Source organism: Micromonospora sp. NPDC049047 (genome assembly GCF_040649135.1).
In the GTDB taxonomy this organism is placed as follows: domain Bacteria; phylum Actinomycetota; class Actinomycetes; order Mycobacteriales; family Micromonosporaceae; genus Micromonospora.
This window is the reverse complement of the sequence record NZ_JBEZEY010000020.1, coordinates 1-55,204: the sequence shown is the minus strand read 5'-3', so window position 1 is coordinate 55,204 and position 55,204 is coordinate 1. Positions and strand designations below refer to the sequence as shown.

General features: G+C 72.8%; 57 protein-coding genes (1 of these 57 cut by a window edge). 29 read left to right on the top strand and 28 right to left on the bottom strand.

All coding sequences use genetic code 11. The features are described from left to right. From AB0B86_RS25835 to AB0B86_RS25825, 3 genes are all read right to left on the bottom strand, one after another. Positions 1–562, bottom strand: the beginning of a protein-coding gene (locus AB0B86_RS25835; RefSeq protein ID WP_357419963.1) for a mechanosensitive ion channel family protein. Its footprint begins 626 nt before the window's first position; only the first 562 of its 1,188 coding nucleotides appear in the window; the start codon lies at positions 560–562; its stop codon lies off the left edge, out of view. Positions 563–645: 83 nt separating this feature from the next. Then, positions 646–1,467, bottom strand: coding sequence for a DUF1206 domain-containing protein (locus tag AB0B86_RS25830; RefSeq protein WP_357411793.1), 822 nt, complete (start codon positions 1,465–1,467; stop codon positions 646–648). A 58-nt stretch (positions 1,468–1,525) separates the two neighbouring features. Further along, positions 1,526–1,870, bottom strand: a complete 345-nt coding sequence (locus AB0B86_RS25825; RefSeq protein ID WP_357411810.1) for a hypothetical protein — start codon at positions 1,868–1,870, stop codon at positions 1,526–1,528. A 117-nt stretch (positions 1,871–1,987) separates the two neighbouring features. Between AB0B86_RS25825 and AB0B86_RS25820 the strand changes: the two genes are divergently transcribed. Beyond that, entirely contained in the window at positions 1,988–3,214 is a 1,227-nt protein-coding gene (locus tag AB0B86_RS25820) for a cysteine desulfurase-like protein (protein WP_357419960.1), read from the top strand. Next, positions 3,211–3,498 (top strand): GNAT family N-acetyltransferase, encoded by a 288-nt coding sequence (locus AB0B86_RS25815; RefSeq protein ID WP_357411791.1) that lies wholly within the window; start codon positions 3,211–3,213, stop codon positions 3,496–3,498. The genes AB0B86_RS25820 and AB0B86_RS25815 overlap by 4 nt, the downstream gene beginning before the upstream one ends. A gap of 45 nt (positions 3,499–3,543) precedes the next feature. Here AB0B86_RS25815 and AB0B86_RS25810 read toward each other — a convergent pair whose 3' ends face one another. After that, a complete protein-coding gene (locus AB0B86_RS25810) occupies positions 3,544–5,034 on the bottom strand; it encodes a glycoside hydrolase family 3 N-terminal domain-containing protein (RefSeq protein ID WP_357411790.1) in 1,491 nt (496 codons plus the stop codon). A 216-nt stretch (positions 5,035–5,250) separates the two neighbouring features. On the opposite strand from AB0B86_RS25810, the gene AB0B86_RS25805 reads away from it, so the two are divergent. The 4 genes from AB0B86_RS25805 (at position 5,251) to AB0B86_RS25790 (ending at position 8,712) form a co-directional block, all read left to right on the top strand. Then, on the top strand, positions 5,251–5,376 hold the full coding sequence (locus AB0B86_RS25805; RefSeq protein ID WP_255421242.1) for a hypothetical protein: 126 nt from the start codon (positions 5,251–5,253) through the stop codon (positions 5,374–5,376). 89 nt (positions 5,377–5,465) lie between these two features. Continuing rightward, positions 5,466–6,416 carry a TIGR03557 family F420-dependent LLM class oxidoreductase gene (locus AB0B86_RS25800; RefSeq protein WP_357411789.1) on the top strand — a complete coding sequence of 317 codons (951 nt, stop codon included), beginning with the start codon at positions 5,466–5,468 and terminating at the stop codon, positions 6,414–6,416. Between the two features lie 73 nt (positions 6,417–6,489). Continuing rightward, the gene (locus AB0B86_RS25795; protein ID WP_357411788.1) at positions 6,490–8,121 is read left to right on the top strand and encodes a RecQ family ATP-dependent DNA helicase; all 1,632 of its coding nucleotides are present in this window, start codon (positions 6,490–6,492) and stop codon (positions 8,119–8,121) included. Positions 8,122–8,208: 87 nt separating this feature from the next. Beyond that, the gene (locus tag AB0B86_RS25790; RefSeq protein WP_357411787.1) at positions 8,209–8,712 is read left to right on the top strand and encodes a hypothetical protein; all 504 of its coding nucleotides are present in this window, start codon (positions 8,209–8,211) and stop codon (positions 8,710–8,712) included. On the opposite strand, the gene AB0B86_RS25785 is transcribed toward AB0B86_RS25790, so the two are convergent. After that, positions 8,702–10,291 carry an MFS transporter gene (locus AB0B86_RS25785; protein ID WP_357419958.1) on the bottom strand — a complete coding sequence of 530 codons (1,590 nt, stop codon included), beginning with the start codon at positions 10,289–10,291 and terminating at the stop codon, positions 8,702–8,704. The two genes, AB0B86_RS25790 and AB0B86_RS25785, sit on opposite strands and share 11 nt — an antisense overlap. A gap of 82 nt (positions 10,292–10,373) precedes the next feature. On the opposite strand from AB0B86_RS25785, the gene AB0B86_RS25780 reads away from it, so the two are divergent. Continuing rightward, the gene (locus tag AB0B86_RS25780; protein WP_357419956.1) at positions 10,374–11,135 is read left to right on the top strand and encodes a TetR/AcrR family transcriptional regulator; all 762 of its coding nucleotides are present in this window, start codon (positions 10,374–10,376) and stop codon (positions 11,133–11,135) included. 13 nt (positions 11,136–11,148) lie between these two features. Here the strand turns inward: AB0B86_RS25780 and AB0B86_RS25775 are convergent, their stop codons facing one another. Genes AB0B86_RS25775 through AB0B86_RS25740 form a run of 8 tightly spaced genes read right to left on the bottom strand, consistent with a single transcriptional unit; the run spans position 11,149 to position 19,657 of the window. After that, positions 11,149–12,132: a DNA topoisomerase IB gene (locus AB0B86_RS25775; protein WP_357411784.1), complete on the bottom strand. Its 984-nt coding sequence runs from the start codon at positions 12,130–12,132 to the stop codon at positions 11,149–11,151. Continuing rightward, positions 12,116–13,069: a glycosyltransferase family 9 protein gene (locus tag AB0B86_RS25770; RefSeq protein WP_357411783.1), complete on the bottom strand. Its 954-nt coding sequence runs from the start codon at positions 13,067–13,069 to the stop codon at positions 12,116–12,118. The genes AB0B86_RS25775 and AB0B86_RS25770 overlap by 17 nt, the downstream gene beginning before the upstream one ends. Further along, positions 13,066–13,767 carry an SDR family oxidoreductase gene (locus AB0B86_RS25765; RefSeq protein ID WP_357419955.1) on the bottom strand — a complete coding sequence of 234 codons (702 nt, stop codon included), beginning with the start codon at positions 13,765–13,767 and terminating at the stop codon, positions 13,066–13,068. Before AB0B86_RS25765 ends, AB0B86_RS25770 begins: the two co-directional genes overlap by 4 nt. Then, the gene (locus AB0B86_RS25760) at positions 13,764–15,188 is read right to left on the bottom strand and encodes a PfkB family carbohydrate kinase (RefSeq protein WP_357411781.1); all 1,425 of its coding nucleotides are present in this window, start codon (positions 15,186–15,188) and stop codon (positions 13,764–13,766) included. Before AB0B86_RS25760 ends, AB0B86_RS25765 begins: the two co-directional genes overlap by 4 nt. Before the next feature lie 17 nt (positions 15,189–15,205). Further along, positions 15,206–15,910: an SIS domain-containing protein gene (locus AB0B86_RS25755; RefSeq protein ID WP_357411809.1), complete on the bottom strand. Its 705-nt coding sequence runs from the start codon at positions 15,908–15,910 to the stop codon at positions 15,206–15,208. Beyond that, on the bottom strand, positions 15,907–17,124 hold the full coding sequence (locus tag AB0B86_RS25750; RefSeq protein ID WP_357411780.1) for a glycosyltransferase: 1,218 nt from the start codon (positions 17,122–17,124) through the stop codon (positions 15,907–15,909). Before AB0B86_RS25750 ends, AB0B86_RS25755 begins: the two co-directional genes overlap by 4 nt. Further along, positions 17,109–18,083, bottom strand: a complete 975-nt coding sequence (locus AB0B86_RS25745; RefSeq protein WP_357419953.1) for a glycosyltransferase — start codon at positions 18,081–18,083, stop codon at positions 17,109–17,111. Before AB0B86_RS25745 ends, AB0B86_RS25750 begins: the two co-directional genes overlap by 16 nt. Next, entirely contained in the window at positions 18,080–19,657 is a 1,578-nt protein-coding gene (locus AB0B86_RS25740) for an HAD-IIIA family hydrolase (RefSeq protein ID WP_357420019.1), read from the bottom strand. Before AB0B86_RS25740 ends, AB0B86_RS25745 begins: the two co-directional genes overlap by 4 nt. Positions 19,658–19,919: 262 nt before the next feature. On the opposite strand from AB0B86_RS25740, the gene AB0B86_RS25735 reads away from it, so the two are divergent. Further along, positions 19,920–20,366, top strand: coding sequence for an SRPBCC family protein (locus AB0B86_RS25735; RefSeq protein WP_357411778.1), 447 nt, complete (start codon positions 19,920–19,922; stop codon positions 20,364–20,366). A 226-nt stretch (positions 20,367–20,592) separates the two neighbouring features. Further along, positions 20,593–21,360, top strand: coding sequence for a polyprenol monophosphomannose synthase (locus AB0B86_RS25730; RefSeq protein WP_357419952.1), 768 nt, complete (start codon positions 20,593–20,595; stop codon positions 21,358–21,360). Positions 21,361–21,514: 154 nt separating this feature from the next. On the opposite strand, the gene AB0B86_RS25725 is transcribed toward AB0B86_RS25730, so the two are convergent. Continuing rightward, positions 21,515–23,122: an NAD(P)/FAD-dependent oxidoreductase gene (locus AB0B86_RS25725; protein ID WP_357419951.1), complete on the bottom strand. Its 1,608-nt coding sequence runs from the start codon at positions 23,120–23,122 to the stop codon at positions 21,515–21,517. Positions 23,123–23,194: 72 nt separating this feature from the next. On the opposite strand from AB0B86_RS25725, the gene AB0B86_RS25720 reads away from it, so the two are divergent. Continuing rightward, complete coding sequence (locus tag AB0B86_RS25720) at positions 23,195–24,628, top strand: aldehyde dehydrogenase family protein (protein WP_357411775.1); 1,434 nt, start codon at positions 23,195–23,197, stop codon at positions 24,626–24,628. Between the two features lie 69 nt (positions 24,629–24,697). Here AB0B86_RS25720 and AB0B86_RS25715 read toward each other — a convergent pair whose 3' ends face one another. Next, positions 24,698–25,099, bottom strand: coding sequence for a ChaB family protein (locus AB0B86_RS25715; protein WP_357411774.1), 402 nt, complete (start codon positions 25,097–25,099; stop codon positions 24,698–24,700). A 166-nt stretch (positions 25,100–25,265) separates the two neighbouring features. On the opposite strand from AB0B86_RS25715, the gene AB0B86_RS25710 reads away from it, so the two are divergent. The 4 genes from AB0B86_RS25710 (at position 25,266) to AB0B86_RS25695 (ending at position 27,634) form a co-directional block, all read left to right on the top strand. Further along, the gene (locus AB0B86_RS25710) at positions 25,266–26,249 is read left to right on the top strand and encodes a YihY/virulence factor BrkB family protein (protein ID WP_357411773.1); all 984 of its coding nucleotides are present in this window, start codon (positions 25,266–25,268) and stop codon (positions 26,247–26,249) included. A 102-nt stretch (positions 26,250–26,351) separates the two neighbouring features. Beyond that, positions 26,352–26,768 (top strand): DUF2795 domain-containing protein, encoded by a 417-nt coding sequence (locus tag AB0B86_RS25705; RefSeq protein WP_110564927.1) that lies wholly within the window; start codon positions 26,352–26,354, stop codon positions 26,766–26,768. Between the two features lie 51 nt (positions 26,769–26,819). Then, on the top strand, positions 26,820–27,281 hold the full coding sequence (locus AB0B86_RS25700; RefSeq protein WP_357411772.1) for an SRPBCC family protein: 462 nt from the start codon (positions 26,820–26,822) through the stop codon (positions 27,279–27,281). Between the two features lie 92 nt (positions 27,282–27,373). After that, a complete protein-coding gene (locus tag AB0B86_RS25695) occupies positions 27,374–27,634 on the top strand; it encodes a hypothetical protein (RefSeq protein WP_357411771.1) in 261 nt (86 codons plus the stop codon). Here the strand turns inward: AB0B86_RS25695 and AB0B86_RS25690 are convergent. Beyond that, positions 27,592–28,866: an MFS transporter gene (locus AB0B86_RS25690; protein ID WP_357411770.1), complete on the bottom strand. Its 1,275-nt coding sequence runs from the start codon at positions 28,864–28,866 to the stop codon at positions 27,592–27,594. The two genes, AB0B86_RS25695 and AB0B86_RS25690, sit on opposite strands and share 43 nt — an antisense overlap. 157 nt (positions 28,867–29,023) lie before the next feature. Here AB0B86_RS25690 and AB0B86_RS25685 point away from each other — a divergent pair, with 157 nt between their 5' ends. Both AB0B86_RS25685 and AB0B86_RS25680 read left to right on the top strand, forming a co-directional pair. Further along, positions 29,024–29,233: a hypothetical protein gene (locus AB0B86_RS25685; RefSeq protein WP_357411769.1), complete on the top strand. Its 210-nt coding sequence runs from the start codon at positions 29,024–29,026 to the stop codon at positions 29,231–29,233. 228 nt (positions 29,234–29,461) lie between these two features. Continuing rightward, positions 29,462–29,812 carry a DUF6401 family natural product biosynthesis protein gene (locus tag AB0B86_RS25680; RefSeq protein ID WP_357411768.1) on the top strand — a complete coding sequence of 117 codons (351 nt, stop codon included), beginning with the start codon at positions 29,462–29,464 and terminating at the stop codon, positions 29,810–29,812. A 65-nt stretch (positions 29,813–29,877) separates the two neighbouring features. Here the strand turns inward: AB0B86_RS25680 and AB0B86_RS25675 are convergent, their stop codons facing one another. Next, on the bottom strand, positions 29,878–30,690 hold the full coding sequence (locus AB0B86_RS25675) for a hypothetical protein (protein ID WP_357411767.1): 813 nt from the start codon (positions 30,688–30,690) through the stop codon (positions 29,878–29,880). Positions 30,691–30,887: 197 nt separating this feature from the next. Between AB0B86_RS25675 and AB0B86_RS25670 the strand changes: the two genes are divergently transcribed. The 3 genes from AB0B86_RS25670 to AB0B86_RS25660 all read left to right on the top strand — a co-directional run bounded on the left by AB0B86_RS25670 (position 30,888) and on the right by AB0B86_RS25660 (position 35,133). Further along, the gene (locus tag AB0B86_RS25670; RefSeq protein ID WP_357419949.1) at positions 30,888–33,026 is read left to right on the top strand and encodes a SpoIIE family protein phosphatase; all 2,139 of its coding nucleotides are present in this window, start codon (positions 30,888–30,890) and stop codon (positions 33,024–33,026) included. Between the two features lie 26 nt (positions 33,027–33,052). Then, entirely contained in the window at positions 33,053–33,730 is a 678-nt protein-coding gene (locus AB0B86_RS25665) for an HAD family hydrolase (protein ID WP_357419947.1), read from the top strand. A 107-nt stretch (positions 33,731–33,837) separates the two neighbouring features. After that, entirely contained in the window at positions 33,838–35,133 is a 1,296-nt protein-coding gene (locus tag AB0B86_RS25660) for a cation:proton antiporter (protein WP_357411764.1), read from the top strand. A gap of 66 nt (positions 35,134–35,199) precedes the next feature. On the opposite strand, the gene AB0B86_RS25655 is transcribed toward AB0B86_RS25660, so the two are convergent. Then, the gene (locus AB0B86_RS25655) at positions 35,200–36,159 is read right to left on the bottom strand and encodes an FAD-dependent oxidoreductase (RefSeq protein WP_357419945.1); all 960 of its coding nucleotides are present in this window, start codon (positions 36,157–36,159) and stop codon (positions 35,200–35,202) included. 77 nt (positions 36,160–36,236) lie between these two features. On the opposite strand from AB0B86_RS25655, the gene AB0B86_RS25650 reads away from it, so the two are divergent. Then, positions 36,237–36,461: a DUF3072 domain-containing protein gene (locus AB0B86_RS25650; protein WP_357411762.1), complete on the top strand. Its 225-nt coding sequence runs from the start codon at positions 36,237–36,239 to the stop codon at positions 36,459–36,461. A 98-nt stretch (positions 36,462–36,559) separates the two neighbouring features. Here AB0B86_RS25650 and AB0B86_RS25645 read toward each other — a convergent pair whose 3' ends face one another. Further along, entirely contained in the window at positions 36,560–37,063 is a 504-nt protein-coding gene (locus AB0B86_RS25645; protein WP_357419944.1) for a metallophosphoesterase, read from the bottom strand. 50 nt (positions 37,064–37,113) lie between these two features. Next, on the bottom strand, positions 37,114–38,949 hold the full coding sequence (locus tag AB0B86_RS25640; RefSeq protein WP_357419941.1) for a glycoside hydrolase family 15 protein: 1,836 nt from the start codon (positions 38,947–38,949) through the stop codon (positions 37,114–37,116). Positions 38,950–39,069: 120 nt separating this feature from the next. Here AB0B86_RS25640 and AB0B86_RS25635 point away from each other — a divergent pair, with 120 nt between their 5' ends. Continuing rightward, positions 39,070–39,651: a general stress protein gene (locus AB0B86_RS25635; RefSeq protein WP_357419940.1), complete on the top strand. Its 582-nt coding sequence runs from the start codon at positions 39,070–39,072 to the stop codon at positions 39,649–39,651. A 48-nt stretch (positions 39,652–39,699) separates the two neighbouring features. On the opposite strand, the gene AB0B86_RS25630 is transcribed toward AB0B86_RS25635, so the two are convergent. From AB0B86_RS25630 to AB0B86_RS25620, 3 genes are read right to left on the bottom strand one after another with little or no spacing between them, the layout of a single operon-like run. Continuing rightward, positions 39,700–40,284, bottom strand: coding sequence for a DUF1684 domain-containing protein (locus AB0B86_RS25630; protein ID WP_357411807.1), 585 nt, complete (start codon positions 40,282–40,284; stop codon positions 39,700–39,702). Positions 40,285–40,307: 23 nt separating this feature from the next. Then, on the bottom strand, positions 40,308–40,442 hold the full coding sequence (locus tag AB0B86_RS25625; RefSeq protein ID WP_357411758.1) for a hypothetical protein: 135 nt from the start codon (positions 40,440–40,442) through the stop codon (positions 40,308–40,310). A 14-nt stretch (positions 40,443–40,456) separates the two neighbouring features. Next, positions 40,457–41,011, bottom strand: coding sequence for a WHG domain-containing protein (locus AB0B86_RS25620; protein WP_357411757.1), 555 nt, complete (start codon positions 41,009–41,011; stop codon positions 40,457–40,459). A gap of 75 nt (positions 41,012–41,086) precedes the next feature. Here AB0B86_RS25620 and AB0B86_RS25615 point away from each other — a divergent pair, with 75 nt between their 5' ends. Next, positions 41,087–41,575: an FBP domain-containing protein gene (locus AB0B86_RS25615; protein WP_357411756.1), complete on the top strand. Its 489-nt coding sequence runs from the start codon at positions 41,087–41,089 to the stop codon at positions 41,573–41,575. A 52-nt stretch (positions 41,576–41,627) separates the two neighbouring features. Here the strand turns inward: AB0B86_RS25615 and AB0B86_RS25610 are convergent, their stop codons facing one another. Beyond that, on the bottom strand, positions 41,628–42,161 hold the full coding sequence (locus AB0B86_RS25610) for a GNAT family protein (RefSeq protein ID WP_357419939.1): 534 nt from the start codon (positions 42,159–42,161) through the stop codon (positions 41,628–41,630). Positions 42,162–42,319: 158 nt separating this feature from the next. On the opposite strand from AB0B86_RS25610, the gene AB0B86_RS25605 reads away from it, so the two are divergent. Next, positions 42,320–42,832: a MarR family transcriptional regulator gene (locus AB0B86_RS25605; RefSeq protein WP_357419937.1), complete on the top strand. Its 513-nt coding sequence runs from the start codon at positions 42,320–42,322 to the stop codon at positions 42,830–42,832. After that, a complete protein-coding gene (locus AB0B86_RS25600) occupies positions 42,813–43,799 on the top strand; it encodes a pirin family protein (protein WP_357419935.1) in 987 nt (328 codons plus the stop codon). Before AB0B86_RS25605 ends, AB0B86_RS25600 begins: the two co-directional genes overlap by 20 nt. A gap of 58 nt (positions 43,800–43,857) precedes the next feature. Here the strand turns inward: AB0B86_RS25600 and AB0B86_RS25595 are convergent, their stop codons facing one another. Further along, positions 43,858–43,986: a hypothetical protein gene (locus AB0B86_RS25595; protein WP_255787601.1), complete on the bottom strand. Its 129-nt coding sequence runs from the start codon at positions 43,984–43,986 to the stop codon at positions 43,858–43,860. Between the two features lie 129 nt (positions 43,987–44,115). Here AB0B86_RS25595 and AB0B86_RS25590 point away from each other — a divergent pair, with 129 nt between their 5' ends. Further along, positions 44,116–45,705 (top strand): phospholipase D-like domain-containing protein, encoded by a 1,590-nt coding sequence (locus tag AB0B86_RS25590; protein WP_357411752.1) that lies wholly within the window; start codon positions 44,116–44,118, stop codon positions 45,703–45,705. On the opposite strand, the gene AB0B86_RS25585 is transcribed toward AB0B86_RS25590, so the two are convergent. Next, positions 45,654–46,409 (bottom strand): hypothetical protein, encoded by a 756-nt coding sequence (locus AB0B86_RS25585; protein ID WP_357411751.1) that lies wholly within the window; start codon positions 46,407–46,409, stop codon positions 45,654–45,656. The two genes, AB0B86_RS25590 and AB0B86_RS25585, sit on opposite strands and share 52 nt — an antisense overlap. 371 nt (positions 46,410–46,780) lie before the next feature. On the opposite strand from AB0B86_RS25585, the gene AB0B86_RS25580 reads away from it, so the two are divergent. Together AB0B86_RS25580 and AB0B86_RS25575 are read left to right on the top strand one after the other, a co-directional pair. Then, positions 46,781–47,605: a SigB/SigF/SigG family RNA polymerase sigma factor gene (locus AB0B86_RS25580; RefSeq protein WP_357411750.1), complete on the top strand. Its 825-nt coding sequence runs from the start codon at positions 46,781–46,783 to the stop codon at positions 47,603–47,605. A gap of 142 nt (positions 47,606–47,747) precedes the next feature. Beyond that, the gene (locus tag AB0B86_RS25575; RefSeq protein ID WP_357411806.1) at positions 47,748–50,411 is read left to right on the top strand and encodes an ATP-dependent helicase C-terminal domain-containing protein; all 2,664 of its coding nucleotides are present in this window, start codon (positions 47,748–47,750) and stop codon (positions 50,409–50,411) included. A gap of 9 nt (positions 50,412–50,420) precedes the next feature. Here the strand turns inward: AB0B86_RS25575 and AB0B86_RS25570 are convergent, their stop codons facing one another. Beyond that, positions 50,421–51,146 carry a protein phosphatase 2C domain-containing protein gene (locus AB0B86_RS25570; protein WP_357411749.1) on the bottom strand — a complete coding sequence of 242 codons (726 nt, stop codon included), beginning with the start codon at positions 51,144–51,146 and terminating at the stop codon, positions 50,421–50,423. A gap of 259 nt (positions 51,147–51,405) precedes the next feature. Between AB0B86_RS25570 and AB0B86_RS25565 the strand changes: the two genes are divergently transcribed. Further along, entirely contained in the window at positions 51,406–54,015 is a 2,610-nt protein-coding gene (locus tag AB0B86_RS25565; protein WP_357419934.1) for a glycoside hydrolase family 9 protein, read from the top strand. Positions 54,016–54,126: 111 nt separating this feature from the next. Here AB0B86_RS25565 and AB0B86_RS25560 read toward each other — a convergent pair whose 3' ends face one another. Further along, on the bottom strand, positions 54,127–54,615 hold the full coding sequence (locus AB0B86_RS25560; protein ID WP_357411747.1) for a hypothetical protein: 489 nt from the start codon (positions 54,613–54,615) through the stop codon (positions 54,127–54,129). Between the two features lie 151 nt (positions 54,616–54,766). Between AB0B86_RS25560 and AB0B86_RS25555 the strand changes: the two genes are divergently transcribed. Further along, positions 54,767–55,204 (top strand): DUF222 domain-containing protein (locus tag AB0B86_RS25555; protein ID WP_357411746.1); only part of this gene is annotated, 438 nt, incomplete at its 3' end.

Sequence of the window (55,204 nt, the reverse complement as noted above, 5' to 3'; positions counted from 1 at the left end):
GCTGGAGGCCGGCGAAGACGTTGCCGAGCAGGCTCTGCGCGGCGAGCGCGGCCACCACACCGACCACCCCGGCCGAGGTCAGCACGCCGGCACCGATGCCCCGCACGCTCGGGAAGGTCATCAGCATCACACCGACGGTCAGGATGACGATCACCGCGATGGTCAGTCGGCGCAGCATCACCACCTGGGTCCGGACCCGGCGGGCGTGCCGGTTGTCCGGTACGTCGACCCGGAACCGGGCCAGCGCGGTGTCCTCCACGACGACCAGCAGGGCGGCGACCAGCCAGGCGGTGCTGGCGATGACGGCGAGGACGAGCAGGTGCAGCAGCAGCCGCCGCCAGCTCTCGCCGACCGCGTACCCGGTGCTGAAGCGGACGGCGAACTGCCCGGCGACGACCACACCGGCCACCTGGAACGGGCGGTGGGCGTGGTCGGTCAACTCGGTGAACAGCAGTGACCGGCGGCCGAAGCGTCGGGTCAGCCGGTGGACGACCTCGACCAGGAACAGGGCGACCGCGGCCGCGATGAGCGCGGCGGCGGCCGTTTCGAGATAGTTCTGCACGGTTGCGATGCTTCCCTTCGACAAAACGTCGGGCACTCCGGGCAAAAGCCCAAGAGTGCCCGACGGTCCGGCTGTCGACCAGTTCAGACCTTGCGGTACCGGGACTGGAGGAAGCAGTAGATGCCGAAGGCGGCGATGCCCAGTGCGACAAGGGTCAGCAGGAAGGTGCCGTAGGACTGCTCCTGCAGGGTGCGCAGCGCGGCGTCCAGACCACGGGCCTTCTCCGGGTCGTAGTTCACCGCCGCGACGATGACCAGCAGACCGGCGATGCCGTACGCGACGCCCTTGGCGATGTATCCGGCCATGCCGAGCCGGCGGGCCAACTGGCGGGTCTTCGGGCTCATCTCGCCGGTCTTGAGGTGCTTCTCGAACTTCTTGAGGGCGCCGTAGATGACCAGGCCGACACCGATCGCGGCGAGCACCAGCCCGGCCAGGCCGACCAGCCAGCGGCCTCCGCTGGAGGTCATCAGCTTGCCGGTCAACGCCTCCTGCTGGTCGGCGCTGTTCGACCCGGCGTCCTTGAAGACCTTGAAGGCGGTCCAGGCGAAGTAGAGGTAGACGATGGTCCGGCCGGCCGAGGCGAGCCGCTCGGTGACGCGTTCCTTGCCGCGCTCGGCGCGGTGCCCGACCGCCGCCTCCAGCCCCTGCCAGATCGCCATCGCGAGCAGGCCGACCGCGACGGCGATGACCAGGAACTTACCCAGGGGCTGTTCGGAGAGGGTACGCAGCGCGCCGGACTGGTCGCCGTCGTCGGACGACGTGCCGAACGCGATCTGCAACGCCAACCAGGCGAAGAGGAGGTGGACGATGCCGTAGCCGATGAAGCCGGCCCGGGCGAGGAGTTCCAGCCACCGGCTGTCCGCCGTTCGGGAGGCGGTGGCTTCGGCGCTACGGGTGAGTGACATGGCGTCACAATCTCCGTTTCGGCAGGTTCCCAAACGTCGGCCACCGCCGCCCGGCGGATCAGTTACCCGGATTGCGCGAGACGCGGATCTTGACCTGCTGGTCGGTGACGCTGTCCACGGTGACCGCGAAGCCGCCGGCCTCGGCGGCCTGCTGCCCCATGGTGAGGCTGAGCTGCTCCCCGGCGACCTCGACTGTCACCTGGTCACCCTCGGCGCCGACCAGCTTGGCCTCGACGCCGAAGATGGTGGCGCTCGCCTCGACACCCCGCTCGAAGGTGACGGTGCAGGCGTCGAGCCCGCAGTCGGTGGAAGCGCCCTGCGAGCTGCACCCGGCGAGCACGGCGAGGCCGAGCGCCAGACCGGCGAACAGACCGGCGGTGCGGCGGGCGAGGGGAATGGGCATGGTGGCGGGTCGGTTCGTCACCTCGCCAAGAGTACGAGACGGTGGCGACAACCCCGCCGCTTGGTGATCCACCCGGCGGCCGACCAGGGCACCTGGCGCACCGGCTAGGGTCCGGGCATGCCCTTCGACATCGCCCGCACCCGGGCCGCCTACCCCGCCCTGACCGAGGGATTCGTGCACTTCGACGGCGCCGGGGGCACCCAGACCGCCACCGGTGTGATCGACGCGGTCACCGACGCCATGCGCGCGGCGGTCGGCAACCGCAGCGCCGCCTCCGTACCGGGTCGCCGGTCGCTGGACCTGGTGGCCGAGGCACGCGCGGCGGTGGCCGACCTGCTCGGCGCCGACCCCGCCGGGGTGGTGCTGGGTCCGAGCGCCACCGCGCTGACGTACACGCTGGCCCGCACGCTCGGCGCGGACTGGCGTCCGGGTGACGAGGTGGTGGTCTCCCGGCTCGACCACGACGCGAACATCCGACCGTGGGTGCAGGCCGCCGAGGCGGCCGGCGCGACGGTGCGCTGGGCCGAGGTCGACCGGCACACCGGCGAGCTACCCGCCGCCCAGTACGCCGACCTGGTGGGCGAGCGGACCCGGCTGGTCGCGGTGACCGCCGGCAGCAACGCCATCGGCACCGTGCCGGACGTGCCGGCGATCGCCAAGATCGCGCACGCGGTCGGCGCGCTGGTCTGCGTCGACGGGGTGCACTCCGTCCCGCACGGGCCGACCGACCTGACCGCGCTCGGCGCCGACGTGCTGCTGACCAGCGCGTACAAGTGGTCCGGTCCGCACCTGGCGGCGATGGTGGCCGACCCGGCCCGGTGGGCGGCGCTGCGCCCGACGAAGCTGGTGCCATCCTCCGACGCCGTGCCGGACCGGTTCGAGTACGGCACCCCCAGCTTCGCGCTGCTGTCCGGCGTGACCGCCGCGGTGGACCACCTGGCGGGGCTGGACCCGGACGCGGTCGGGGACCGGCGGGCACGGCTGCACGCCGGGCTGACCGCCGCCCAGGCGCACGAGGAGGCGCTGCTGGACCGGCTGCTCGCCGGGTTCGCCCAGCGGCCCGCGATCACCGTGTACGGCTCGCCGGCCCGGCGCTGCCCGACTGTGTCGTTCCGGGTCGCCGGGATGTCCCCGGCGGCCACCCAGGAGGCGTTGGGTGCCGCCGGGTTCTGCCTCTCCGTCGGCGACTACTACGCCTACGAGTACTTCCAGCTGATGGGTCTGCGCGACAGCGGCGGCGCGGTGCGGGCCAGCATCTACCACTACAACACCGCCGACGAGGTGGACCGGTTGCTCGCCGAACTGGACGCGCTCGCCGACGGGGCGGGGAGAATGGCCGGATGAGCACCCTGGTCGAGGACAACCCGGCGAAGCACCGCTTCGAGATCCTGGTGGACGACGCGCTTGCCGGCTTCACCGCGTACCTGATGCGTGGGGAGGTTTTGGTCTTCACGCACACCGAGGTGGACAAGAGCTTCCAGGGCAAGGGCGTGGGCGGGGCGTTGATGCGGGGCACCCTGGACCAGGTCCGCGCCCGGGGCGGCCGGGTGGTGCCGCAGTGCCCGTTCATGGCCGCGTTCATCGACAAGCACCCGGAGTACGCCGACCTGGTCGCCGACCTGCCGTAACGCGGGTCGGCCGGCGGGCGCTGACCCGCCGGCGGCCCGGTCGGCTCAGCGGGTGCCGGTGAGCACCTCGGCGACGGCCCGGCCGCTGGCCCGGGTGGCGCCGTGGGTGGCCAGGTGCACCGCCCCGGTGATCAGCTCGGGCACTCCCAACTCCACCACCACCGCGTCCGGCCGGGTGGCGAGGGCCCGTCGCACGGCGGCGCGCATCCAGTCGTGCCGGTGCAGATCCCGGACCACCAGGACCAGGGGACGGGTCCCCGCCGCGGCACCCGGGTCGGCCGGCACGTCGGGTTCGGCGTAGCGGACCGTGCGCGTGCCGGGCAGCAGCTCACCGAGCGGTGCGCCGATGCCCCAGGGGGTCTCCGCGCCGATGGCGATGTTGCGCAGCGGCTCGAACTCGACGACGTACGCCGCACGGGTCAGCGGCAGCGCGTCCGGCGCGGTGCCGGTGGCGGTGATCCGGACGGCCCGCCGGGCGGCGACCAGCCCGACGTCGGCGGGACCGCGGGCTCCGGCCGGCCCGGTACTGCGCGCGGTCATCGTCCAGGCGGCGAGTTGGCCCACCCGCTTGGCCGCCTCGGCGAGGCGTTCCTCGGGCAGCTCACCGGAGACGACAGCGGCCACTATGGCGTCGCGCAGTTCGCGGGCGGCCCGCTCGTCGGAGCGTTCGCCGCCGACGCAGATCGCGTCGGCGCCGGCGGCGAGGGCGCGGACGGTCGCCCCGGCGAAGCCGTACCGGTCGGCGACCGCGCGCATCTCCATCGCGTCGGTCACCACCACCCCGGAGAAGCCCAGCTCGTCGCGGAGCAGCCCGCCCAGGATGCGCTGGCTCAGCGTTGCCGGCAGCTGCGGGTCGAGCGCCGGAACCAGCAGGTGGCCGGTCATCACCGCCTGTACCCCGGCGGCCACGGCGGCCCGGAACGGGGCCAGCTCGCAGGCGTCCAGCCGGTCCCGGTCGGCGGTGATCCGGGGCAGGTCGTGGTGGGAGTCGACGCGGGTGTCGCCGTGCCCGGGGAAGTGCTTGGCGCAGGCCGCCACGCCTCCGGCCTGGAGCCCGCGTACCCAGGCGGCGGTGTGCCGGGCGACAAGCGCCGCGTCGGCACCGAACGAGCGCACGCCGATCACCGGGTTGTCCGGGTTGGAGTTGACGTCGGCGTCCGGGGCGTAGTTGAGGGTGACCCCGGTCGCGGCCAGTTCGACGCCGAGGTCCCGGGCCACCGCCTCGGTCAGCTCCACGTCGTCGACCGCGCCGAGGGCGAGGTTGCCGGGCCGGGAGCTGCCGTGCACCGATTCGAGTCGGGTGACGTCGCCGGCTTCCTCGTCGATCGCCACGATGACGTCCGGACGCTCGGCGCGCAGGGTCGCGGTGAGCGCCGCCACCTGCTCGGGGTCGACGACGTTGCGGGCGAAGAGCACCACCGAGCCGAGCCCCTCGCCGAGCCAGCGGCACACCCACTGTGGCGGGGTGGTGCCGACGAACCCGGGCTGCAGGACGGCGGCGGCGAGGGCCGGGAGGTGCCCGGTGGACGTGGTCACGCCACCGTCTCCTGGCGCTCGGCGTCGGTGACCGGCGTCGACGCGCCCCCGTCGGCCCACTGGTTGCGCTCGCTCATGCGGCCCCCGTACCCCATCTCTCACGCGCCCTCGGCGCGCCGCCACGGCAGGCGGTCATGCCATGGTCACACCGGGCGATTGAATAGTCAATAAACCTTACAGTTGCCTGGCGGCCCGCTCCCGGGGAAGAGTGCGGGGATGGACCCCGCCCTGCTGGCCGACGCGACGAGCCCGGCCGACATCCCCGGCGTACGCCTGCTCGGCCTGGTGGTCGGCGCCCTGCTGCTGCTCGCCGCGATCCGGGCGATGTTCGGCCGGCGCTGAGCACAGTCGTGCCGACCGCGCCGGGTGTGGCCGACGACGACCGGGGTACGGCTTCCCCATCAGCAGGTCCGCGCGCCGAAGGAGAAGCCATGAAGATCGGTTATTTTCTGTCCAGTGAGGAGTTCACGCCCGCCGAACTGGTGGAGCAGGCGCGCGGTGCCGAGCGGGCCGGCTTCGAGGCGCTGTGGATCTCCGACCACTACCACCCCTGGGTGGACGCACAGGGCCAGAGCCCGTTCGTCTGGTCGATGATCGGCGCCCTCAGCCAGGTCTGTTCGCTGCCGGTGACCACCGCGGTGACCTGCCCCACCGTCCGGATCCACCCGGCCGTGATCGCCCAGGCGGCGGCGACCAGCGCGGTGCTGCACGGCGGGCGTTTCGTGCTCGGCGTCGGCACCGGCGAGGCCCTCAACGAGCACATCTTCGGCGACGCCTGGCCGCCGGCCGACGTCCGGCTGGAGATGCTCGAGGAGGCCGTCGAGGTGCTACGCGAGCTGTGGGGCGGCGGCTTCGTCAACCACCGGGGCACGCACTACACAGTGGAGAACGCCCGGATCTACACGCTGCCCGACACCCCACCGTCGATCTACGTCTCCGGCTTCGGCCCGAAGGCCATCGACCTGGCCGCCCGGATCGGCGACGGCTACGTGAGCACAATGCCCGACGGCGAGATGGTCCGGCGGTTCCGCGAGAACGGCGGCGGCGACAAGCCGTGCCAGGCCGGCTTCAAGGCGGCGTACGCGGACAGCGAGGACGAGGGCGTGCGCATCGCGTACGAGCGCTGGCCGAACGCGGGCGTGCCGGGTGAGCTGTCCCAGGTGCTCCCCTCACCGCGTCACTTCGAGCAGGCCGCCGAGCTGGTCAAGCCGGAGATGATCAAGGAGGCGTTCGTCTGCGGCAACAGCGTCGACGCGCACCTGGAGATGATCGACAAGTACGCCAAGGCCGGCTTCGACGAGGTGTACGTGGCCAACACCGGCCCGCACTACCAGGGCCTGTTCGACCTCTACCAGCGCGAGGTGCTGCCCCGACTGCGCTGAGCCCGGCTCCGCCGACCCCATGATCGCCCGAACGCGTTTCGGCGGTCATGGGGTCGGGTACCTCCGGCCCTCGATGAAACTGTCCACGCATTCGATGACGTTGCGCCGCGCGGCCCGCAGCCTTTTCGGCTGGAAGGCACTGCGGCCCAACCAGCTTGCCGCCATGCGCGCGGTGATGAAGCGACGGGACGCCCTTGTGGTGTTGCCCACCGGTGCCGGCAAGTCGGCCATCTATCAGATTCCGGCCAGCCTGATCCCCGGCCCCACCGTGGTGATCTCCCCGCTGCTGGCTCTGCAGCAGGACCAGATCGCCTCGCTCAACGAGCGGCAACGCCCGGAGTTGCGGGCGGTGCGGATCAGCTCCAACGAGTCGCCGAACCAGCAGGCCCAGGCGATCACCGAGGTCCGCGAGGGCCGGGCGGAGTTCCTGTTCATCACGCCCGAGCAGCTCAGCAACCCGGATCGGATGGCGGAGGTCGCCGCGCTGAAACCGGCGCTCGTGGCGATCGACGAGGCGCACTGCATCTCGGCCTGGGGGCACGACTTCCGGCCCGACTACCTGGCGCTCGGGCACCTGATCGACGGCATCGGCCGGCCGCCGGTGGTCGCGCTGACCGCTACCGCGTCACCGCCGGTACGCGACGACATCATCGCCCGGCTGCGGCTGCGCGACCCGGAGGTGGTGGTCTCCGGGCTGGACCGGCCCAACCTGTTCATCGAGGTGGCGCACTGCCCCGACGAGGACTACCGGTGGCGGCGGCTGATGACGCTGCTGAGCGACGAGGGCCGGCCGGGCATCATCTACGTGCCGACCCGCCGCGCCGCCGAGGAGCTGGCCACCCGGTTGACCGACGCCGGCTTCCCGGCGCAGTTCTACCACGGTGGGATGCCGGCCGGCGCGCGTGCCGAGCTGCACGAGGCGTTCCTCGCCGACCAGGTCCCCATCATGGTGGCGACCTCGGCGTTCGGTATGGGCATCGACAAGCCGAACATCGCCTGGGTGGTGCACATGGCCCTGCCCGACTCGCCGGACAGCTACTTCCAGGAGATCGGCCGGGCCGGCCGCGACGGGCAACCGGCCCGGGTGCTGCTGCTCTGGCGGGCCGAGGACGTCGGCCTGCAACGCTTCTTCAGCGGCGGCCTGCCGGACGCCGACGAGTTGCGGGACCTGGCCGCGCTGCTGCGGCGCAAGCCGGCCACCAAGACCGAACTGCGCGAGACCACCGGCCTCGGGCCGCGCAAGCTGGGCCAGTACCTGTCCCTGCTGGAGCAGATCGGCGCGGCCGAGCCGCGGGCTCGCCAGCGCATCGGCGCCCCGCGCTACTCCCCCGCCCCGGCCGAGGCCGCCGCGGCGGCGCTCGCCGAGGCGGAGCGCCAGCAGACGGTGACCCGGTCCCGCACCGACATGATGCGGGCCTTCGCCGAGACCAACTCCTGTCGGATGCAGACCCTGCTTGCCTACTTCGGTGAGCAGATGACCGAGGTCTGCGGGCACTGCGACAACTGCCACGCCGGCACCAGCGTCGCCGACCAGGGCGCGGTCGGGCCGTTCCCGGTGCACAGCCAGGTGCGTCACCCAGAGTGGGGAACCGGCATGGTGCTCTCCTACGAGGAGGACAAGATGACTGTCCTCTTCGAGGAGGTCGGGTACAAGACGTTGTCGGTGCGCGTGGTGTCCGAACAGGGCCTGCTGACCCTGGACTAGCCTGACCCGGGCGCCGGCGCGCGCCCGGTGGATCGACAAAGCAGAGCACCGATTGACCAAGTAGAGCACTGCGGAAGGGGCGTTGCCGTGATCGAGCAGCCGGCGTACACCGGGTTCGGTTTCTCCGACGAGGAGTGGGGGCTGCTTGTCGGTCTGCCGCAGTCGGTCCTGACCGCGGCGAGTGCCGCCGAGTCCGACGGCACCCGCCGGACCATGGCGGAGACCGCGGCCGGGCTGGAGACCATCTCCGCTGGCCGGGAGTCGGCCAGCCCGCTGGTCGCCGCAGTGGCCGGAGAGATCGTCACCCGGGTCGGTGACCCGGAGACCGGCGCGGAGCTGCCGGTCATCGCGCCCGACGATCCGCGGGCGCTTATCGACGACGTGCTGGTGCGGGCCGGCCAAGCCGCCGCGCTGCTGGCCGGCCGGGTCGACGAGGGCGAGGCCGGCGCGTACAAGCACTGGCTCGTGAAGATCGCCGAGCAGGTGGTGGGTGCCGCGTCCAGCGGTGGGCTGCTGGGCATCGGGGGCGAGGCCGTCAGCGACTCCGAGCGGCGCTTCCGCGACCGGCTCGCCCACGTGCTCACCGACTGACCGACGACAGCGGGGCGTCGACCGGACCGGTCGGCTCGGCGGCCACCGCCGCCGGGTCGCCCGGCCGGATGCCGCGCAGTGCCACGAGCGCTGTCACCGCGCCCACCAGCATCGCCGCCAGCGCGGCGAGCGCGGCCAACTGGAGGCCGTCGGTGAACGCGACCCGGGCCGCGTGCAGCACCGTGTCGGCGAGGTCGGTGGGCAGGCCGTGGGCCACCGCCAGCGCACCGCCCAACGTCTCCCGGGCCGCGTCGCGGGCGTCCGCCGGCAGCCCGGCGGGCAGGCCGTCCAGCACCTCACGCCGGTAGACCGCCGCGCCCACGCTGCCGAGGATCGCCATGCCCAGCGCGCCGCCCAGTTCACTGCTGGACTCGGTGAGCGCCGAGGCCACACCCGCCTGCTCGGGCGGTGCCGCGCCGAGGACCAACTCGGTGACGAGCGACATCACCATCACCAGGCCGCCCGCGTAGATGCTCGCGCCGACAAGCAGGACCCACAGCGCCGAGTCCGGGGTGACCTGGGTCAGCACCACGAAGCCGAGCCCGGCGATCGCGAAGCCCGCACCGATCAGGTACGCCCGCTCGACGCGCTGGGCGAGCGCGGCGGCGGCCGGCGCGACTCCGCCCACGGCGAGGGACGGCACCAGGCTCCACAGCGCCGCCCGCAGCGGGCTCAGGCCGAGCACCAACTGCAGGTGCTGGGTGGTGAAGATGGCGAATCCGACGATGGCGAACATCGCCAGCAGGTTGACCGCGAGCGATCCGGCGAAGCCGGGGCGGCGGAACAGCCCGAGGTCGACCATCGGGTACGCCCGGGTCCGCTGCCGGTGCAGGAACAGCGCGCCCACCAGCAGGCCGGCCACGATGACGAGCACCCTCGGCACGCTGACCCCGTCGCGGGCCATCTCCTTGATGCCGTAGATGACCGGCAGCAGCGCGCCGAGCGACAGCGCGGCGCTGAGCAGGTCGAACCGTCCGGTCGCCGGGTGGCGGAACTCGGGCACCAGCAGCGGGGCGAGCACTAGCAGCATCAGCATCGCCGGAATGTTGATCAGGAAGATCGAGCCCCACCAGAAGTGCTCCAGCAGGATGCCACTGAGCACGGGTCCGATGGCGATGCCACCGGTGAGGGTGGCGGTCCAGATGGCGATCGCGGTGCCGCGCTGCTTGGCGTCGTGGAACATGTTGCGCACCAGGGCGAGCGTGGAGGGCATCAGGGTGGCCCCACCGACGCCGAGCACCGCGCGTGCGGCAATCAGCGTCGCGGCGCTGTCGGCGTACGCGGCCAGCAGGGACGCCGCTCCGAAGGCGGCAGCGCCGACGAGCAGGAGCCGGCGGCGGCCGATCCGGTCTCCGAGCGCACCCATCGTGATGAGCAGCCCGGCCAGTACGAAGCCGTAGATGTCGAAGATCCAGAGCTGCTGGCTGCCGGTGGGGCGCAGCTCCGCGCTGATGAACGGGACGGCGAAGTAGAGCACCGACACGTCCATCGAGACCAGGAGCAGCGGCAACATCAACACGGTGAAGCCGATCCACTCCCGCCGGCCGGCCCGCGGTGCCGGTGTGGTCATCGTCGTCATGATCCATTTCCTCTCTGCGTATGGCGTACGCTGTTCTGCGTAGACCATACGCAGAACTAAGATCGCCAGGCAAGGAGGAAAAGTGGCGGCACAGACAGACGACAGCGGGCCGACGCTCCCAGCGGCCATCGAAAGCGCCTGGGGGCTGCGGGACCGTCCACCCAAGGGCCCCCGGCCGGGCCTGAGCGTGCCCGCCATCGTCGACGCCGCCGTCCGGGTGGCCGACGCCGACGGGCTGGCCACCGTCTCGATGAGCCGGGTCGCCAAGGAGCTGGGCTCCGCCACCATGGCCCTCTACCGCCACGTCGGGTCGAAGGACGAGCTGCTGACGCTCATGCTCGACGCCGGCTACGGCCCGCCGCCCGGCCCGCCCCCGCCGGGGAGCGACTGGCGGGCCGGGCTGACCCGGTGGGCCTGGGCCGAGCATGACGTCCTGCGGCACCGGACCTGGCTGCTGCACGTGCCCATCACCGGCCCACCGATCACCCCACACCAGCTCGGCTGGCTGGAGGACGGGCTGCGCTGCCTCGACGGCACCGCGCTCGCCGAGGGCGAGAAGATGTCGACGCTCCTGCTGGTCACCGGGTACGTCCGCAACGAGGCCACCCTCACCGCACAACTCGCCGAGGGCAGCCGGGCGGCCGGCGCCGACCCGAGCGAGCTGATGCGGTCGTACGGCCGACTGGTGGCCCGGCTCATCGACCCGGCCCGCTTCCCGGCCCTCCAACGGGTGCTGGCAGCCGGGGTGCTCAGCCAGGACGACGACCCCGACGACGAGTTCACCTTCGGCCTGGACCGGATCCTCGACGGCATCGACGCCCTGATCCGGCGGCGATCGGCCTGAACCCCGCGCCCGCTCAGGCCTTCTCCAGCAACTCCAACACCACCCGCTCGGTCTCCTCGCGGGGCGCCCGCGGGTCCACCGACGCCACCACCCCGTCGTGGTACAGGTCGACCACCCGCGGATCCACGTACGACGCGCGCGCCACCGTCGGGGTGTTGCCCAGCAGTTCGGCCACCTCGCGCATCACCGCGACCACCGCCCTGCGCCGGGCGGTGACCGAGCGGGCCGGGCCGGCGGTGGCCAACTCGGTGGCGGCCAGCACCGTGGCGTGCCAGGTGCGGAAATCCTTGGCGGTCATCTCCCCACCGCTGGCGTCGCGCAGATAACCGTTCACCTCGTCGCTGCGCACGTCGCGCCAGTCCCGACCGTCCCAGTAGCCGAACAGCCGGTCCGCCCGCCGCCGCCGACGCCGCAGATTGACAAGCACCTGGCACAGCTCCGGGTCCTCGATCCGGCGTACCTGCTCGATGCCACCCTTGGCGGGAAACACAAGCACCACACAGCCGCGCCGGGACCGGGCGTGCTCGGGACGCAACGTGGACACCCCGTACGTCGGGTCGTCGCCGGCCGCGTACTGGTCGCTGCCGACCCGGAACATGCCCATGTCCAACAGGCGGGCCACAGTGGCCAGCACCCGGTCCCGGTTCAGCCCTCGGCCGTCCAGGTCACGGCCCACCCGCTCCCGCAACGCCGGCAGCCGCCGGGCCACCTCCAGCATGTGGTCGAACTTCGCCTCGTCCTGCTGCTCGCGCCACAGCGGGTGGTAGATGTACTGCTTTCGACCGGCGGCGTCGATCCCGATCGCCTGGATGTGCCCGTTCGGGTGCGGCGCGATCCAGACCTGCTGCCAGGCCGGCGGGATGACCAGCTCACGCAGGCGGGCCACCACCGCCGGATCCCGGACCGGCGCACCGGTCGGGTCGACGAAGAGCCAGCCCCGACCGCGCCGACGCCGCCCGTACCCCGGCCGAGCCGGGTCACTACGCCGCAACCGCACCGGAGACCCGCACCGTCCTCTCCACCTCGGTCACCGCGGCCAGCACCTCGTCGAGACGCAGAGCCGCCATGCTCGGGTGGCTTCCTACCCCGTCCCACCTGGGCCAATCCCCCTCGCCGGCCCAGAGCACCCGGTGCCGGGGCCGGTTCACCGGCGGCCCCCACCGCGCCGGCGGGACCGGCCCGAACAGCACCACCGACGCGGTGCCGAACCCGGTGGCCAGGTGGGCCACCCCGGTGTCCCCGCTGACCACCAGCCGGGCGTTCGCCACCACCGCGGCGAGCGCACCGAGGTCGGTCCGGCCGGCCAGCACGGCGTCGGACGGCAAGCCGGCTGCCTCCGCCACCCGGGCCGCCAGCGCCCGTTCGTCGGCCGAGCCGGTGAGCAGCACCCGGTGCCCCTGGTTGGTGAGCGTCCGGGCCAGCGCGGCGAACCGCTCGGCGGGCCACCGCTTGGCCGGGATCTTGCTGCCCGGATGCAGCACGGTGACCCCGGTGGGCCACCCCGCCGACCCGGGCCGACGCAGACCGAGGTCGGTGCCGTCGACCGGGATGTCGTACCAGGACAGCAGCCGGCACCACCGGTCCACCTCGTGCTCGTCGACGGACCACCGGGGACCGTCGGCGCAGCCGGCGGCGGAGTTGGCGAAGGCCAGCAGCCGGCCAGGCCGGGTGGCCGCCAGCAACCGGTGCGAGTGCGGACCGCGCCCGTGCAGGTTGACCGCGACCGACGGGGTCGACCCGACCCGCAGGGGCCGATCCAGCCCGGTGGTGTCCACCAGCCGGTCGACGCCGCCGACCAGGTCGACGAGCGGCGCCAGCCAGGCGGGGGCGGCGAGCGCCAACTCCGGCGCCGGGTACGCGGCCCGCAGCGCCCGCAGCGCGGGCACCGCGGTGAGCAGGTCGCCGACGCCGAGCGCGCGCAGCACGAGGATCACGGGTACGAGGTCTCCTGCTCGGCGCAGACCACCAGCTCCCGCACCGCGCAGCCGGGCGGCTGGTTGAGCGCGAACATGATCGCGGCGGCGGTGTCGGCGGGATCGTTGAGGATCGCGTCCGGCCCCGGCTTGTACTGCGGGTCACGCTCGTCGAAGAACGACGTGCGCATCCCGCCGGGGATCAGCAGCGTGACACCGACCTGGCCGGCCAGCTCGGCGGCGAGCGCGCGGGTGAAGCCCACCACGCCGAACTTCGCCGCGCAGTAGGCGGTGGCGTCGCTCACCGCCTTGACGCCGAGGGTGGAGGCGACAGTGACGACGCGACCCCGGGACGTCAGCAGGAACGGCAGGGCAGCCCGGATCACCGCCGCCGTGGCGAGCAGATCCACTGCGACGATCCGGTCCCAGGTCTCGCCCGGCACGTCGGCGAGTCGACCCGGCACGTCCGTGCCGGCGGCGGTGACCACCGCGTCCAGGCCGCCGGCCTGCTCGGCGAGGTGTCGGGTGGCCACCTCGGCGGCCCGGGTGTCGGCCAGGTCGCACTCGGTCCAGGACACCCCGTCGGCCGGCGGTTGCCGGTCCAGCACGATCGGCCGACCACCGGAGGCGGCCACCGCGGCGACCACCGCGGCGCCCAGCCCGCTCGCGCCGCCGGTGACCAGGACGGTGGGCCCGGCGCCGGGCCGCGTCGCGGTCATCGGGTGCGTTCCCCGACGGAACGAACGATCATGTCGGTGGTGGAGCGACCGTCCAGGTAGGGCACGACCACCGTGTTCCCACCCCAGCGGCGGAGGACCTCCGCCTCCGGCAGGGTCGCTGCGGCGTCGCCACCGCCGGTGGCGTAGTCGCCGCCCTTGACCCAGATGTCCGGGCGGACCCAGGACAGCGCCGCGTCCGGGGTCGGCTCGTCGAAGATGAGCACCGCGTCGACGCAGCTCAGTGCGGCAAGCAGCCGAGCGCGGTCCCCCTCGTTCATCACCGGTCGATCCGGCCCCTTCAGCGCGGCCACGCTGGCGTCCGAGTTCACGCAGACGATCAGGCAGTCGCCGAGCTGCCGGGCCGCCTGCAGGGTGGCCACGTGGCCCGCGTGCAGCAGGTCGAAGCAACCGCCGGTGGCCACCACGGTGCCGCCCTCGGCCCGTACCTCACCGAGCAGCGCGGCGACCGCCGCGATGCCCACCCGCTCGCCGCCCGGACCGGCGACGCTCGTCGGCGTGGGACGCACCGGCGGTGGCAGCGCCGCCGCCACTCCCCCACCGGCCACGTACGCGGACGCTTCGGCGACCGCCGCCTGCACCGCCTCGGAGACCAGCGCCCCCTGGGCCAACGCGAGACTGGCGGCGGCCGCGAACCGGTCGCCAGCCCCGCAGGTGTCCCCCTCGGCGCTGCCCGGGGTCGGCACCACAAGCGGTGTCGACCCGGCGTGGCAGAGCAGCGCGCCGTCCCCGCCAAGGGTCACCGCAACCGCACCGGCCCGCCAGCGGCGGCGCAGCCCCTGCGCGCCGCGCGACGCGGCGGCCAGCCGGGAGGCGCCGGGCAGGGCGGGGACCAGTTCCCGCACCTCCGACTCGTTCGGCGTGGCCAGATGGACGCCGGGGACCGCGGCCGGTCCGCGCGGGTGCGGATCCCACACCACCGGCGCGCGGGTGGCGGACAACGCGTCGCGCAGCGCCGGCTGCCGGGCCACTCCCCGGCCGTAGTCGCTGACCAGCACCGCGGATGCCGAGCCGATCACCCGGAGCACCTCGTCGGAGGGCTCCCCCGGCTCCCCCGACGTGCCGCCCCGGTCGTGGCGCAGCAGCACCCGCCCCCGGGCCCGCAGCCGGATCTTCTCCGGCGTCGCCCCGGACAGGGCCAGCGGATACACCTGCACGCCGGCCGCCGCGAGCAGCGCGCTCAGCCGGGCCCCGCCGGCGTCGTCGGCGAGCGCGGTCACCAGCACCACCTCGGCGCCCTGCGCGGCGGCGAACACCGCCGCCAGACCGGCGCCACCCGGTCGGTCGCTGGCGGCGGCCTCGTCCAGGACCGGCACCGGGGAGTCCGGGCAGAGCCGGTTCACCACCCCTTCCACGTCCCTGTCGAGCAGCGTGTCCCCGAGCACCACCACCGGTCCCCTCACGCCTACCTCCCCGTCCCTCACGCGTCGACCTGCTGTCCGGAGCCACCGTCGAGCACCACTTCCACCCCGGTGCGCACCGGTCCGGAGCGGAGCCGGCCGGCCGGATCGGGATCCGCCGGCAGGTGCCGGCCCACCGCCGGGTCGGTGCTCGCGGCCAGTTCCTGTTCGAGGTACTCGCAGAGCAGGTGACTTGTCACCAGGTGCAACTCCTGCACGACCTGGGTGTCCGGCGACGCGACGGCCAGCACCTCGTCGCAGGCGTCGGCGAGCGGATTCGGGGCGGCGCCGGTGAGCGCCCAGGTGGTCAGGCCGGCGGCGCGGGCGGCCTGGGCGGCGCTCACCAGATTGGGGCTGCTGCCACTGGTGCTGAGCAGCAGCAGGACGTCGCCGCGACGGCCGTGGGCGCGCACCTGACGGGCGTACACGTCGGTGTAGCCGTAGTCGTTGGCGATGGCGGTGAGCGCGCTCGTCTCGGCGTGCAGCGCGATCGCGGACAGCGGCTGGCGGTCGTTGTGGAGTTTGCCGACCAGCTCGGCGGTGAGGTGCTGGGCCTCGGCGGCGCTGCCGCCGTTGCCGGCCACCAGCAGGCGTCCCCCGGCGGCCAGCCGGTGGGCCAGGTCGGCGCCCCAGCGGGCCAGCTGCGACTCGCACCGCCGGTACGGCACCAGCGCCGCGGCGAGGTTCGTCAGGTGGGTGTCGAGCAGGCTGCCGGCCGGCATCAGGCCACCACCCGGGCGGGCCGGCGAACGGCGGCGACCTCGCTGTAGACCTCGACCAACCGCTCCGCGGTGGCCGCCCACGAGTACCGCGTGCGGGCCCGCTCGCGGGCCGCCGTGGCGTACGCGAAACGCCTGATCCGGTCGTCGAGCAGGCCCTGGATGGCGCCGGCCAGCGCCTGCGGGTCCCGGGCCGGCACGAGGTCACCTGTCGTCCCGTCGACAACGGTGTCCCGGATGCCGCCGACGGCGGTGCCGACGACCGGCACCCCACAGGCCATCGCCTCCAGCGGGGTCAGACCGAACGGCTCGTACCAGGGTGCGGCGACGAGCAGGTCCGCCGAGCGGTACCAGCGGCCCATCTCCTCCCGGGGTACCGCGCCGACCAGGTGCACCCGGTCGGCCACTCCGCAGGTCTCGGCCAGGGCCCGCAACCGCCGGGCGTACGGGTCGGTCTCCAGCAGCCCTTCGGGCGGGCCGCCGACCACCACGCACTCGGCGTCACCGACCAGGGCCATCGCCCGGATCACGGTCTGGAAGCCCTTGCGTTCGACAAGTCGGCCCACGGTGAGGATCCGGGCCCGGCCCGGCTCACGGTCGGCGGCCGGCCCGAGCGGAGCGAACGTGGCGAGGTTGACGCCCGAGGGCACCACAGTCATCCGGGACCGGGGCACGCCCATCCGGACCAGCTCGCCCACCTCGTCGCGGCACTGCGCGACGATCCGGTCCACCGAGCGGCCCAACTCGCGCTCGTAGGACACCCGACGGGCCGGGCTGGTGTCCTGCACGCCCTGGTGGCGGCGCTTCACGGTGCCCAAGGCGTGGTACGTCTGCACCACCGGCACCCCGGTTTGTCGACCAGCCGTCAACGCCGCCAGGCCACTCATCCAGAAGTGCGCGTGGATCACCTCGGGCACCCAGTCCCCGCCGCGCCAGCGCTCGATCAGCCAGCTGCTGAACTCGCGCATGTGCGGCAGCAGCGCGTCCTTGGCCACCGGCTCGGCCGGGCCGGCGGGCACGTGCACCACGTCGTACCCGTCCGGGCTGCGGACGGTCACCGGCAGGTCGAGCGCGTCCCGGCGGGTGTAGACCCGCACCTCGTGTCCGGCGGCGGCGAGCGCGGCGGACAGCTCCGCGACGTGCGTGTTCTGGCCGCCGGCGTCCTCCCCTCCGAGGACGGCGAGCGGGCTGGCGTGCTCCGAGATCATCGCGATCCGCATACTTCCTCCTCCAGCAGCCGGTCCCAGTCAGCGAGGAAACGGTCGAGGCCGTACCTGTCCCGCACGGCGGTGCGCGCCGCCGCGCCGGCCTGGCGCGCGGTCGCCGGTTCGGCGATGAACCGGCGGGCGGCGTCGAGCAGGGTGTCGGTCCGGGTGGCGAGGGCGCCCGCCTCCGGTGGCACCGCCGTCACCGCCTCGGTGGTGGCGAGCGCGACGACCGGCATGCCGATCGCCATCGCCTCGATGAGGCTGAGCCCGAGCGAGGTCCACCGGCACAGGTGCAGGTACGCGCGCCGCCGGGCCAGTTCGGCGTGCATCCGGTCCTGGGGCACGTCGTCGTGGCTGATGAGCCGGTCGGCGGGCAGCCCGAGGTGGTCGGCCAGACCGGCGACGCCCATCCCGAACACGTCCAGCGGCGCGATCTCGGCGAACCGGGGCAGCAGGTCGGTGCCGGTGACCCGACCCCGCCGGACCGGCTCGTTGATCACCACGGCGAGCCTGTCGAGTTCGCCGGTGTAGGAGACGGCCGGGGCGACGATGCCGTGGTCGACAACTGTGGTGCGGCTGGTCCCGGTGTCCCAGAAGATCTGGTTGAACCCGGTGACGTGGGCAATGAGCAGGTCGTCTTGGTCGGCCATCGGGTGCCGGGTGTTGGGCACGTCGCCCTTCGGGGTGTTGTGTTCGACGTAGATGGCCGGGATGTCGCGCCCGGGTCGGCGGCGCAGCCACGCCTCGGCCCTGTCGATCTCCTCGGGTCGTTGCAGGATGACCACGTCGACGTCGGCGCCCGGCAGGTCCTCCGGGGTGACCTCGACCGCGCTGTCCGGCCAGGGATAGGTGCGGGCCCGGCCGAGGCCGTAGGGGCCGCGGTCGGGTGTGGTGGGGATCAGGTACCGGTGAGCGCCGTGCACGAACGACGTGGTCCAGGAACCGTGCACGTGCCAGAGCAGGATGTTCATCGTCGGCCACCACCGCCGCTGACGGTGAGCGTCCGCAGCGCCTCGACCACCTCGTCCGGGTCGATGCCGCGCAGGCAGGGGTGCCCGGGGACCGGGCAGTTGGGCGCACGGGTGTCCCGGCAGGGTGCGGCGGCGTCGCCGATCCGGACGGTGGGCACCCGGTAGGGCCCCCACTGGCCGAACGGGACGGTCGGCGCGAACAGGCTCACCACCGGCACGCCGGCCGCGGCGGCCAGGTGCGCGGGCCCGGTGTTGCCGACCACCACCGCGCTGGCGTCCGCGATGATGCCGGCCAGCTCGGCCAGGTCGGTCCGCCCACCCAGGTCGGTGCCGCCGGCCGCAGCGACCCGGGCGGTGACCTCACGCTCGTCCGGGCCGCCGGTGACGAGCACCCGGTGCCCGGCGGCGGCCAGCGCCCCGACGATCCGGGTCGCCACCTCCGGCGGGCAGGCCCGGCTCGACGCTGCCGAGCCGGGGTGCAGCACCACGTACCCCGGGTCGCCGAGGCCGGGCGGGCGCGGCGGCACGGCGTCGCGGCGCAGCCGGAGCACAGGTTCGTCGCCGTCGGGCAGCCGGTGGCCGGCGGCGGCGGCGAGGGAGAGGGCACGTTCGGGTTCGGGAACGCCCACCGGCACCCGGTGCCGGATGTCCAGCAGCGAACCCGGGTAGTCGTCGCTGATCGCCGCGATCCGGCCGATTCCCGCCATCCGCAGCAGCAGCGCCAGCGGCAGCGCGGACTGGTGGAACGAGGTGAACACCACCGCCTGCTCCGCGTCGACCGCGTTCAGCCGCGCGGTGAGGCTCCGCAGGGCGTCCGCGTCGACGGGCCCCGGCGTGGGGTCGATCCAGGGCAACGGGTGTTCGATGATCTCGTCGACGCCGGGCAGCAGATCGGCGGCCGCCCGTCCGCGTGGCCCACACAACAGCACCACCCGCCGGGCCCCGGCCGCGACGGCACGGATCGCCGGCCCGGTCACCAACACGTCCCCCGCCGAATCCGAGCGGACCACCAACGCCGTGCGCACCTCCTCGGCCGGCGGGGTAGCCGGCCGCACTGCCTGTTGGCGGCGCAGGATCTCCTCCACCGCCGCCGGCAGGTCGGCGGCCACCCAGCCGGCGGCGGCGATCTCCTCCGGTCGGGTCACCGGCGTGGGCACCAGCACCCCCGCCGCCCCGGCGGCCAGCGCGGCGGCGACGTCCCGGCCGATGTCGCCCACCAGCACGCACCGGGAGGCGGTAGTGCCCAACTCCCGGGCGGCGGCGTACACCAGGCCGGGCGCCGGCTTGCGGCACGCACAGCCGTCGGCGTCGTCGTGCGGACAGACCAGCCAGGCGTCGAACCCGCCCAGCAACTCCTCGACGCGGGCGTGCACGGCCCGCATCTGCGCGTCGGTGAAATAGCCCCGGGCCAGGCCCGACTGGTTCGTCACGACCGCCAGGCGCAGCCCGGCCGCCCGCAACCGGTCGAGCGCCGCCCGCGCCCCCGGCACCGGCCGCACCTTCTCCGGGTCGCCGTTGTACGGCACGTCCTCGATCAGCGTGCCGTCGCGGTCCAGCAGCACCGCGTCGTACAGGACGGGTCGGGAGCTGCCGGCGGCGGGATGCCGGGACCCGGCCGTGCCGGCGCGGTCAGCAGCGGCGTAAACCGGGGCTGACCTGCGCTGATACGGATCCTCCTGGTCCTGTCGCACAGCCGGCGGGTTCCCGGCGCCCGAAGGAGTAAACGTGGTCGGTCGGCGGGTGGGCCGGCGGCGCCCGGGTCGGCCTTACCCGTCGCCCCGGAGAAGCTAACCCGTCGATCGTTAGCCAGCGCCCCGCCCGGGGTATGGCAATCCAGTGGCGATTGTGGAGAAAGTGATCGACGCGCCCCCGCAGCGGGTGTTCGACGTGCTCGCCGACGGGTGGACGTACAGCGACTGGGTGGTCGGCACGGCACACGTACGCGACGTGGACGACGCCTGGCCCCGGGTGGGCAGCCAACTGCACCACCGGGCCGGGCCGTGGCCGTTCTCCCTGCAGGACGCGTCGACGGTGCTGGTCTGCGAGCCGCCGCACCGGCTCGTGCTGAGGGCGGGTCTCTGGCCGGCAGGTGAGGCGATAGTGGCCTTCACGCTGCAACCCGTCGACGGTGGCGCCACCCGGGTCCGCATCGGTGAGGACTTCGCCGCCGGTCCGCTGCGCTGGGTCCGCAACAAGGTCAACGACCTGGTGCTGCACCTGCGCAACCGGGAGACGCTCGACCGACTCGCCGACATCGCCACCCGACAGCCCGGGCAGCGGTAAAGCCGACGGTGGTGGTGACCGCCTGTCCGGCGGCATCGACGCCGTCGCAGCGGTCGGCCGCCTGTCGCGGCGACCGGCCCGCACCGTACGCGACCAGCGGGATCGATGTCCGCCCCCGCCGGGACATCGCCGTACGCAACGCCCGGAAGGGGTGCCTCTTCAACCCGAATGTGACAACTGGATACCCTTTCCGGGAGCCCCCTGTCCGCAAACCGAGGATGTCCGCATGATCGAGCCTGTGCAGCTACCGTCGCCGTGGCGGGACGCACGCCTGACCGTCGTCGTGCCCACCTACAACGAGGCGGGCAACCTGCCCACGCTGGTGGAGCGGCTGCTCGCCCTGCCACTGCCCGGTCTGCGCATCCTCGTCGCCGACGACAACTCCCCCGACGGCACCGGCGACGTGGCCGACAAGCTGGCCATCGAGCACCCGGACCGGATCGAGGTGGTGCACCGGGCCGGCAAGGAGGGCCTCGGCCGGGCGTACGTCGACGGGATGACCCGGGCGATCGAGGGTGGCGCCGAGTACGTGGCGCAGATGGACGCGGACCTGTCGCACCCGCCGGAGGCGCTGCCGGGGATGCTCGGCGCGTTGCTGTCCACCCAGGCGAGCGTGGTGATCGGCTCCCGCTACGTGCCCGGTGGCGAGCTGGACGAGAACTGGCCGCTGTACCGGCGGGCCCTAAGCGGCTGGGCGAACCTCTACGTGCACACCCTGCTGCGGGTGCGCATCCGGGACCTCACCGCCGGTTTCAAGATCTGGCGGGCCGAGGCGTTGCGCGACATCGGCCTGGACCGGGTGCAGTCGAACGGCTACAGCTTCCAGGTGGAGATGCACTACCTCGCCACCAAGCTTGGGCACACCATCCTGGAGGTGCCGATCCGCTTCGAGGAGCGGCAGGAGGGCATGTCCAAGATGACCACCGCGACCAAGGTGGAGAGCGCCCTGATGCCGTTCCGCCTGCGCAGCAAGCACCGCAACATCACCCGCTGAACCCAAACCCACCCCACCCGGCCCTCCCCCACCCCGGCCTCCCCGGTTGATCATGAGGTTATTGCCACTCGCCTCGGCGTGTCGTCGCCATTACCTCATGATCAACGGACGAGGCGAGGGGGGTGGGGGGTGGGGGGTGGGGGGGTGGGGGGGGTCAGTTGGGGTAGACGGCCCGGTGGGCGGTGGCGATGGCCGCGGCGTAGGCGCGGCCGGCGAGGGCGCGGTCACGGGCCAACGCGGCGCGGGCCGCGTTCGCCCCGGGCGCGCCGTGCACCCCGCCGCCGGGATGCGCCGACGCGCTGGCCAGGAAGAGCCGGTCCACCGGGGTGTCCGCGCGGCCCAGGCCAGGGATCGGGCGCAGGAACAGCTGCTGGTACGCGGCAGCGGTGCCGCCGCCCAGCGCGCCACCGACCAGGCTCGGATTGGCCTGCTCCAGCTCGGCCGGTCCGGCCACGTGTCGGCCGACGACCAGCTGTCGGAAACCCGGTGCCGCCGCCTCCAGCGCGTCCTCCATCCGCTGCACGTGCCCGGCGACGTCCTCGGCCCGCCAGTCCCGTCGAAACGGCAGGTGGGTGTACGCCCAGAGCGACTCGGTGCCCGGCGGGGAGTGGCTGGGCTCGGCCACCGACATCTGCCCGACCAGCAGGAACGGGTGGCGGGGCAGCTCGCCCCGGGCCAGCTCACCCGCGTAGTGGGTCAATCCGTCGAGGTCCGCGCCGAGGTGCACGGTGCCGGCGCCGGCCAGCTCCCGGTTGGTCCAGGGCACCGGCGCGGAGAGGGCCCAGTCCACCTTCAGCGTCGACCCGTCCCACCGGAAGTGCGCCAGATCCTCCACCAGCCGCGACGGCAGCGCCGCCGCGCCGACCAGGTCGAGGAACAACGCGGGCGCGGGCACGTCGGCGAGCACGGCCCGGCGGGCCCGCCACAGGGTGCCGCCGTCGGTGCGTACGCCCATCGCCCGGCCGCGGGCGGTGAGCACCCGGTCGACGCGGGCGCCGTAGCGGATCGTCCCTCCGCGCTCCTGAAGCCGGGCCACCAGCGCGTTGGTGATCTGCTGCGCCCCGCCCTCGGGCACCGGCCAGCCGATCTGCTGGCCGAGCATGGCCAGCAGCCAGCCGTACACCCCGGAGCCGGCCTCCTCCGGGGACAGGTCGGTGTGCAGGGCGCAGCCGGCCAGCAGGGCCGGCCCGCCGGCACCGTCGAAGAGTTCGTCGCCGAGCTTGCGGACCGGTACCACCAGGCGTCGCGCCAGTCGCAACGCACCGGCGACGTGCAGCCGACGCAGCAGGCCCAGCCCGCCGCGTACCGGTGGGAACGGCGTGGTGATCGCTGTCAGCATCGGCTCGGCCACGTCGACCCAGTCGGTGTAGGCGTTGAGCCAGCGCTTGCCGTCGCCGGGGGCGAACTGTTCGAGCGAGGCGGCCGTGACGTCCGGGTCCCGGTTGATCACCGCGGCCCGACCGTCGGGCAACAGGTGCGCCAGCACGTCCGGCGCGTGCCGCCAGGACAGGCCGTGCCGACCCAGGTCGAGCCCGCGCAGCACCGGTGAGGCGTACCCCAGGGGGTAGAAGGAGCTGTAGAGGTCGCTCAGGTAGCCGGGCGCGGTCACCTCGGCGGAGCGGATCGCGCCGCCGGGCACCGCTGTCGCCTCCAGCACCACCACCTCCCAGCCGGCGTCCGCGAGCAGGTTGGCCGCCACCAGGCCGTTGTGACCGGCCCCGACGACGACGGCGTCCACGCTCTGCGCGGCGGTGGTTGTCATCCGATCCGGCTACCCGGCACGCAACCGGGCGAAACGCGTTTGCCCCGCCAGGGCCGGGGCATCCAGCGCCGCATGTACACGGTTACGCAGTTGGTGGGTGGGGTGTGGGGCGCGGGCGGCGACGGCGGTGAGCTGGTGGTCCGTGACCCGGCAGACGACTCGCCGGTCAGCACGGTGCCGGTGGCCACCGCCGACGAGGTCGGCAAGGCGACGCAGGCGGCCCGCAACGCGGCCGCCGAGTGGGCGGCGACCCCGCCGGCCGAGCGGGCCGCGGCGCTGCACCGGGCCGCGGACGCGGTGGCGGCGACCGCCGGGGAACTGGCCGAGGCGGTCACGGCGGAGATGGGCAAGCCGTTGGCGGACGCCCGCGGCGGCGTCGAGGCGGGCATCGGCACCCTGCGACAGTACGCGGAGCTGGCTCCGCTGCGCGGAGGGCGGACCCTCAACGGCGGTGTCGACGCGCTCGACTTCCTGACTCCGCAACCGCGCGGCGTGGTCGCGGCGCTGACGCCCTGGAACGACCCGGTGGCGGTCTCCTGCGGGCTGCTCGGTGCCGCCCTGGTGACCGGCAACGTCGTGCTCTACAAGCCGAGCGAACGGACCCCCGCGACGGGTTGGCTGCTGGCCCGGGCCCTGGACGCGGCGTTGCCGGCCGGCGTGTTGTCGCTGCTCACCGGCGGTCCCGAGGTCGGTGCGGCGCTGGCCGCCCAGGAGGTCGACGTGGTGGCGCACGTGGGATCCACGGCGACCGGGCGGGCGATCGCCGCCGCCGCGGCCCGCACCGGCGCGAAGGTGCTGCTGGAGAACGGGGGCAGCGATCCGCTCATCGTCGACGCGGGTGTGGACCCGCAGTGGGCGGCGGAGCAGGCCGCGCTCGGTGCGTTCGCCAACGCCGGGCAGATCTGCGTGGCGGTGGAGCGGCTCTACGTGCACCGGGAGGTGGCCGAGGAGTTCGTGGCGGCGCTGGTCCGTCGCGCCACGGCACTGCGGCTCGGGCCGGGCCGCGACCCCGGCGCCGAACTGGGCCCGCTTGTCGACCGCCGGCACCGGGATCAGGTCCACGGTCAGGTCGCGGCGGCGGTGGCGGCCGGCGCCCGGGTGCGGGTCGGCGGCGCGGTGCCGGACGGGCCGGGGGCGTTCTATCCGGCCACAGTCGTCACCGACTGCCGGCACGACATGCCGTTGGTGCGGGAGGAGACGTTCGGGCCGGTCGCCCCGGTGGTGGTTGTCGACTCGTTCGACGAGGCGCTGCGCTGCGCCGCGGACTCCCCGTACGGGCTGGCCGCCACGGTGCTGACCACGTCGATGAGCCACGCCCAGCGGGCCTGGCGGGAGTTGCCGGTGGGCACCGTGAAAATCAACGCGGTGTTCGGCGGCGCGCCCGGCGGGGCCGCGCACCCACGACGGGCCAGCGGGCAGGGCTTCGGTTACGGCCCGGAACTGCTCGACGAGTTCACCGCCACGAAGGCGGTGCACATCGAGGCGCCGGGCGGCGGGCACTGGTGAACGGTACGGGCGGACGCAGGGGTGGCGCGTCCGCCCGTACCGTGTCGGTGTTGTCCGCCCCGGCGGTGCTCAGCCGCCGCGGGCCTTGCGGGTGGCCCTGTCGTTCGCCTTCTCGATCGCCTTGACCAGCTCCGGTTTGGTCATGCTTGACCGGCCGGGGACGTCGAGCTCGCGGGCCACCGACATGAGGTGGTCCTTGCTGGCGTTGGCGTCCACGCCACCGGCGGTTGGGGCACGCCGTTCCGGCCCGCCGCCAGCGGCCTGCTCGTCGCTCGGACCCTTGCGGTCCTTCGGCTCCCAGTGGTCGCCAACCTTCTCGAACTGGTGCTTCACCGCGGCGAAGGCGGTGCGGTGCGACCGCTCCCCCTCGCCGTAGGTCTCCACCGCCGAGTCGTGGGTCTTCTCCCAGGTGCGCTGCGCCTTCTCCGGGGAGCGTCGCAGCGTGCTGGGCAGGTCTTCGCGCCCGGGCATCTCGTCCTCCTCCGCGTCGGTCGGATCCCCCTGACGTTCCCCGGGCTTCCCTGCCTAAACGGTCGCGCGCGGCGGTCGGGTTTGTCGATTTCCCGGTGCGGGTACCGGCGGGCCAGGCCCGACCGGACGACCGGTCATCCGGTGGCCGGGGCGCAGGGAGCGGGACATGACGACCACGGAGCCCGGTACGACGCGCGGTGCGCGCGACCCCGCCGTTCCCCACCGGATGCGGCAGTTGAGCTGGCGGACCTGGCGCGGGGTGCTGGTCCGCAGCGGACAGAACTTCGTCAACGACAACTGCTCCGACTGGGCCGCCGCGCTCACCTACTACGGGGTCCTGGCGCTCTTTCCGTCCGCCATCGTGGTGGTGGCCCTGGTCGGTCTGGTCTCCAGCGGCGAGCAGACCGTCGACACCGTCGTCGACCTGGCCCGGCAGGTGGGCGCCGGCTCGGTGCTCACCGACGACGAGAACGGTGTGATCGGTGTGATCCGGGCGGTGGTGCTCCAGCAGAGCAACCCCAAGCTGCTGCTGAGCTTCGGTCTGCTCGGTGCGCTGTGGTCCGCGTCGGGTTTCATCGGCGCGTTCACCAGGGCCTCGAACGCCATCTACGGGGTGACCGAGGGCCGGCCGGTCTGGAAGCTTCGGCCTTTGCAGATCGGCCTTGCCGCGATCACGTTGGTGCTGCTCGCTGTGGTCGCCCTGGCGCTCATCGTCAGCGGCCCGGTCACCGACGCGGTCGGCGACCTGATCAACGCCGGGGGCCTGGCCCGGACGGTGTGGAGCGTGGCGAAGTGGCCGGTGCTCGCCATGGTCATGATGGTGCTGCTGTCGCTGCTGTTCTGGATCGCGCCGAACGTGCGCCAACCCCGCTTCCGCTGGCTCACCCCCGGCGGCGCGGTGGCTCTGGTCTCCTGGGCGGCTGTCTCCTTCGGCTTCGGCCTCTACGTGGCCAACTTCGCCTCGTACAAGACGACCTACGGCAGCCTGGGCGCGGCCATCGCCTTCCTCGTCTGGCTCTACCTGTCCAACTCGGCGCTGATGCTGGGCGTGCAGATCAACGCCGAGGTGCAGCGCGGACGGCAGTTGCAGGCCGGCGACCCCGACCCGGACGACCCGGTGCTGCCGCCCCGCCGGCCCGCCGACGACTGAGCCGCCGGTTTCGGGCCGCCCGTCCGGTTCGGCGCTGGACCCTGGGTCCGTTCGTGGCCCGGTGCCGGTTTAGCCGGCAGGGTGCCGGGTAGCGCAGAAGGCATGGAGCGTGGCAACAGCAAGCACGGACCGAGGATCGACGAACAGATGAGTCAGGAGGTCAGCGGCCTCGTGCAGGGGCCGGGGACCGGTGGCTCTCGGGTCGACGAGTCGCGGGTGCCGGAGCCGGCGGGCGAGGACCAGCCGGAGACGACCACCGCCCCGGCCGGCGACCTGCGCACCGGCACCCCGCAGGGGATGAGTTCCACGGACGTCGAGCAGCGTAGCCGGCTCGGCCGGTTCATCTCGATGAGCGCGCTGCCGGGCGACCGCCTGGTGCTGATCGCCAGCGCCCGCGAGAACGAGGCGCCGGACGACATCGTGGCGGCGCTGGAACGACTGCCCGAGGGCACCCTCTACCAGACGGTCTCCGAGGTGTGGGCCGCTCTCGGCAACAAGAACGAGACAACTCGCTGGTGACGAGTCGTCCCCCGACTCGATGACCACCAGCGGCTGAAGGAGGTTCCCAGAATGAGTGGCGTTACCGAACATGTGGACGTGTCAGTGCCCGTACGCACCGCGTACGACCAGTGGACGCAGTTCGAGCAGTTCCCCGAGTTCATGGAGGGGGTGTCGGAGGTTCGGCAGCTCTCCGACACGATGACCCACTGGACCGTGGACATCGCCGGGGTCAAGCGCGAGTTCGACGCCGAGATCACCGAACAGCTGCCCGACGAGCGGGTCGCCTGGCGCTCGACCGACGGCACGCAGCAGGCCGGCGTGGTGACCTTCCACCGGCTCGACGCGGACAAGACGCGGGTCACCCTCCAGCTCGAGTTCGAGCCGCACGGCGTGGTCGAGCAGGCCGGCGACAAGCTCGGCATCGTCGACCGGCGGGCCAAGGGCGACCTGGAGCGGTTCAAGACCTACATCGAGCGGCGCGGTCAGGAGACCGGCGCGTGGCGCGGCGCGGTGGACCGTCCGCAGCCCTGATCCGTGCCCACCCGACACCCGATGGCCGCCGGAATCCCGGCGGCCATCGCCGTGCCCGTTTGCGATCATCGCGCCCGGGTACGGCTGAAGGCATGACCGACGACGACATCAGGGTGTGGCGGGACGAGGAACGGCTTCCGTTGGAAGAGCTGGAGCAGGCCGTGTCGGGCTCCAGCCTCGACGGGCAGGCCGACGACGTGACAGGCAACGACGCCGGCGAGGAAGCCGCGTTCGGGCACGGGCCGGCCGCCTCGGACCGCGACGGGCAGGCCCGGGGCAACAGCCGGGAGGCGACCGACCCGGAGCGCCCCTACCGTCCCTCCACCACCGGAAGGACCGGACCGGACGTCTGACCCTCGGGTTGGGTGGGCACCGGCGGCCCGCTGGGTCGGCCGGTAGAGCGGCGGGCTCCCCACTCGTAGAGGGCGATCAACGCCAGGGCGAGCACCACCAGGGCCGAGCCCAGCACCTGCACCGACGTGTTGCCGATCAGCACACCGAGCCCGGCCGGGACGAGCGCCGCGCCGACACCGGCGGCGCCGATCTGCAACCCGATGGCCCGGTCCGCGTGGGACGTGCCGACCCGCTCGGCGGTGGTGAGGGTGAGCAGCGGGAACACCGGCGCGGCGGCGAACCCGACAACGACCAGGCCGAGCACCGCCAACGCGGCCGGACCGGGTACGGCGATCAGGCCCGCGCCCACGGCCATCCCGACGAGGCTGACGCGCAGCACCAGCGTGGCCCCCAGGCGTTCGGCCACCACGCCCTGCACGACCCGACCGACGAAGAGACTCCCCCAGTACGCGGAGACGCAGCCGCCGGCCACCGCCGCGCTCAGCCCCCGACCCTCGGTCAGCAGCAGGAACGCCCACAGGCCGGTGGACACCTCGATGGCGACGTACAACGCGAAGGCGAGCGTCCCGGACCACACCGCCGGTAGCCGCAGGGTCGCCCGGATCGGGACCCGGACGGCCGGCGAGGGCGCGGCCCCCGGGGCGGCCTCGGTGGGGGTCGGACGGTCGCGGCGCCAGGCCCGCACGGTGAGCGCGAACGCGGTGGCGAGGGCGAGCTGGGCGGCGGCCACGATGCCGTACCCCCAACGCCAGGACAGTCCGGCGCTCAGCACCCCGGTCATGATCAGCGGGCCGATCGCCACGCCCAGCCCGAAAAAGGCGTGCAACCAGTTCATGTGGCGCGGCCCGAAGGCCCCGGCCGCGTACGCGTTGAGCCCGGAGTCGACAGCGCCGGACCCGAGCCCGAGCAGCAGCGCACAGCCCACCAGCACCGCCAGTACCGGGCTCAGGGCATAGCCGGTCAGGGCCAGGCTGGCCAGCAGGGTGCTGCCGGCGAGCAACGCGCCCACCCCGATGCGGGCCAGCGTGAACCCGGCGAGCACGCTCGAGGTCAGATAGCCGACGGTGCCCGCGGTGAGCACCAGGCCGACCGCCTCGGTCGGTACGTCGAAGTCGCCCCGGATCGAGGGCCAGCCGACCCCGAGCAGGCCGTCGGGCAGGCCGAGGCTGACGAAGGCGAGGTAGGCCAGCAGGAGCAGGGAGGCGCGGGGACGCGCGGACGCGGTGGACACGGGACACCATCCTGCCGCAGGGCACCCTAGTGCCGTCGACCTCCGATCGCGCGGCGCGCAAAGAAGTCGTGTCCGGACGGTCGAGAAAACGGACAGCTCATCCAGAATCGGCCGATCGGAGGACGGCAAACGGGCTGACTCGCGTAAGAATTTCGGGATGCATCAAGGCTCCGGAATCCTCTCGCCGCGTCAGCGCCGGCTCGCCTGGCTCGGCTTCATGCTCGCCGCCCTGCAGGCACCCGTGTCCGCCCGGCTGGTCGCCGACGACTCGTGGCTGTTCAGCCTCTGCGTCGCGCTGATGGTGGCGACCGTGATCATCGCCGACGACGCGGCGCGGCGTCGCCCGGCCGACGCGACAAGCGACTGACCCACGCCGCCGGGCGGGGCTTCGCGCCCGGCCGGCCGCGGCTGCTGATCCGGTCCGCCCGGCCGCTGTCGCATCGCCGGCGCGGTGCGGTGAAACGCCGGTGATTCTCCTGCTGACCCGTCTGTGCCGGATCAACCCCCACGGTCAGCCGGAACGGCCAGTGGCGCGGCAGACATCCACCGAGTGGCCGACGGCGACGTCGTCACCTGTCGGTTAGCCTCGGTCACCATGCGTGTGCCGTTCAACCGGGTCGCCACCCGTACCGCCGTCGACTCGGCGCGGTCCACCCTGGCCGCCCTCACCGTCTCCCTCGGCACCGTCGGGCTCGCGGCCGCCGCCGCGCGACCGGGGCTGCTGGCCCTCGTCGACCAGCACGCGGCCGCCGTGCGGGACAGCCTCGACGGTGACCGCCAGCCACTTACCGCCGCCGCCCTCGCTGGCTACGCCGAGGGGGTCCGCGCCGCCGCGCTCGAGCACGGGTGGGTGCCCCCGGACGGGCCGGTGGACTGGAGCCAACCGGAGTGGCTGCTCACCCGGCTGCTCGCGGTCTGCGCGCTGGCCCGCTCGCTCGGCGACTGACCGACGACGGGGAGGGCACCCCGCGTCGTACGCGGAACACCCTCCCCACCTGCCGTGCGGTCTCGCTACGAACGGTATTGCGGAGCTTCCTCGTCCACCCGAGGCATGGCCTGGGTGCGATCGCCCCCGCGGTCGGCCATCTGCCGCTCCACGTCGCTGCGCCCGGCCACGTTGGCCTGACGCTGCTGCTGCACCGCCCGAGCCTCCCGGGCGGCCCGTTCCAGCCAGCCGTCCCAGCGGTTCTGCATCGGCTTGACCAGACCACCACCGACGCCGACGATCAGGATGCCGGCCACCGTGGCGAGCACCGCGATCAGCACCGGGGTCGTCACCGTGGTGGCGATACCGACCTGGTTCAGCGCGGCGATCACGCCGAGCGCGATGATGAAGATCGCCGTGAGGTCGGCCAGCACCTTGCCGTACGACAGCCCGCCCAGCGCCCCGGTGACCAGATCCCGGACGGCGTTGGCGATCGCAGCCGCCACCACCACGATGACGATCGCGATGAACGCCCGCGGTAGCCAGGACACCACGCCGCTGATCAGGTCACTGATCGCGTTGGGCCCCCAGACGCCGAACGCGAACTGCAACGTGAACAGCAGGACGGCGTAGTAGGCCAGTCTGGCCAGGATGTCGGAGGCGTCGTACTTCGTTCTCTCCAGGGCCCGTTTGATACCGCCACGTTCGACCGCCTGGTCGAAGTGCACCCGTTCCAGCACCGTATCCACGATCTTGAGGACGGCTCTGGCGATCAGCCAGCCGACCACCAGGATGACGATGAAGGCCACTGCCTTCGGGATGAAGAGCAGCACCGACCTCCAGGTGTCGGCGATGGCATCGCCGATGTCGGCCTGCCGGACCGCGAGGGTTTTCAGCATGATGTCCCTCCTGTCGCATGGACTGCGCCGGGCGCATACCCGGCTACCGGTCCGGCAGTCCGCGCAACGCGCCGTGTTTTCCCAGCCGGCCGACGAACAGGGGTCCTGAACTGCCCAGACGGGCAGTACGACGCCGACGGCGACGCCCCGCCGCCATGATCGGATGCCTTTTCCGACGAGCCGACTAGGCTGCGGACATGCCAGGAACGGTCGGGCGAGTCCCCACGCCAGCAACTCCCGTCCCGGGTGCGTCCACCGTCACCGGTACGGCCGCTGCCGTGCTCGCCCACAACTGGGCCGACACCGCGCTGGGCCCACCGGAGAGCTGGGACGTGGCGATCCGGGCCGTCATCGACCTGATCCTCGCCTCGCCGATGCCGATGGCCCTGGCGTACGGCGACGACCTCGTCCTGCTGTACAACGCCGCGTACGCCGAACTGCTGGGCACCAAGCACCCGAGCGCCCTCGGTCGCCCGGCCGCCGAGGTGTTCGCCGAGATCTGGGCGCTGCCCGGCGTCGGTCAGGTGTTCGAGCGCACGTACCGGCAGGGCGTGCCGTTCCTGGAGAAGGAGTCCACCCTGCCGCTGGTGCGGGGGCACTCCGCGACGGTGGAGCAGGCGGTCTTCACCCGGGGCTACTCACCGGTGCGGGACAGCACCGGACAGATCGTCGGCACGTTGACCGTCGCCGCCGAGACCACCCACGTGACCGAGCAGTTGCAGAGCCTCAGCGAGGTCGCCGCGGCGCTGGCCGGCACGCTCACCCTCGACGACGTGGCCCGGGTGGCGCTGCGGTACGCGATCACCACGTTCGACCCGGACCAGGCCTCGTTCGCGGTCGACGAGGGCGGCGGTGGTTGGCGCATGGTGCGTCGGGTCCGGGGGGAACTGCTTGACGAGGCCGACGAGCGGCTTCCGCCGCTGTGGCGGCGCGCTCCGGCGGGCTGGTCGGCCCCGGTGGTGCAGGCGGCCCGCTCCGCCGGCCCGTTCTTCGTCGGCGACGGGCAACCGCTGCGGGAGATCGCGGTGGACCGCCACGACCAGAAGATCCGCTCGATGGCGGCCCTGCCGCTTGGCACCTCGGTGGTGCGCGGTGGGCTGGCGGTCGGCTACCAGGTGCCGCACACCTGGTCGCCCGCCGAGCGGGCGCTGCTGGCCGCCTCGGTCGAGCTGATCGGCCAGGCCGCGGAGCGGGCCCGCCGGTTCGAGACCCAGCACGGCACCGCCCAGTTGTTGCAGCGCAGCATGTTGCCGGAGCACCTGCCGGACCTGCCCCGGTTGCGGGTGGCGGCCCGCTACGACCCGGGGGTGGACGGCAACGCCGCCGGCGGTGACTTCTACGACGCGTTTCTCCTGCCCGGCGGCACGCTCGGTGTGGTGCTGGGCGACGTGGCGGGTCACGATGTGCAGGCCGCCGCGCGGATGGGACAGGTCCGGGCGGCGCTGCGCGCGCTGGCCCTGGCCGACCCGGCGCCCGACGCGGTGCTGGCCGGGCTGGACCGGCTGGTGACCAGCCTGGGCGCGGAGGCCGGCACGCACGAACTCTTCGTCACCGTGGCGTTCGGCGTGATCGACGCGGAGCGGCGGGAGCTGACCCTGGCCAGCGCCGGTCACCCCGCACCGCTGATCCGTCGTGGCGACCCGGAGGGCCGCTGCCACGCCGAGTACGTCGACGTGCCGGCCGGTCCCCCGCTGGGTCTGGGCGGCCGGCCGGGCACCATCACTGTCGCGTTCCGCCCCGGTGACACAGTGCTGCTGTTCAGCGACGGGGTGGTGGAGCGTCGTCGGCAGAGCCTCAGCGCCGGGCTGGCCACCCTCGGCGACGCCGTCGCGAAGGCCGGCAGTGGCGACCCCCGGGCGCTCTGCGCCGTGGCCACCGCGGCGGTGCCCGGCAGCACCGAGGACGACGTGGCGGTGCTGGCGGTCGAGCACGCGCTCAAGCCGAGCCGTTCGGCGAGCATGGAGGTCCCCGCGGAACCGACAGCGCCCAGCCGGGTGCGGCACTGGATGACCGGGCAGCTCACCGAGTGGCAGGTGGCCGACTCGGTGATCGGGGCCGCGGTGTTGTGCACGAGCGAGCTGACCACCAACGCGTTGCTGCACGCCGGCACCGCCGCCCGGGTGGAGATCGACCTCAGCCCCGAGCGTCTGCTGGTCTCGGTAGCCGATTCCGGCACGCGGGGCACCGTGACCCGCACCCGCACCGACACGTTGAGCAGTCGTGGGCGGGGGCTGGGTCTGATCGAGGAGCTCAGCGACGCCTGGGGCACCGACCCGTCGGTCCGTGGCTCCACTGTCTGGTTCGAGATTCTGACGCCGCCGGCCACGCATCCCTGAGTGGCCCGCCGGGTAGGAGGACGACCATGCGTACCGACCAGCCCGCCGGAGTCCTCTTCGACGTCGATGGCACCCTGGTGGACACCACCTACCTCCATACCGTGAGCTGGTGGGAGGCGTTGCGCCAGACCGACCAGCCGGTGCCGATGGCGGTGGTGCACCGCTCGATCGGAATGGGTTCGGACAAGCTCCTCGACCACCTGCTCGGCCCCGAGCGGGACCGGGACGCCGACGGGAGGCTGCGCGACGCGCACGACACCCTCTACGCGGAGTACTGGGAACGTCTCACCCCGCTGCCCCGGGCCGCCGACCTGCTGCGCGCCTGCGCCGAGCGCGGCCTGCGGGTGGTGCTCGCCACCTCCGCCTCGGAACCCGAGGTGGGCGCGCTGCGCCGGGCGCTGGCCGCCGACGACGTGATCGACACTGTCACCTCCTCGGCGGACGCCCAGCAGAGCAAGCCGGCCCCGGACATCCTGGTCGCCGCGCTTGAGCAGTCCGGGTTGGCCGCCGAGCGGGTGGTCTTCGTCGGCGACTCGGTCTGGGACGTGGTGGCGGCGGGCAAGCTGGACATCCCGTGCGTCGGGTTGACCTGTGGTGGCACCAGCCGCGGCGAGCTCGCGGGTGCCGGCGCGGTGGCGGTGTACGACGATCCCGCCGCGCTGCTCGACGAGTTGGCGGATTCGCCGCTGACCCGGGCGAGGTGAGGTTCACTCCGGTTCACCCACGCGTACACGCATAGCCGGAGCTCTGCCGGGGCAAGGTCTGTCACCACCTGCCCCGCGCCCCGCGGGTGCGGCCGAAGGGTGGTGCCGTGGAGCCGGTAGACGTGGCGTTCGCGCTTGTGGGCCTGGGTGCGTTGCTCGCGGGCATCCTGCCCCGGGTGCTGGAGCGGCGTCCGCTGTCCATGCCCATCGCCTTCCTCGCCCTCGGCATGGTGGTGTTCCTGCTGCCGGTCGGGCTGCCGACACCCGACCCGCTGGCCCATCCGGAGCTGACCACCCACCTCACCGAGATCGGTGTGATCGTCGCGCTGATGGGGGCCGGGCTCAAGATCGACCGACCGTTGAGTTGGCAACGGTGGTCGTCCACCTGGCGGCTGCTGGCGATCGCCATGCCCCTGTGCATCGCGGCGGTGGCCCTGCTCGGTTGGTGGTGGGCGGGCCTGGTGCCGGCCGCCGCCCTGTTGTTGGGTGCCGCGCTGGCCCCCACCGATCCGGTGCTCGCCGCTGACGTGCAGGTCGGTGAGCCGACGGACGTGGAGGACTCCGAGGACGAGGTCCGCTTCGCGTTGACCTCGGAGGCGGGGCTCAACGACGGGTTGGCGTTCCCGTTCGTCTACGCCGCCATCGCCATCGCCTCGACCAGCCTCGCCCCGAGCGACTGGCTGGCCGAATGGTTCACAGTGGACGTGCTCTGGAAGGTGGGCGCCGGGGTCGGCGGTGGGCTGCTGATCGGCTGGCTGCTCGGCAAGCTGTTCTTCCGCGCGCCCAGTGAGCTGCGGCTGGCCCGGCACGCCGAGGGCTTCCTGGCGCTGGCTGCCACGTTCCTGGCGTACGGGCTGGTGGAGGTGATCGGCGGGTACGGCTTCCTGGCGGTGTTCGTGGCCGCGCGGGCCATCCGGGCCGCCGAGCGGACCCACGAGTTCCACTCGGTGTTGCACGACTTCGCCGAGCAGGTGGAACGGCTGCTCACCCTGGTGCTGTTGCTGCTGCTCGGCGGCGCGATCGTGGGTGGCCTGCTGGCCCCGCTGACCTGGTCGGCGGCTGCCGTCGGGGTGGCGCTGGTGTTCCTGATCCGGCCGCTCGTCGGCTGGTTGTCGCTGCGCGGGGCGCCGGGGCGACCGGCCGAACACTGGGTGATCTCGTTGTTCGGCATCCGCGGTGTCGGCTCGTTCTACTACCTCGCGTACGCCACCACGAAGGCGGACTTCCCGCAGGCGGAGCTGCTCTGGGCGACCGTCGGGCTGGTGGTGCTCGTCTCGGTAGTGGTGCACGGCATCGCGGCGACCCCGGTCATGCAGCTGCTCGACCGGGAGGGCGAGCGGACCTCCGACCCTGCCGAGCGGGACGCCGACGCCCGGCCGGTGGCCGCGGCCGGCCACACCTGAGCACACCCGCCGCGGGCCGCCTGAGCGTGCCGAGCCGCCTCCTGGGCGCGCCCTGGCGGGTGCGGGTCAGCTCAGTCGGGCGGCGATGGCCCGGCCCAGGTCCCGGCCGGAGCGCCAGGCGCTCTGCACCCGGGGCTTGCCGAACGCGTCGCCGGCCAGGCCGATCCCGTCCGCGTCGAGGTGGTGGGTGTCGCCGGTGGTGGGGCCGGTCGGCTTCGCGTACGTCCAGCGGTGCACGTGCACGTCGACGGCCGGCTCGGGAAGCCCCAGCAGGTCCCGGACGGCCTGCTCGATGGCCGGTCTGGCGCCGGTGGGTTGGGCCAGGTGCCCGGCGGCGAACTCCGGCAGGGTGTGCGCGACGAGCACCGGCGCACCGTCGCCGCGTCGGTCGCCGTCGTCGCAGACGAGGGTGAGGACCGGGTGGTCGTTGACGAACGCCCCCTGGAAGTCCGGCCAGCGCCGGGTCGGGAACCGCAGCACCGCGGCCACTGTCGGTGACCAGCGCTGCGCCTGCACGAGCTGGGTGGCGGCGGTCAGGGCCGGGTCGAGGAGCAGGGCGGCCTGTGGGCCCGGCATGGCCAGCGCGACCGCGGCGCACGACTCGCCGTCCACCGTCGGTCCGGGTTCCACGCTGAGCACCAGCCGGTCGACTGTCACCGACACCTCGCCGGCCAGTTGTTCGACGAGGGAGCGCAGTCCGCGCGGTGCGGCGAAGCGCATCGGTCCGGGCACGTCGTGGCGTCCGGCGCGGTCGTAGGACTGGAAGGTGTCGGTCCATTCGCGGACCAGCCCGGCGGCGTGCCACCGCTCGACCACGGCGGCGAAGTCCGGGTCGCTGGCGGTGAAGTACGCGGCGCCGATGTCCGCGGGGCGGCCCGCGAAGCGTTTGCTCGCCATCCGGCCGCCGCAGACGTGCCCGCGTTCCCGGACCTGGACCGGCACCCCGGCCCTGGTCAACTCGACGGCACAGGCCACTCCGGCGATGCCTGCCCCGACCACCACGACACCCGACCGGTCCACCGTCATCCGTTGATCGTAGGTGCCGGTGTGCGGGCATGAACCACCGACGATCGGGGTACTGGCACACCTGTTCGAACGAGAGGATGATGACAATGACGGACCGCCGCACCGAGCAGGTCGACCAGAGTGCCGCGATCAAGGACCCGGACGAGTGGGTCACCGGTGACGAGCCGCCGACCGCCGCACAGGAGTCCTACCTGAACACGCTGGCCCGGGAGGCCAACGCGGAACTCCCGGACGACCTGACCAAGGCCGAGGCGTCCAAGCGCATCGACGAACTCCAGGCCGAAACAGGCCGAGGCCAGTAGCCAGCTCCGTCGATCATGGGGCTGTGGTGCCTGACCTGAGGTGATACTGACACCTTTGTCACCCACCACAACTCCATGATCGACGGGGCAGGGTGGGGCTAGGTTGGGCGGGGTAGGCGGTGGAGGTGGACGTTGGTCAGGGTGCCGGCGTGTATCTCGGCGGTGAGGTAGGTGGCCTGCGGTTGGGAGCGTCGGTCGGTGGGCGAGCCGGGGTTGAGCAGTCGCAGCCCGCCGGGCGCCTCGGTATCCCATGGGATGTGCGAGTGCCCAAAGACAAGGACGTCGACATCGGGAAACCGGGCCGCGCACCGCTGCTCCCGACCGGTCCGTGGCCCGGTCTCGTGCACGACGGCGACCCGCAGGCCGTCGAGGTCGACCCGGGCCACCTCCGGCAGCCGGGCGCGCAGCGCCGGCCCGTCGTTGTTGCCGTACACCCCGACCAGGCGGCGTGACCGCGCGGTCATCGCGTCGAGCAGTGCCTCGTCCACCCAGTCGCCGGCGTGCACCACCACGTCCGCGGCCTCGATCGCCGCCCAGAGCGGGCCGGGCAGGTCCCGGGCCCGCTTTGGTACGTGGGTGTCCGCCGTGAGCACCAACCGCATGCCGGCATTCTCTCCCGCACCCCGACTGTCCGCCGGGGGACGCGGCCGGTTCAGCGACGGCCCTGGGGGGTGAAATACGCCGGGGGCATCCCGCAGTCACGCAACGTCGGGTTCTGCTCGACGTCGGTGAGCACGCCCGCGGCATTGATCAGGCCGATGTGCGAGAACGCCTGCGGGAAGTTGCCCAACTGCTCCCCGGTGTGCTGGTTGATCTGCTCGGCGAACAGGCCCAGGTCATTGACCCGACCGGCCAGGTCACGAAACAACTCGTGGGCCCGGTCCCGTTCACCGGCCAACGCCAGGCAACTCACCAGCCAGAACGAACAGATGACGAAGCCCGCCGGGTCGCCGTCCCAACGCCGCAGCAGGCCGTCGTGTGACAGCCGCCGCTCCACCGCGCGCACCGTCGAGCGCATCCGCGGGTCATCCGCCCGCAGGAAACCCACAAGCGGCATCACCAGCACCGACGCGTCCAGTTGGTCGGAATCGAAGATCCCGGTGTACGACTGGAGCCGGTCGCTCCATCCGCGCGTGAGGATCGCTTCGCGCACCTCGTCCCGGGCCGCCGTCCAGCGGGCCACGTCCTGCGGTTCGCCGAGCCGGTCGCCGAAGCGGACCGCCCGGTCCAGCGCGACCCAGCACTCCACCTTCGAGGACACGTGGTGGTGTTGGACGCCACGCTCCTCCCACATCCCCGCGTCCGGGAGTTTCCAGCCCCGCTCGGCCTGGTCGGCCAGCACCCGGAGCAGGTGGTAGACCTCCGGGTCGAACGGCTCCAACTCGTCCCGCATCAGCCAGGCGGCTTCCATCGCCGCGCCGTAGATGTCGTTCTGCCGCTGCCGCCACGCATCGTTGCCGGTCACCACCGGCGGGCTGTCCCGGTATCCGCCGAGCTGGTCCAGCCGATGCTCGGTGAGGTCCCGTTCGCCCAGCACCCCGTACATGATGGGCACCGGCTGGTCGTCGATCCGGCCCATCGCCCGGCCCAACCAGACGAACTGCCGCCGCACCTCGTCGTAGCACGCCGACCGCCACAGCGCCCGCAGCGTGTGGCTGAAGTCGCGCACCCAGACGTAGCGGTAGTCGTAGTTGCGTTCCCCGCCGAGTTCCTCGGGCAGGGAGGTGGTCACCGAGGCCACCACCGCGCCGCTGGGCCGGTACGTCATGCCCTGGACCACCAGTCCGCTGCGGCGCACCTGTTCGGCGTAGAGGCCCTGGTATCCGTGCTCGTCGGCCCAGGACCGCCAGCCGGCGACGGTGTCGGCGATCGTCTCGTCGGCGTCCGGCACCTCGGGCAGCGGGGCGTCGTAGGTCGGGGCGTACCCGAGCGTGAAGTTGTGGGTGGTGCCGGCGCGGACGGTGAACGTCGCTGTGGCATCGCCGTCGTCGCCGCACGCCAACCGCACGCTGCCACGGAAGGTGAGCCGCGCGGCGCCGGCGATGGCTTCGAGCATGTCGGCCCGCTCGACCAGGTACGCGATGGCGCGGCCGTACTCGAAGCGCGGCCGATAGTGCACCCGCATCGGAACCTCACCGCTGAGCCCGTGCACGGTGCGGACCAGCACCTGCGGGGAGCGCATCCCGATGTCGTGACCACGGCTGCCGGGTTCGAAGGCGAGCGCGTCGGTGAGCGCGACCTCCCCCTGGGCGGTCCGGAAGACGGTCCGCAGCACGAGGGTGTCGTCGAGGTAGCAGCGGTCGACTGTGAAATCGATCTCCGGCCGGATCGACCAGTGCCCGGCGTCGTCGTCGAGCAACCGGCCGAACACCGACGGGGCGTCGAACCGCCCCGGGCACCACCAGTTCACCGAGCCCGAGGCGTCCACCAGTGCCGCGGTGCGGCCGTCGGCGAGGAACCCGTATTCGCTGATCTGTCCGCTCTCCACCTGACTGGCTACCCGGGCCGCCCGCGCCCATTCCCCCGGTGGGGATGGCCCGCGCCGGGTCCGTCGGTGTTACCCCTCGGCGTGGACGGGAACCCGGGGGGCTGACGAGGGAGGATGCTCATGACGTCAGCTTCGGGGCCGACCGCCGCGTGGCGGCCCGGCACACAGGATGGCGACCTGCTTCCCACCGGGCCGGCCGGCCGCCTGTCGACACCGGCCGGTGACGGTCACGGGCCGCGGGCCGGTCCGCCGACCGTGACGATCGGATCGTATCCGGACTATCCGGCCGCCCAGCGGGTCGTCGACTATCTGGCCGACAACCGTTTCCCGGTGGAGCACACCGCCATCGTCGGCACCAACCTCACCCTGGTGGAGACGGTGCTCGGGCGGATGACCACCGGGCGGGCCGGACTGCTCGGCGCCGGCACCGGTGCCTGGTTCGGACTCTTCATCGGCCTGCTGTTCGGCATCTTCACCGTCGGCAACTGGCTGGCGGTGATCCTGGTCGGGCTGGTCATCGGCGCGATCTGGGGTGCCGTGTTCGGCGCGGTCGCGCACGCGATGACGGGCGGACAGCGGGACTTCACCTCGGCCAGCTCGCTACGCGCCGGCCAGTACGCGGTGACCGTCGACGCCCAGCTCTCCGACCAGGCCCGCCAGCTGATGGGTCGGATGCAGGTGCCCGGGTCGAGCGCCCGCTGAGCCACTGTCGAACGACCGGCCGTCCCGGCCGCACGCCGGGGCGGCCGGTCAGTGGTACGTCTGCTCGCCGGCGCGGATGTCGACCTCGACCCGGTTCTCCGGGGGTGCCAGGGGGCAGGCCCAGCGGTCGTCGTAGGCGCAGCTCGGGTTGTAGAGGTAGTTGGCGTCCAGCCGGACCCGGTCGCCGGGCAGCAGCTCGACGCCCCGACCGAAGGTGCCCTTCACCGTGTCGGTGAGGTAGCGCCCTCCCCCGTAGCTCTCCCGCCCGCAGGTGCCGTCGCGCAGCGGAACGAACAGCCCGCCCCCGTACGCCTCGATCCACCACACTGTCAGCGGACCCCAGGGCGTCTCGGCCACGGCGACCCGCCGGTACGCGATCACCCCGTCCGGGCCGCCGGTGTCGATGCGCAGCTCCCCGCTTGCCGAACGCAGGGGTGCCTCGACCACTGCGTCGGGATTGGGCGGGAAGTAGCGCACCCCGGAAAAGCCGGGCCGGTCCCCCGCCGGGATCGGGCTCTGCGGGTGGGTGGCGAACAGGTCGTCGCGGCCGGCGCGGAAGCCGACCAGGTCGGCGTCGGACAGGTACAGCCGGGCAACCCGCTTCCGCCAGTCGGCCAACTCCAGATCGCTCAACATGCTGGGGACTCCTGATCGAATCACAGCTCTCCGGACCGGACGGGTCTGCCGCACGCCTGGCAGCGCACCACCTCGGCGACGAAGACCTGGCCGAGGTCCTTGCCCTTCTGGGTGAGTTCGTACCCCGCGACCTTACCGCCGGGGTCAGCCCGCACCTCAGCTTCGGCCGTCAGCGCGACGGCCAGTTGGTGAGGACGGCGTCGAGGGCGTCCAGGGTGCGCGACCACGAGTCGTCGGTGGGGCGCGGGGTGTGCCGGAAGCCGCCGGTCTTCTCCAGGCTGACGAACCCGTGGAAGGTGCTGTGCATCATCCGCACCGCGTCGGTCTGGTCGGGCTCGGAGAGCCGGTAGCCGCGCAGGATCGCCCGGGTCATCTCGGCGTGCCGGACGCCCGCGCTCGCGGCGGCGGTCTCCGGGTCGAGGTCGATCTGCATGGCGGCGTAGCGACCCGGATGCTCTCGGGCGTAGTCGCGGTACGCGTTGGCGAAGGCCACCAGTGCGTCCTTGCCGGCCCGACCGGCCAGCGCGGCGGCGACCCGGTCGGCCAGCTCCGCAAGCGCCAGCAGGGCGATCCTGACCCGCAGTTCGTGCGCGTTCTTGAGGTGGAAGTACAGACTCGCGTCCTTCACCCCGAACTGGCGGGCCAGCGCGGCAACTGTGACGTTGTCCACCCCCACCTCGTCGGCCAGCTCGGCCGCGGCCAGGGTCAAGCGCTCGACGGTCACGCCGGCACGTGCCATGCAGCACACTCCAAACCTAGCCGTAATAAACGCTTGCCTAAGAGGGCTAGGCTACTACCTATGTTGGTCCTGACCGAATCCGCCATCCGCGCCTCCTTCGTCAACTGCAGCCGGGGCGAGGCGAAGCGGCTGGCCGTACCGAACGATCTTGAAATGCGACAGTGGGACGACCTCGACTTCCTCGGCTGGCGGGATCCCTCCGCGCCGCAGCGGGCCTACCTGGTCGCCGAAACCGACGGCAAGCTGGCCGGGGTGGTGCTGCGGGCCGCGACGCACCAGACGGGGCGCGTACGGCACAGCATGTGCTCGTTCTGCCTGACCACGCACCTCGGCGGAGGCGTCTCGTTGATGACCGCCCCCAAGGCTGGCCCGAGCGGGCGGCAGGGCGATTCCGTGGGCACGTATCTGTGCTCCGACCTGGCCTGCTCGTTGTATCTGCGGGGCAAGAAGCACGCCGGGCCGCCCGCGCCCGAGCCGCTGCCCCTGCCGGAGCGGATCGACCGCGTCCGGACGGCCCTGGCGACGTTCCTCCGCAAGGTCACCGAGTGACGGTTCGAGGCGGCCGGGGCCGGAGCGTGTGCGGACCCCGGCCCGGTCCCGGCTAGCGGTCGGTGGCCAGGCGGGCGTGCAGGTGCTCGTCGTAGCGGCGGCCGTCGCCGTACCGGTGCGACTCGCGCAGCGTCCCCTCGGCCGGGTAGCCGGCGCGGTCGGCGACCCGGCAGGACGCCGGGTTGGCCACCGCGTGACACAGCTCCACCCGGTGCAGCCTCAGATCCGCGAACGCCCAGTCGGTGAGCCGGACGACGGCGCGCACTGCCACCTGACGTCCCCTGGCGGCGGGCGCCGTCCAGTAGCCGATAGACGCGTTGCCGTCGTGGATGCTGTGCAGTGACACCGAACCGAGCAGTTCGCCGTCGGCCGCCGCGGTGACCGCCATCGAGGCGTGGCCGCCGGTGGACCAGTCGGCCCGGCGGCGCACCCAGAGCAGCGCGAACTCGTCGTCGATCGGGCCGCCGCCCTGCGGGTTCCACTGGGCGATAGCCGGGTCGCGGAGGGCGTCGCGCACCGCCGGGGCGTCCTCGTCTCGCCAGGGGCGCAGCAACAGGTCGGCGGCGGCGAGTTCCACGTGTTCCACGAGGCCGGAGTCTGGCACAGACCGCGCCGACATCGCCGCCGGACTGGCCCGCGCTTTCTTTCAAAACTGCACCAAGCACGGCACCCACCGGGCAGACGTGACGCAGGCAACGCCGAACAGCACTAGTTAAATTTTGAACGAGTGCTACTGTGGTGGACGTGACAGAGAGCCTGGACAGCACCCGAGCGGCCGCCTGGCGTGCCTACATCGAGGCCAGCCAGCGCCTGTTCACGCAGTTGGAAGACGACCTGCGCACCGACAGCGACCTCACCTTCGCCGACTACCACGTGCTGGTCCTGCTCTCCGAGGCACCGGGGCAACGACTGCGGATGGGGGAGCTGGCCAGCCGACTGGTCTTCTCCCCCAGCCGACTGACGTACCAGATCTCCTCGATGCAGCGCCGCGGCCTGGTCAGCAAGGAGCCCTGCCCGGACGACCGGCGCGGCAGCGAGGCGGTGCTCACCGCCGCCGGGCTGCTCACCCTGTCCGAAGCCGCACCCCACCACCTCGCGTCGGTGCGGGCCCACCTGATGGATGACCTCGACGACGCCGAGGTCGCCTGCCTCACCCGGGTCTTCGACCGGCTCGGCCACCGCCTGCGGGCGGCCCGGACCACGTCGAGCACCCAGCCACACGTTAAGGAGCCCTCCGATGCCCGCGATCACCGTTGACAACATCGTTGTCCTGCCGCGCCTGCCCCAACTCGGCGACGGCACCACCTTCCGCCCGGTCCGCACGGTGACCACCGCGCCCAGCGGCTTCGAGGGTGAGGGCTTCCCGGTCCGGCGTGCCTTCGCCGGGGTGTCGACCACCGACCTGGACCCGTTCATCCACCTCGACCAGATGGGCGAGGTCGACTACGCGCCGGGCGAGCCCAAGGGCACGCCGTGGCACCCGCACCGCGGCTTCGAGACCGTCACGTACATCATCGACGGCATCTTCGACCACCAGGACTCGCAGGGCGGCGGCGGCACCATCACCGACGGCGACACCCAGTGGATGACGGCCGGCAGCGGCCTGCTGCACATCGAGGCGCCGCCGGAGCACCTGGTGATGAGCGGCGGGCTCTTCCACGGCACCCAGCTCTGGGTGAACCTGCCCCGCTCGGCCAAGATGAACCCGCCCCGTTACCAGGACATCCGGGGCCGGCAGTCGGCCCTGCTCAGCACCCCCGACGGCGGCGCGCTGATCCGGGTCATCGCCGGTGAGATCGCCGGGCACCGCGGTCCGGGGTCGACCTTCACCCCGATCACCATCACCCACGTCACCGTGCAGCCGGGCGCGCAGGTCGACCTGCCCTGGCAGCCCGACTTCAACGCCCTGGTGTACGTGCTCGGCGGTCGTGGCACGGTCGGCACCGAGCGGCGACCGGTGCGTACCGGTCAGCTCGCCGTGCACGGCCCGGGCGACGCGCTGCGCTTCAGCGCGGGCCCCACCCAGGACAGCAACACCCCGGCGCTGGACCTCTACATCATGGGCGGTCAGCCCATCCGGGAGCCGGTGGCGCAGTACGGCCCGTTCGTCATGAACACCCGCGACGAGCTGCTCCAGGCGTTCGAGGACTTCAAGGCCGGCCGGCTCGGCGTCATCCCCGCCGAGCGGGTCCCGCACACCGACGGCCAGGGCCCGCGTCCCTGACCCGAGTCAGCGAGATCACCCCGGGTGCCCCGTCGACAGCACGGGGCGCCCGGGCGGCTCAGGAGACCGCGAAAATCCCGGCGACGCCCAGAATCACCATCAGCAACACCGCTACCAGCGCGCCCCGTTCGCTCTCCACCGCCGGCTCGCGGTACTCGGTCACGGGGTTCGTCGTCTCGCGGGGCATGGTGTGGCCTCCTCGGTTGTCGTGCTCGCGCTGAACGTCATCCAGGTCACCGCTCGGGCGGCCTGACATGCGGACCCGCGTCCGGGGTCCTACCGTGAGGACGTTGCCGACCTCCAGGGGGGCTGGACGTTGCCGTCGCAGGACTGGTTCCTCACCGCACAGGAACGCGCCAACCCGGTCTCTGGGTTACCCGTCTGGACCAGGGGAAACCTCGCCGAGCCGTTGATTCACGGTGCCGCGTACTTCGACCGGCTGGTCGACGAGGTGCAGGCGTTGGGGCCCGGCGACCACCTGTTCTTCACCGACTGGCGGGGCGATCCGGACCAGCGGCTGCGTCCCGACGGCCCGACCGTGGCCCAGCTCTTCGCCCAGGCCGCCCAGCGCGGCGTGGTGGTCAAGGGACTGATCTGGCGTTCGCACCTCGACGCGATGGCCTACAGCGAGGCGGAGAACCGCGACCTCAGCGAGACGATCTCCGCCGCCGGCGGCGAGGTGCTGCTCGACCAGCGGGTCCGCCGCGGCGGCTCGCACCACCAGAAGCTCGTGGTGCTGCGGCACCCAGGCGCACCCGAACGGGACATCGCGTTCGCCGGCGGGATCGACCTGTGCCACAGCCGACGTGACGACGCCGCTCACCACGGTGATCCGCAGCCGGTGCAGATGTCGCCCCGGTACGGGCCCAACCCGCCCTGGCACGACGTGCAGCTCGCGGTGCGCGGGCCGGTGGTCGGCGCGCTGGACACGCTGTTCCGGGAGCGCTGGACCGACCCGATGCCACTGGATTCGGAGAACCCGATGGCCTACCTGCGGGACCGGTTGCGCGGCGCGGACCTGCGACCGGATCCGTTGCCCGAGCAACCGGCCGACCCGCCCGAGTGTGGCCCGCACCAGATTCAGGTGCTGCGCACCTACCCCGCCGTGCGCCCGCGTTACTCGTTCGCACCCGACGGCGAACGGACCGTGGCCCGCGGTTACACAAAGGCGGTACGCCGCGCCCGTCGACTCATCTACCTGGAGGACCAGTACCTGTGGTCGGCCGAGGTGGCGGACCTGTTCGCGCGCGCGCTGCGGGACAATCCCGAGCTGCACCTGGTCGCTGTGGTGCCCCGGCACCCGGACGTCGACGGCAGGTTGGCCCTGCCGCCGAACATGGTCGGCCGCGAGCAGGCGCTGTCGTTGTGCGAACGGGCCGCACCGGACCGGGTGCACGTGTTCGACGTGGAGAACCGCACCGGCGGCCCGGTCTACGTACACGCCAAGGTGTGCGTGGTGGATGACGTCTGGGCCAGTGTCGGCAGCGACAACTTCAACCGCCGGTCCTGGACCCACGACAGCGAGTTGTCCTGCGCGGTGCTCGACGACACCCGCGACCAGCGGGCGCCCACCGACCCGGGCGGCCGCGGCGACGGGGCGCGGGTCTTCGCCCGGGACCTGCGGCTACGGCTGTGGCGCGAGCACCTGGACCGGGACCCGGACGGCGCGGACGACGCGGACCTGCTCGACCCGGCGGACGCCGTCGCGGCCGTCACGGCCGCCGCCGACGCGCTCCAACGGTGGTACGACGACGGCCAGGTGGGCGAACGACCGCCCGGCCGGCTGCGCCCGCACCGCCCGGAGCGGCTGCCGTGGTACACCCGCGCCTGGGCGCTGCCCGTGTACCGGCTGGTCTACGACCCGGATGGCAGGCCGCTGCGGGCAAGGGTGGCCGGCACCTGGTGAGTCGACCGGATCGGCTCCACCGTGGCGGCGACGACCGGATGGACGCTCAGCCCGCCGGGGTAGGCGAACGAGGAGCGCGGTGAGTAGTAGCCGAAGCCGATGGTGAGCGGGTTGGCCGGGCGGAGCTGGTAGATCGGATGCCCCGGCTGGAGGAACTCCACCGACTCGATCTCGAACGGGGCTACCGGTTCGGCGACGAACGGGTAGACCGAGCTGAGCAGCTGGCCGTCACGGCGGGTGAAGTAGCGGTGGTGCCCGCTGCTGATCGCGTGGCCGGTCTCCCCCACCCGGCACCGCGCCCGGAGCAACGTCGTCCCGTCGATCTCCGTCTCGGAGAGCAGGGTCTCGCCGCTCACCTCGATCCGGGTCCGGCCGGTGGACACCGGGGCGCCGCGGGCGGCCGCGTACTCCCGGACCAGCCGGCTGGAGGCCACGTAGGCGGTCCACCAGCCGCCCGGGTTGAGCCCGCCGGGCGCGTCCACGCCGAGTAGCGAGATGCCGAGATAGGTGAGCGTGTACGCGCCGAAGCCGGAGGTCTGCGTCTCGTCCTCGACGACGTACTGGTTGAGGAACACCTGGTGGTCGGGGCGCGGGCACAGGCCCGGCGGGACGAGTGCGGCGACGGCGTCCGGGTCCGCCGGGATCCAGCTGAAGTAGAGGGTACGGCTGTTCACGACGAGCTGGGGAGCGGCTGGATCGAGCACGGTGCCTCCGAACCGGGTGTGTACCCGCGACGCTACGGCCGGTCCCACCGGCGGGACAAGGACGGATAGTCGACACTGCTGGCCGACTGTCGGATTTCGTGTTGACCGGTCGGCTGATCCGGCCGGGCTGACCGGAGGGACCGGCCCACTGAGCGGCTGAGCGGCAGTCAGCAGTGGGTAAGGGTGATCACATCGCCCGCAACTCTGCCCTATTCGCACCCTTTGTGGTGTGACACACCTTAAGTACATCAACCTTTCGGCTAGATTTTGGGAAGACGATCAGGTTAAGGTGAGTCCCGAACGGCCCATTGAAAGCTAAACCAAAGCGTCACACCTTTTTGTCCGCGGACGAGGTGCAGGGAGGACCACCCATGACCGCGCCAACGATCACCGAGCAGCCGAGCACCACTGCGAAGGCCACCACCAAGCTCGACCCGCGTGCGCTCACCGACAGCGCCGCCGACCTGCTCAACGCCATGGCGGCGCTGCCCGTCAACCACCCGTCGCGCGCCGCACTGCGGGACCGGGCCATCGAGGCCTGGCTGCCGCTTGCCAACCACCTGGCCCACCGCTACAGCGGCCGTGGCGAGCCGACCGACGACCTGGCCCAGACCGCCGCGGTCGGCCTGATCAAGGCCATCGACAAGTTCGACCCGTCGCGCGGTGTCGACTTCGCCGGGTACGCGATCCCCACCATCATCGGCGAGCTCAAGCGGCACTTCCGGGACCGCACCTGGGACATCCGGGTGCCCCGCCGGCTCCAGGAGCTGCGGCTGGCCATCTCCGACGCCAACAGCTCGCTGCTGCAGACCCTCGGCCGCTCGCCGACGGTCGCCGACATCGCCGCCCACCTCAAGCTCACCGAGGAAGAGGTGCTGGAGGGCCTGGAGGGCGCCCGCGCCTACAACGCGGTATCGCTGTCCACCCCGACCGGTGACGGCGAGCGCGCCACCGAGCTGGGCGACATGCTCGGCGGCGAGGACAGCGAGTTCGAGCTGGCGGAGCTGCGGGTCGCCCTCGGCCCGGCGCTGGCCACCCTCGACGAGCGCGAGCAGAAGATCCTCACGCTGCGTTTCTACGGCAACCTGACCCAGTCGCAGATCGCCGACCAGATCGGTGTCTCGCAGATGCACGTCTCGCGGCTGTTGACCCGGGCGCTGACCAAGCTGCGCGGCCAGCTCGACGGCACGTACTGAGGTAGCTCACCACGATGGGCCGGGTCGACAGACCCGGCCCATCGTCATACCCCCTTGTCCCGCGCACGTGACGAGCCCGCGTAGTCCCGCGAGGCCGAGGTCCGCCGCTCCGGCGGCACCCGCGCCGGTGCGAGACTGGGTCGTGCTCTCCGACGTGACAGTGGACCTGCCGGTACGGCCGGTGCTGCCGGCGCTGGTCGCGGCACTCGACGCGGCCGGGGCCGGCGTCCTGGTCGCCCCGCCGGGCACCGGCAAGACCACCCTCGCGCCGCTGGCCGTGGCCGACCGGGTGAGTGGTCGGGTGGTGATCGCGCAACCCCGTCGGGTGGCCGCACGCGCCGCCGCCCGGCGGATGGCCGAACTGCTCGGCGAGCGGGTCGGCGACCGGGTCGGCTACGCGGTGCGCGGCGAGCGTCGGGTCAGCTCCGCGACGCGGGTGGAGGTGGTCACCACCGGCCTGCTGGTCCGCCGGCTGCACCACGACCCGGAGCTGCCCGGTACGGGCGCGGTGCTGCTCGACGAGTGCCACGAACGGCAACTCGACGCCGACCTGGCGCTGGCCTTCACTGTGGAGGCGCGGGCCGCCCTCCGGCCGGATCTGTGGCTGCTGGCGATGTCCGCCACCCCGGACACCGACCGCTTCGCCGCGCTGCTCGGCGGGTCCGCCCCGGCCCCGGTGGTGCGGGCCGAGTCGGCGCTGCACCCGGTGCAGCGCATCTGGGCACCGCCGGCCCGCCCGATCGTCGCCTCCGGAGCCGGGCCGGTGGATCGGGCGCTGCTCGACCACGTGGCCGCGACCGTCCGGCGGGCGTTGCGCGAACGTGCCGGTGACGTGCTGGTCTTCCTGCCCGGAGCCGGGGAGATCGCGGCGGTCAGCGGTCGGCTGGCCGACTTGCGCGACACCGTCGCGCTGCTGCCGCTGCACGGTCGGCAGCGGGGCACCGAGCAGGACGCGGCCCTGCGCCCCGCTGATCGACGGCGGGTCGTGCTGGCCACCGCGCTTGCCGAGACCAGCCTGACCGTGCCGGGCGTGCGGGTGGTGGTGGACGCCGGGTTGTCCCGGGTGCCCCGCATCGACCTGGCCCGTGGGCTGGGCGCGCTGGTCACCGTGCCGGTCTCCCGGGCCGCCGCCACCCAGCGGGCCGGTCGGGCCGGCCGGGAGGCGCCGGGGTACGTCTACCGGTGCTGGTCCGCGGCGACCCACGAACGGTTGCCCGCCCGAGCCGAGCCGGAGGTCGCCACCGCCGACCTGACCGGCTTCGCGCTTGAGCTGGCCGCCTGGGGCCGGCCGGACGGCGTCGGGCTCGCGCTGCCCGACGCGCCACCGGCTGCCGCACTGACGGTGGCCCGGGACACCCTGCGCACCCTGGGCGCTGTCGACGCGGACGGGCGGATCACCACACGGGGACGGGCGATCGCCGCCGCCGGCGCACACCCCCGACTGGCCCGGGCACTGCTGGACGGTGCCGGTCGGGTCGGCGCCGACCGGGCGGCCGAGGTGGTGGCGCTGCTCGCCGAGGAGAGCACTGCCGGCCCCGGCGACGACCTGGTCGCCGGCTGGCGTCGGCTGCGCGCCGGCGTCGACGCGGGTGCGACAGCACGCTGGCGCACCGAGGTACGCCGGCTGCGCGCCGCGTTGCCTTCCGGCTCCCCAACCGGCGGCCGCGCCGAGACCAGCACCGACGGCCGCGCCGAGGCCAGCACCGCAGCGAGCCCCGCAGGCCGCCGGACCGAAGCCGACGAGATCGCAGTCGACCGGGCCGGAGCCGGCCGCGCTGGGGCCAACCGTGTCGAAGGGCACCGGGCTGACCGCACGGGTGGGCTCACTGACGATCTCGCCGCTGGGCTTCTGGTCGGGCTGGCGTACCCGGAGCGGTTGGCCCGGGTGCGGCGGCCGGGCGGATCGGCGTACCTGATGACCGGCGGGACCGCCGCGGAGCTGATGGCCGGGTCGGGGCTGGCCGGGTCCGACTGGCTGGCGGTGGCGGTCGCGGACCGCACCCCCGGCGCGCCGTCGGCCCGGATCCGCCGGGCCTCGCCGGTGGACGAGGCGACGGCCCGGGAGGCGGCCGGCCCGCTGCTACGGACCAGTCGTGAGGTCGGCTGGTCCGACGGTGACGTGGTGGCCCGGGAGGTGACCCGACTGGGCGCGATCGAGCTGCTCCAGCGGCGGCTGGACCGGCCGGAGCGGGAAGCGGTGGCGGCGGCCGTGCTCACCGGTCTCCGCCAGGAGGGGCTGGGGCTGCTGACCTGGACGCCGGCGGCACGGGCGCTACGCGAACGCCTCGGTTTCCTCCGGCACCACCTGGGCGACCCGTGGCCCGAGGTCACCGACGAGGCGTTGCTCGACGCCGCAGCGACCTGGCTGGGCCCCGAGTTGGCAGCGGCCCGGCGTCGCGCCGACCTGGCCCGGGTGGACGTGCCGTCGGCGCTGCGCCGGCTGCTGCCCTGGGCGCAGGCGGCCCGCCTGGACGAGTTCGCCCCGGAGCGGATCGAGGTGCCGAGTGGTTCCCGGGTGCGGGTGGACTACTCCGATCCGGCCGCGCCGGTGCTCGCCGTGAAGCTTCAGGAGACGTTCGGCTGGTCGGTGGCTCCCCGCGTCGGTGCCGGGCGGACGCCGGTGCTGCTGCACCTGCTCTCCCCCGCGGGCCGGCCGGTGGCGGTCACCGCCGACCTGGAGTCGTTCTGGCGGACCGGTTACCCGCAGGTGCGTGGCGAGTTGCGCGGGCGCTATCCCCGGCACCCCTGGCCGGAGGATCCGCGAACGGCGACGCCCACCCGACGCGTCACGCCACGCCGACGCTGAACGCCGGCCCTACTCCTCCAGGACGTCGGCCACCACGACACTCACGTTGTCCGGTGCTCCGGCGTGCAGGGCCAGATCGATGAGCTTGCCCGTGCAGGCGGTCCGGTCGGGATAGTCCCTGAGCACCTCGGTGAGGGTGTCCGGACGGACGACGTTGGAGAGGCCGTCGCTGCACAACAGCCAGCGGTCGCCCACCCGGGGCACCATCGTCGAGTACGACGGGGTGACCTCGTCCCCCTGCAGGGCCTGGGTGACGACGGCGCGGCGCGGGTGGCTGCTGGCCTGGTCCGCGGTGATCACGCCCTGGTCCACCAACATCTGGACGAACGTGTCGTCCCGGGTGACCTGCTTGAGCACGCCCTCGCGGAACAGGTAGGCCCGGGAGTCGCCGATGTGCGCCAGCGCCAGGCAGCTGCCGGTACGCGCGAAGAGCAGGGCCGTGAGTGTGGTGCCCATGCCCTGGCGCTCGGGATCCTCGGCGACCGCCTGCCGGATCCGGGAGGTGGCCAACGCGATGCCACCTTCGAGCGCGGCGACCAGGGCGTCCTCGGGCGTCTCCACGTCCAGCGGAGCCACCGCGTCGATGGTGAGGGCGCTGGCCAGGTCGCCGGCGGCCATCCCGCCCATGCCGTCGGCGACGGCGACGAGCCAGTTTCCGGCGTGTAGGGCGTCCTGGTTTCCGCTGCGGATCAGCCCACGGTCGCTCGTTCCGACGGAACGCAGCTTCAGGGTCATGGGAGGCAGCCTGCCAGGCGAAGGGCGCAGTTGTCTCTAGGAGATCAGGACGACAGCGCGTGGCGCGGCCAATCTCACGTCCGCACGCCGGTCCGCCGCGTCGGGCCGGGCGGGGTGGTCGCCCTCGTCGCACGCCAGAACCCATCCAGTCAGATCAATTGACACGGGGTGCCGCCACTGGAAACATCGAGCCGATACCTGGGAGCGCTCCCAAGTTTTTCCACCACCACCGTCCCCCACCCGTCCGGAAGGACTCCCCGTGACGAGATCCCGACGCCGCCTCCTGTTGGCCGCGGCGACCACCCTGGCCCTCACCGGCGCGGGCGCCGGCGCGGCCTACGCCGAACCACCACCGGACGCCCCCGAGCAGATCGACAACGGCGACTTCAGCGAAGGGGTCAGCCCCTGGTTCTCCTTCGGCACCGGTGCGCTCGCCGTCACCGACGGCCGGCTCTGCACCACCGTCGCGGGTGGGCTGGCCAACCCCTGGGACGCCGGCATCGGCCAGGACGGGGTGCCACTGATCGCGGGCGCCGAATACACCCTCGGCTTCGCCGTCTCCGCCACCCCCGGCGCCGCCGTCAAGGCCGTGCTGCAACTCGGCAGCGCCCCCTACACCACGTACGCGGCAGTGGACGCCACAGCGACCGGCACCGCCCAGCGGGTCGAGCAGACCTTCACCGTCCCGGACGACAACCCGAACGCCCAACTGATCTTCCAGGTTGGCGGCTCCGCCCAGGCGCAGACCATCTGCCTCGACGACGTCTCGCTGCGCGGCGGCGAGCCGCCCGAGCCGTACGTGCCGGACACCGGGCCACGGGTCCGCGTCAACCAGGTCGGCTACCTGCCCGGCGGCCCGAAGAACGCCACAGTCGTCACCGAGGCCACCACCCCGTTGCCCTGGCAGCTGCGCAACGCCGCGGGTGCCGTCGTGGCCAGCGGCACCACCACCACCCGCGGCGTCGACGCCGCCTCGGCGCAGAACGTGCAGACCGTCGACTTCTCCAGCTACCGCACCCCGGGCAACGGCCTGACGCTCACCGTCGACGGCGAGACCAGTCACCCGTTCACCATCTCCGGCGCCCTCTACGACCAACTGCGCTCCGACTCGCTGCAGTTCTTCTACGCGCAGCGCAGTGGCATCGCGATCGACGGGGACCTGATCGGCGACGAGTACGCCCGCCCCGCCGGGCACCTCGACGTGGCACCCAACAAGGGCGACACCAACGTGCCCTGCCAGCCGGGCGTCTGCGACTACTCGCTTGACGTACGCGGCGGCTGGTACGACGCCGGCGACCACGGCAAGTACGTGGTCAACGGTGGCATCGCCACCTACCAACTGTTGAACACCTTCGAGCGCACCAAGACCGCGGCCACCGCCGACGGCGGCGCCGAACTCGCCGACGGCACACTGCGGGTGCCCGAACGCGCCAACGGCGTGCCGGACATCCTCGACGAGGCCCGCTGGGAGCTGGAGTTCCTGCTGCGCATGCAGGTACCGGCCGGCAAGCCGCTGGCCGGCATGGTCCACCACAAGATCCACGACCAGAACTGGACCGGGCTGCCGCTCGCCCCGCAGGACGACCCGCAGCCGCGTGAGCTGCATGCACCGTCCACCGCGGCCACCCTCAACCTGGCCGCCACCGCCGCGCAGTGCGCACGGCTCTTCGCCCCCTACGACGCGGCGTTCGCGGCCCGCTGCGGCACCGCCGCGAAGACGGCCTACAGCGCCGCCAAGGCCCACCCCGCGGTGTACGCCAGCCCGACCGACGGCACCGGCGGCGGCGCGTACGACGACAGCAACGTCACAGACGAGTTCTACTGGGCGGCGGTCGAGCTGTACCTGACCACCGGCGCGCCGACCTACCTGACCGACCTGACCGCGTCGCCGCACCACACCGGTGACGTGTTCGACCCGCGCGGCTTCGGCTGGCAGAGCGTCGCCGCACTGGGCCGCCTCGACCTGGCCACCGTGCCGAATGGCCTGCCCACCGCCGACCTCACCCGGGTCCGCGCCTCGGTCACCACCGCTGCCGACGCGTACCTCGCCGAGCTGCGCCGGCAGGCGTACGGGCTGCCGATGCCCGGCGACGCCAACAGCTACTTCTGGGGCGGCAACAGCAGCATCATCAACAACGCAGTCGTGCTGGCCACCGCGTTCGACCTGACCCGGAACCCCGCCTACCGCGACGGCGCCGTGCAGGCGATGGACTACATCTTCGGCCGCAACGCCCTGAACATCTCCTACGTCACCGGCTGGGGTGAGCACGCGGCGCAGAACCAGCACAGTCGGATCTTCGGCAACCAGCTCAACCCGGACCTGCCCCACCCGCCCGCCGGCTCGCTCGCCGGTGGGGCGAACGCGGCCCTGCAGGACCCGTTCGTGGCCCAGTTGCTCACCGGCTGCGCCCCGATGTTCTGCTACGTCGACGACATCAACTCGTACTCGACGAACGAGGTGGCGATCAACTGGAACTCGGCGCTGGCCTGGATCTCCTCGTTCCTGGCCGACCAGGGTGACGCCGGCGCGGTGCCGGCCAGCACCTGCTCGGTGAGCTACAGCAACTTCGGCACCTGGCAGGGCGGCACCGGGTTCACCGCCCAGCTGACCATCCGCAACACCGGCGCCACGGCTGTCAACGGCTGGAACGTGCGCTTCGCGTTCACCGGCGACCAGCGGGTCCGCGAGGCATGGTTGGCGAAGGTCACCCAGTCCGGCGCGACCGTAACCGCGCGCAACGAGTCGCACAACGCCAAGATCGCACCCGGCGGCAGTGTGATGTTCGGCTTCAACGCGACGACCTCCGGCGGCGCCAACCCCAGCCCGGGGCTGGTCACCGTCAACGGCAACCCCTGCTCGCTGTCCTGACCGGTACGGCTGGTGGCCACCCACACGGGGTGGTCACCAGCCGCTGGTGGTCGACGTGTCTCCTCACGGCGCTGTCGAGCTGATAACGCGAACGACTCACCGGATAGATGCTCACCTGACCGGCGGCTCCGCCATCACCACAACGCGGTCCGCCTCGACGTCGAAGCCGAGCACCGGATGGCTCCCGTCGCCGCCTTCGGAATCCATCAGCACGGCTTTGCCCAGGCACCTTCCGATCGCGGTCAGGAAACCGCAGAACACATCGAGCCGCTCCTGCCCCTGGAGCTCCCGCAGATCGACATCGAAGTCGATCTCGTTCGCCGCAGAGAACCGGAAGATCGCCAGAACATCCACCGACGGCCAGACCCGCAGTGCCGGGCACTCGGCGTCAGCCGGGCGGGACAACACGGCCGCCGCCGCGGGCAGCGGCAGCACCGCCGCGCCTTCGGAGTACTGGAACTCCCAGTCATGAGCGACGACGAGATCAAGGATCGACTGCCAGTCCTCGATCGAGGCGCCAGGCACGTAAACGTCTGGCAACGACCCCATCACCGCGGGATCGAAGAACCACCTGACGTCATCCCACAGCAGATCAGGCACCACACCATCCTGCCCGTACCACAGCGCCGACGCCGACCCGATTCCCTGCCGAAACCCAGAGGGGCATCCCCCGCTGAACCGCCCCTCGGCACAGCGGCCCGTCCCCGGCAGGGGCCGGAAAATTGTCGTACACCTGTTCTATTCTCGGTTCATGTTGGAGGAGTTGACGCAGGCCGAGGCGGAAGTCGCCACGTGCGCCGTTGCGTCGACCTGGGCTCTTTCGGAGTCCGACCTCGTCGCGGCACTCGACGCCGCACACCGGCTCGAGCAGCGCCTGGCGGCCGTGCAGCTGTCCCTGGTTCGAGAGCTGGACGGCCGTGGCACGGCCGTGACGCAGGGAGCATCGTCGACAGCCGTGTGGTTGCGTGAGCGACTCCGCCTCACCGTTCCCACCGCCCGCCGGCTCGTCGACCTCGCCGCCGCCCTGGACGCCGGCAACCCTGGGGTACGCGCCGCCCTGGCCACCGGAGACATCACAGTCGACCAAGCCCGGGTCATCGCCGACACCGTCGACACGGTCCAGACCTCCGCCGGCACCGCTGCCGCCGACAAGGCCGTCGGTTTGCTTGTCGAGTGGGCCGGGCAGTTC

Coding starts and splice junctions, on each gene's coding strand:
- AB0B86_RS25830 (WP_357411793.1), bottom strand. CDS start 1,467: ATGTCACTCACCCGTAGCGCCGAAGCCACCGCCTCCCGAACGGCGGAC.
- AB0B86_RS25825 (WP_357411810.1), bottom strand. CDS start 1,870: ATGCCCATTCCCCTCGCCCGCCGCACCGCCGGTCTGTTCGCCGGTCTG.
- AB0B86_RS25820 (WP_357419960.1), top strand. CDS start 1,988: ATGCCCTTCGACATCGCCCGCACCCGGGCCGCCTACCCCGCCCTGACC.
- AB0B86_RS25815 (WP_357411791.1), top strand. CDS start 3,211: ATGAGCACCCTGGTCGAGGACAACCCGGCGAAGCACCGCTTCGAGATC.
- AB0B86_RS25805 (WP_255421242.1), top strand. CDS start 5,251: ATGGACCCCGCCCTGCTGGCCGACGCGACGAGCCCGGCCGACATCCCC.
- AB0B86_RS25800 (WP_357411789.1), top strand. CDS start 5,466: ATGAAGATCGGTTATTTTCTGTCCAGTGAGGAGTTCACGCCCGCCGAA.
- AB0B86_RS25795 (WP_357411788.1), top strand. CDS start 6,490: ATGAAACTGTCCACGCATTCGATGACGTTGCGCCGCGCGGCCCGCAGC.
- AB0B86_RS25785 (WP_357419958.1), bottom strand. CDS start 10,291: ATGACGACGATGACCACACCGGCACCGCGGGCCGGCCGGCGGGAGTGG.
- AB0B86_RS25765 (WP_357419955.1), bottom strand. CDS start 13,767: ATGACCGCGACGCGGCCCGGCGCCGGGCCCACCGTCCTGGTCACCGGC.
- AB0B86_RS25750 (WP_357411780.1), bottom strand. CDS start 17,124: ATGCGGATCGCGATGATCTCGGAGCACGCCAGCCCGCTCGCCGTCCTC.
- AB0B86_RS25745 (WP_357419953.1), bottom strand. CDS start 18,083: ATGAACATCCTGCTCTGGCACGTGCACGGTTCCTGGACCACGTCGTTC.
- AB0B86_RS25730 (WP_357419952.1), top strand. CDS start 20,593: ATGATCGAGCCTGTGCAGCTACCGTCGCCGTGGCGGGACGCACGCCTG.
- AB0B86_RS25725 (WP_357419951.1), bottom strand. CDS start 23,122: ATGACAACCACCGCCGCGCAGAGCGTGGACGCCGTCGTCGTCGGGGCC.
- AB0B86_RS25720 (WP_357411775.1), top strand. CDS start 23,195: ATGTACACGGTTACGCAGTTGGTGGGTGGGGTGTGGGGCGCGGGCGGC.
- AB0B86_RS25715 (WP_357411774.1), bottom strand. CDS start 25,099: ATGCCCGGGCGCGAAGACCTGCCCAGCACGCTGCGACGCTCCCCGGAG.
- AB0B86_RS25710 (WP_357411773.1), top strand. CDS start 25,266: ATGACGACCACGGAGCCCGGTACGACGCGCGGTGCGCGCGACCCCGCC.
- AB0B86_RS25705 (WP_110564927.1), top strand. CDS start 26,352: ATGGAGCGTGGCAACAGCAAGCACGGACCGAGGATCGACGAACAGATG.
- AB0B86_RS25700 (WP_357411772.1), top strand. CDS start 26,820: ATGAGTGGCGTTACCGAACATGTGGACGTGTCAGTGCCCGTACGCACC.
- AB0B86_RS25695 (WP_357411771.1), top strand. CDS start 27,374: ATGACCGACGACGACATCAGGGTGTGGCGGGACGAGGAACGGCTTCCG.
- AB0B86_RS25685 (WP_357411769.1), top strand. CDS start 29,024: ATGCATCAAGGCTCCGGAATCCTCTCGCCGCGTCAGCGCCGGCTCGCC.
- AB0B86_RS25680 (WP_357411768.1), top strand. CDS start 29,462: ATGCGTGTGCCGTTCAACCGGGTCGCCACCCGTACCGCCGTCGACTCG.
- AB0B86_RS25675 (WP_357411767.1), bottom strand. CDS start 30,690: ATGCTGAAAACCCTCGCGGTCCGGCAGGCCGACATCGGCGATGCCATC.
- AB0B86_RS25670 (WP_357419949.1), top strand. CDS start 30,888: ATGCCAGGAACGGTCGGGCGAGTCCCCACGCCAGCAACTCCCGTCCCG.
- AB0B86_RS25665 (WP_357419947.1), top strand. CDS start 33,053: ATGCGTACCGACCAGCCCGCCGGAGTCCTCTTCGACGTCGATGGCACC.
- AB0B86_RS25655 (WP_357419945.1), bottom strand. CDS start 36,159: ATGACGGTGGACCGGTCGGGTGTCGTGGTGGTCGGGGCAGGCATCGCC.
- AB0B86_RS25650 (WP_357411762.1), top strand. CDS start 36,237: ATGATGACAATGACGGACCGCCGCACCGAGCAGGTCGACCAGAGTGCC.
- AB0B86_RS25645 (WP_357419944.1), bottom strand. CDS start 37,063: ATGCGGTTGGTGCTCACGGCGGACACCCACGTACCAAAGCGGGCCCGG.
- AB0B86_RS25635 (WP_357419940.1), top strand. CDS start 39,070: ATGACGTCAGCTTCGGGGCCGACCGCCGCGTGGCGGCCCGGCACACAG.
- AB0B86_RS25615 (WP_357411756.1), top strand. CDS start 41,087: ATGTTGGTCCTGACCGAATCCGCCATCCGCGCCTCCTTCGTCAACTGC.
- AB0B86_RS25600 (WP_357419935.1), top strand. CDS start 42,813: ATGCCCGCGATCACCGTTGACAACATCGTTGTCCTGCCGCGCCTGCCC.
- AB0B86_RS25595 (WP_255787601.1), bottom strand. CDS start 43,986: ATGCCCCGCGAGACGACGAACCCCGTGACCGAGTACCGCGAGCCGGCG.
- AB0B86_RS25580 (WP_357411750.1), top strand. CDS start 46,781: ATGACCGCGCCAACGATCACCGAGCAGCCGAGCACCACTGCGAAGGCC.
- AB0B86_RS25570 (WP_357411749.1), bottom strand. CDS start 51,146: ATGACCCTGAAGCTGCGTTCCGTCGGAACGAGCGACCGTGGGCTGATC.